Origin of the sequence: Aeromonas sp. 600479 (genome assembly GCF_049175515.1) — a bacterium.
GTDB lineage: Bacteria > Pseudomonadota > Gammaproteobacteria > Enterobacterales > Aeromonadaceae > Aeromonas > Aeromonas veronii_A.
Map to the genome: position 1 here is coordinate 1 of NZ_JAAKVF010000021.1, position 56,903 is coordinate 56,903.

Sequence of the window (56,903 nt, forward strand, 5' to 3'; positions counted from 1 at the left end):
CCCGATGCGGTACATAGGGGGTTCTGAGTAGAGAAATGCTAGTTGAAAATGTGTAAACCTATTTCAGGACTAGACAGACACAACAGGCCACGACCCAAGCTGAATGGCCTTAACGCCACAAAATCTGCACCAGCCTAAAAACCAAGAGGCGAAGGATCATCCTTCGCCTCTGACGTAACAGCTGGTTACTCGCTCTGGGGCAGGAACTGCAGTTCAGGCGCCGAGGAGGTCAGCACATCGGCGCAATAATCCCAGGTCGAGATGCGATAGTGCTGCAGATCTTCATCCAGATGCAGGCCGTCCGACTCCTGATGGAACCAGCTGGCAAAACGGGATGGGGTGATGAGCTGGATCTGCTCTTCGATGGCGTGACTATCCTTACCCTCGGCCAGATCGCAATCTTCGATAACCCGCAGGGCGTAGATATGGCGAAAATAGACCCGGCAGAGGATTTGCGGGGGCAGATCGATGCTGCGTGCCCGACCCAGCATGATGGTCAGGGAGTCGCTCCAGAGATCCTGATGCAGCTCGGCCACAACCAGACCGGGCGGTAGCTGGCGGGACGGAGCCCAAGGGACGGCAACCTGCCGAATGGCATTTTTCTGTTCCATATTCACCTCGCAACGACTCGCTCCCTGTCTTGAGTCTATCTGAACCACATAGTCCCGGCGAAGGCAATCGATGGACAATAAAAACGGCAATAAAAAAGCCGACGTATCAAACGTCGGCGAATAAAAAGTGCTTACAACAGAGGATTCACATATTCAGACCCACGGGTCGAAAGATTGGTTCCCTCTTTTTGTAATTAATTTTCGGCGCGTTTAAACATCAGGGTATTGGCGTCCGACTCTTCCGGCACGAAGTAGTAGCCCTCGGCGTTGAAACCGGTCAGCTGCTCCACCTTGGTCAGACGGTGCTTGATGATGTGGCGAGCCATCATGCCGCGCGCCTTCTTGGCGTAGAAGCTGATGATCTTGAACTGGCCGTTCTTCTCATCCTTGAACACCGGTGTGACAATCCGTCCTTTCAGGCTCTTGGGGCGTACCGACTTGAAATACTCGTCGGAGGCCAGATTGATCAGCACTTCATCCCCCTGCGCTGCCAGCGCGTCGTTGAGATGGTGAGTGATCACCTCCCCCCAGAACTGGTAAAGATCCTTGCCGCGATCATTGTCGAGCCTAGTCCCCATCTCCAGTCGATAGGGCATCATCAGGTCGAGGGGACGCAACACGCCATAGAGGCCTGAGAGCATCCGCAGGTGTGCCTGAGCGAAGTCAAAATCGGCCTCGCTGAAATCCTCCACCGCCAAACCGGTGTAGACATCCCCCTTGAAGGCCAGCAGCGCCTGACGGGCGTTGGCGGGGGTGAAATCTGGCTGCCACTCGGCAAAACGGGCGGCATTGAGACCGGCCAGCTTGTCGCTGATCTTCATCAGAGTGGCGATCTGGTCAGGGCTCAGTTGGCGGGCCCGGCTAATCAGTTCGGCGGAGTGATCCAGCAGCTCGGGTTGGGTGAAACGGGGTGTCACCAGCGGTGACTCGTAATCCAGCGTCTTGGCCGGGGAAACCACAATCAGCATAACGTTCCTTTCTGGCTAGGGGCCGAACAGCGGATCGGCCCCATGTTTCATTCATCCAGCGTCACATTTTCCAGTGTGCCGGACCCCAGCTGCTCGCGACCGGAGAGCTTGATCAGCAGCCGCAGGTCGTTGGCCGAGTCGGCATGGGCGAGGGCCTCACTGTAGCCAATCTGGCCGGCGCAGAACAGGCTGAAAAGCGCCTGATCGAAGGTCTGCATGCCCAGTTCGGCAGATTTGGTCATCACCTCCTTGAGACGGTGCATCTCTCCCTTGCGGATTATGTCGGTGATGAGCGGGGTATTGAGCAGGATCTCGAATGCCGCACTGCGCCGCAAACCATCGACACTCGGCACCAGTTGCTGGGCGACAATAGCTCTGAGGTTGAAGGAGAGATCGAACAGAAACTGGCGATGTTTCTCCTGCGGCACCAGATGGAGGATGCGATCCAGCGCCTGGTTGGCATTGTTGGCATGCAAAGTGGCGAGACAAAGGTGTCCCGTCTCGGCGAACTGCAGGGCAAATTCCATGGTCTCCTGACTTCGGATCTCGCCGATCAGGATCACATCCGGCGCCTGACGCAACGAACTTTTCAGCGCCACATCGAACGACTCGGTGTCGATCCCCACCTCCCGCTGGGTCACCAGGCTACGGCCATGCTGATGGACGAACTCCACCGGGTCTTCCACCGTCAGGATATGACCATCGGCATGCTGGTTGCGATAGCCGATCATCGCCGCCTGAGTGGTCGATTTACCCGCCCCGGTGGCACCGACAAACAGCACCAGCCCGCGCTTGGCCATCGCCACCTCCTGCAGGATCCTGGGGAGCTGCAGATCTTCAAAGGTGGGAATGCGGGTCTCAATACGCCGCACCACCATGCCGGGCAGCTCCTGCTGCCAGAAGGCGCTGACCCGAAAACGGCCAAGCGCCTCACGATAGATCGCGTAGTTGGCCTCCTTGGTGCGGATATAACGCTCGAAGTGATCGCTGCTGAGGGTATCCCTGACCAGCGTCAGCGCACCCTTCTTGTCGAGCGCTTCGCCCCCCAGTGACACCAGATGGCCATTGACCTTGAGGGTGGGCGGCGAGCCCACCGTCACAAACAGATCCGATCCCTTTCGCTCGACCAGCTCGCTCAGCAGATCATCCAGATTCATCATCTATCCCTCCCTGGGTGCGAGTCTCTTAAATGCTGTTGGGATCAACAGCCTTGGCCTTGGCATCGAGGGATGCCACCACGCCACGACTCACCAGCTGCTTGAGGCTCTGATCCATGGTCTGCATGCCGTGGGTCATCCCGGTCTGGATCACCGAGTAAAGCTGGGCAATCTTGTCCTCGCGGATCAGGTTACGCACCGCCGGAATGCCCATCATGATCTCGTGAGCCGCCACCCGACCGCCACCGATACGCTTGAGCAGGGTCTGGGAGATAACCGCCCGCAGGGATTCGGAGAGCATGGAGCGCACCATGTCCTTCTCCGCACCGGGGAAGACGTCGATGATACGGTCGATGGTCTTGGCCGCCGACGAGGTGTGCAGAGTGCCAAACACCAAGTGGCCGGTTTCGGCGGCAGTCATGGCCAGACGAATGGTCTCAAGGTCGCGCATCTCGCCCACCAGAATGATGTCCGGGTCTTCCCGCAGGGCCGAGCGCAGGGCGTTGCTGAAGCTCTTGGTATCACGGTGTACTTCCCGCTGGTTCACCAGGCAGCGCTTGTTCTCGTGGACGAATTCGATGGGGTCCTCGATGGTGAGGATGTGGTGATGGAAGTTCTCGTTGATGTAGTTGACCATGGCCGCCAGGGTGGTCGACTTACCGGAACCGGTCGGGCCGGTCACCAACACCAGACCCCGCGGGAACTCGGCAATCTTGCGGAAGATCTCCGGCGCATCGAGATCTTCGAGGCTCAGCACAGTGCTGGGGATGGTACGAAATACCGCGCCCGAACCGCGCGCCTGCTGGAAGGCGTTGACCCGGAAACGGGCCAGATTGGGCACCTCGAACGAGAAATCGACCTCGAAGTTCTCCTCCAGCTCCTTGCGCTGATGGTCGTTCATGATGTCGTAAATGAGGGCATGCACTTCCCTGTGTTCCAGGGCGGGCAAATTGATCTTGCGAACCTCACCATCAACCCTGATCATCGGGGGAACCCCGGCCGAGAGGTGTAGATCCGAGGCTTTATGCTTTACACTGAAAGCCAATAACTCTGTGATATCCATAGACTTGTCATTCTCCCATCACAAGATCACTAACGAAATATGAACCAGATTGCCCAGCACCTGTTTCAGGTAAAGGAACGTATTGCCCAGGCCGCCGAACGGGCTAGCCGCAACCTGCAGCAGATCCGCCTGCTGGCCGTGAGCAAGACCAAGCCGGTCGAGGCCATCATGGCCGCCCATGCCGCAGGTCAGCGCTGCTTTGGCGAATCCTACGCTCAGGAAGCAGCGGCCAAGATCGATACCTTGCGCCAGCAGCCGGAATATAGCGACATAGAGTGGCACTTTATCGGCCCTTTGCAATCGAACAAATCCAAACTGGTCGCCGAACGGTTCGACTGGGTGCAGAGCGTGGATCGGGACAAGCTGATCGACCGCCTCAACAACCAGCGCCCAACTACAATGGCACCGCTAAATGTTTGTCTGCAAATCAATATTAGCGGAGAGAGCAGCAAATCCGGAACGTCGGAACAAGAGATTTTTCGCCTTGCCGAGCAGGTCTCTCAAAGTGAGCGACTGGTGCTGCGGGGGCTGATGGCCATTCCCGAGCACACCAGTGACGAGAGCGTACTGGCCGCCCAAATGACCCGTATGCAGACTCTGTTCACCGAGCTTGCGCGACAATACCCCACGGTGGATACCCTCTCGATGGGGATGACCGAGGATCTTGAACTGGCGATCGCCCACGGCAGCACCATGGTGCGGGTCGGCACCGCCATCTTCGGCGCCCGTGACTACTCATAGGCAAGGCCAGCGGATAACCCATACGTCCGCTTCTTGCCGCGACTTCATCAACAGGAGCGTTTGATGGAACACCGAATTCTGGCGTCAGGTGGTGCAGGCCGCACCCACCCCGCCGCGACCCCATGTGCTACAGGAGCATCTGATGCAGCATAGAACGCTGGCCTTTATCGGCGCGGGCAACATGAGCCACAGCATCATCGCCGGACTGGTCAAGTCGGGTTATCCCGCCGGGCAGATCACTGCTGCCAACCCCAGTCTGCCCAAGCTGGAGGCGCTGGCGAGCGAACATGGCATTCGCATCACCCAGAGTAATGCCGAGGCGGCCCGCGATGCCGAAGTGATCGTGCTGGCGGTCAAACCGCAGCTGATGGCCGGCATGCTGTCAGCACTGGTTGAAGAGTTGGGCTCCCTTGAGGGCAAGCTGCTCATCTCCATCGCGGCCGGTATCAAGGTGGCGCGCCTTGGCGAGATGGCTGGTGGCCATGACCGCATCATCCGCACCATGCCCAATACCCCGGCCCTGCTGGGTCTGGGCATGACCGGTCTCTATGCACCCGAACATATTGCCGCCGCGGATCGCGACTTTGCCGAGCAGATGATGCAGGCGGTCGGCAAGACCCTCTGGGTAGAGCAGGAGTCCGGCATCAACGGCGTCATCGCCGCGGCGGGCAGTGCTCCGGCCTACTTCTTCCTCTTTATGCAGGCGATAGCCGAAGAGGCGGAGGCGATGGGTTTCTCGCCCGATCAGGCACGCCTGCTGGTGCAGCAGACCGCACTGGGCGCAGCCGCCATGGTGGAGCAAAACCCCGAGCTGGCGCTGCAGACCCTGCGTGAGCAGGTCACCAGCAAGGGCGGCACCACAGCCGAAGCCATCAAGACATTCCAGCAGCAGGGGCTGATGCCGCTGACTGCGCAAGCCATGCAGGCGGCCGTTGCTCGCGCCACCGAAATGGAAACCCTCTTCTAACAGGAGCCCAGATGAACACTGCTTACTTTCTGATTAACACCGTTTTCGATCTCTACCTGATGGTGATCCTGCTGCGCGTCTGGCTGCAGTGGGCCCGTGCCGACTTCTACAACCCGATGAGCCAGATGGTGGTCAAGCTAACCAATCCGCTGGTAATCCCGCTGCGCCGGCTGATCCCGGGCTTGGGCGGCATCGATCTCGCTTCCGTGGTGCTGGCGCTGGCCATCGCCTTCGCCAAGCTGGCCCTGCTCAAGAGCATGAACGTGCTGCTGGCGGACTGGCTCAGCATCTGCCTGTTTGCCGCGCTGACCGTGCTGAAGAAAGCGGGCTCGATGATCTTCTGGGTACTGCTGATCCGCGCCATCCTGAGCTGGGTCAGCCAGGGCCGCAACCCCATCGAATACGTGATGCATCAGCTGACCGAGCCGTTCCTCGCCCCTATCCGCCGCGTACTGCCGGCGCTGGGCGGATTGGATCTCTCGGTGCTGGTCGCCTTTATCGGCCTGCAAGCCATCAACTACCTGCTGGGTGACCTGTTCGGCCAGCTGTGGTGGATGATTTGATGCCAGCCGTCCTGCAACAAGGGGATGAACTGGTACTACATCTGGTGATCCAGCCCAAGGCGAGTCGGGATCAGATCATCGGATTGCATGGTGAAGAGCTGAAAGTGGCCATCACGGCACCGCCCGTCGATGGCCAGGCCAACAGCCATCTGATCAAGTTTCTGGCCAAGCAGTTCAAGGTGGCCAAGGGCCAGGTAACCATAGTGCGGGGCGAGCTGGGGCGACACAAAACCGTCGCCATCGACAGCCCCAAACAGTTGCCGCAAGAAGTGAGTGCACTGCTGAATGACACGCAAGGCTGAATGAATCGGCCTGCGCCAACCGTAGATATGAGAGGGATGACAGATGAAAACAGCCTGGATGAGTGGCCTGCTGGCACTGCTGATGACCCTGCCGCTCAAGGCAGAACAGATTAAGGAGCTGGGGCCCTGGCTGGTGCACTACAACGCCTTCAACTCCAGCTTCCTCACCCCCGAGGTCGCCAAAGCGTATGGACTGGAGCGCAGCCGCTACAACGCCATCATCAATATCGCGGTACAGGACAAGCAGAAAGTGGCGCAAGCCGTGGGGATCACCGGTGAGGCCAAGAACCTGACCGGTACCATCCGCACCCTGAACTTTCAGGAGGTAAAAGAGGGGGATGCCATCTACTATCTGGCGACCCTCCCCTACCGCAACGAAGATACCTATCAGTTCACCCTGAAGATCATGGGCGGTGGGCAGCAACAGAACCTCAGCTTCCAGCAGACCTTCTACGTAGACTGAGCAGCAACAAGAAGCCCCGACCAAGGCCTGGGCTTCATTTTATCCATATGACAAGGGCGCCATCAGGGCGCCCTTGTTACATCTATTCCGTACCGCAGCGGTTACAGGGCGAGGAACAGACCGGCCAGACAGGCGCTCATCAGGTTCGCCAGCACGCCGGAGAGAATGGCGCGCATGCCGTAACGGGCGATGAAGGATTTGCGCTCCGGCACCATGGAGCCCAGACCACCGATCAGGATCGCCATGGAGGAGATGTTGGCAAAGCCGCACAGGGCGAAGGTCACGATGGCCTTGCTCGACTCGCTCAGGGTCTGATCCTGCACCAGACCGATAAAGGCGACGAACTCGTTGACCACGATCTTGGTACCGATCAGGGCGCCAGCGGCTTGCGCCTGATCCCAGGGTACCCCGATCAGCCAGGAGACGGGGGCAAACAGCCAGCCCAGAATGATCTGGAAGCTCAGATCCAGCCCTACCAGACCGCCAGCCCAGCCGAGCAGGCCATTGAGCATGGCGATCACGCCAACGAAGGCCAGCAAGGTGGCACCGACCGCCACCGCGATATTGAGGCCAGACATGGCGCCATCGGCCGCCGCTTCGATCACGTTGGTAGCGCGGGGGATCTCCACATCCTGATGGTGATCGACCTCTTCAGCTCCCGGCGGCACCAGGATTTTGGCCATCGCCAGACCGGCAGGGGCCGACATGAAGGCTGCCGCGATCAGGTATTTCAGTTCAACCCCGAGGCTGGCATAGCCCACCAGGGTGCCACCGGCGACGGAGGCGAGACCACAGCTCATCACAGCGAAGAACTGGGAGTCGGACATCTTGGAAAGGTAGGGTTTGACCACCAGCGGCGCCTCCACCATGCCAACGAAGATGTTGGCAGTCGCGGAGAGGCTCTCGGCACGGCCGGTGCCCAGCAATTTCTGCAAGCCACCACCCAGCAGGGCGATCACCCGAGGCATGATGCCGATGTGGTAGAGGATGGCGATCACCGCGGAGAAGAAGATGATGACCGGCAACACGTTGAAGGCAAAGATGAAGCCCAGCTTGAACTTGGCCAGATCGCCGAATAGGAAGGCGATCCCCTCCTGACCGTAACCAATCACGCTGCTTACGCTCTCGCTGACCCCGTTCAGCACATGCTGACCGGCAGGCAGCCAGAGCACCAGACCGGCAAACATGATTTGCAGGCAGAGGGCAAGGCCAACTGTTCGCAACGGGATACGACGACGATTATCAGAGCAGATGACGGCAAGCGCCAGGATACTCAGGATGCCGAGCAGGGCAATCATAGGGACTCCATCAGGTGGGGCAAAAGATGGGCGCGGATTCTGCGCCTCTCCCCCCGTCACTGCAAGTCCGCTTGGTTACAACCCTGTTAGAAAAAACGTTTGCACGATATCGGTTGCGCCAACTGGCTGATTTGGTTCGATTTTAGTATCAGGAGAAATCGAGAGTTTTTATATGGAAACAATCATTCCTCGCTGCCGGACAATTTACCCCCGAGCCAGGGGACCAGTCGCTGCTCCCAATAGGGTTCGGGGCCAAAGCGGGCCTTGAGGAAATCGATGAAGAGACGGATCTTGGGATCCAGATGTTCACGCCGGGCATAAACGGCGTGTACCGCCATCTGCTGGTTCGGTCGCCACCCTGGCAACACAGGGATCAGCTTGCCGCTCTGTAACTCCTTGTCCAGCAAGTAGTTGGCGATATAGGCGATGCCGAGCCCGGCCAGTGCAGCATCCCGCACCGCCTCCGCCATATCCACCCGATAGTTGCCCGCTACCTGCACCGTCTGGCGCTCCTTGCCCTGGCGAAACGACCACTGGTGATAGCGCCGCTCCCGACTCTGGTAAGTGATGCAGTTGTGCTGGGCCAGATCCTTGGGATGAAGCGGCGTGCCGTGGCTCAGCAGGTAATCCGGCGAAGCCGCAACCACGAAGCCGATGTCGGCCAGCCGCTGTCCCACCAGCCCTTCCGGCTTGTCCTCATAGGTGGTAAGCCAGAGATCCAGCCCTTCATCCACCAGATTGGTTCTGTGGTCGAACAGCGAGACCTCCAGCTCCAACTCGGGATAGCGATCCTGAAACGCCTTGAGATGAGGAATGACGTGCAGACGGCCAAAAGATTGGCCCACCCCGAGATGGAGCACGCCGCTCACCTTGCCACGCCGCTCGGCGATCATGGAGTCCGCCTCCTGCGCCACCGCCACCAGCGTATGACAGTGACGGGCGTACTCCTGACCCAGCTCGGTCAGGACGAAGCGGCGGGTGGTGCGCTGCACCAGCTGGGCGCCAAGGGTGGTCTCCAGCAGCGCCAGCTGCTTGCTGATATGGGATTTGGAGACCCCGAGACGACGGGCGGCGGCAGAGATCCCCTGCTCACGCACCAGCGCATCGAAGATCACCATTTGAGGAAGACGTTGCAGCACAGGATAACCGGATTAAGTGGCGGGAGCCCATTATTCCAGAGCCGCCCGCCAAGGGGTAGGGTCAGAGCCCCAGCGCCCGGGTGATCTGCAGTTTGAGGGGGTCGTCAGCCGGATTCTGGTTGGCGCCGTAGCTGGCGATCAGCTTGCCATCGCGACCCACCAGATACTTGTGGAAGTTCCAGTTCGGCTCATCCCCGTCAGCGGCCGCCGCCAGCCCCTTGAACAGTGGCACAGCATCGGAGCCCCGCACCGCTACCCGATTGAACATCGGGAAGGTGACGCCATAGTCGCGGCGACACACCTCGGCAGTCTTGGTCTCGTTGCCCGCCTCCTGCCAGAAATCGTTGGAGGGGAAACCGAGAATAATCAATCCCTTATCCTTGTAGCTTTGGTAGAGCTGCTCCAGATCGCGAAACTGGCCGCTGTAGCCGCAGTAGGAGGCGGTATTGACCACCAGCACCACCTTGCCCTCGGTCAGCTGACAGAGGTTATGGCGCTGAGAGTTGTTTAGCTCCCGCATCTCCACATTGAAATAATCTGGGCACGCCGCAGAGGCCGCACCGGCCCCCAATAACAGCAACAGAGTGAACCATTTCATCGCCAAGACTCCTTTTGTTTTGTCCATCATACGCGGTTACCAGAGCCGCAGTTCACTCTCAATGCAATGGAATGCCGGTCAGCCAGCCGTGGCCCCAGAACACCAGCAGCGCGGTGGCAGCCAGGCCCGCCCCGACGCTGATGCCGGTGCCCGTCCAGTTGGCCTCGGGGCGCGGATATTTCTGCCAGTCCCGCACCGAAATCCAGACCATGCTCACCAGCGCCCACAGCCCGATGCCGCCAAACAGCACCAAGGATCGCGCCTCGCTGTTGACCAGCAGATGGGCCACCGCCCAGAGCAGGGTTCCGAGCAGTTGGGGATGCACCAGCCAACGGCGCAGATGGTTGGGCCCCTGGCCGGAGAAGAATAGGATCAGCGCAAAGGGCATCATCACCGTCATGGTCATCGGCCCCCAATCCGGCAGGAAATAGAGCGGCAACGAGCTGGCCGAGCGCCAACCGGCAATGATGCAGGCGATGGCGACAAACACCAGCAGGGAGAAGAGCCCCTTGTAGCGATTCTCACCCAGCCGCTCGCGCAGTCTCGCCCGATGGGCCACCGCAAAACAGGGGTAGAGATGGATCAGGGTAAACAGCGCAACCCCCAGGGTCAGCAGTAACATGAGTCTCTCCTTGTACTTGGTACGACCACTATGCCGTAAAGGGAGATGTGCGCCTATCAAAACCGCGCTGACCCATGGAGTCAAAAGTGTGGCAAGACAAAGAAGCAGAAAGAAAAGAGCCGATCACGATGGATCGGCAAATAAGTGCCAGGGCAGTCAGACATCTCGCGGGATAGGAGATGCCCCAAACGGGGATATTGAGTGGCCGATGGGGCGCATCGGCCGAACCGGATCAGCCCTTGAGCTGATAGAGCGCCGCTACGTTGCGCGCAGTGAGTTGAATGTTGGTGCTGGCGCTCTCCAGCGCCTCCGGCAGAGACATGGCGCGGTTGACCACGGCGAATACCGCGTCCAGCCCGTGATCGTGTACCACACCGCAATCGTCGGTCAGGCAACCGGAGATGCCGATCACCGGCTTGCCGAACTGCTTGGCGCAACGTGCGACACCGATTGGCGTCTTGCCATGGATGGTCTGGCTGTCGATTCGCCCTTCGCCTGTGATGACCAGATCCGCATCGGCCACTTCCTCGGCCAGTTTCAGCGCTTCGATGACGATCTGGATGCCGGGCTTGAGCTCGGCACCAAGCAGACCGACCAGTGCGGCCCCCATGCCACCGGCAGCGCCCGCCCCCGGAATATCCTTCACCTGCTTGCCAAGGGCCTGCTCAATGCAGTCGGCATAACGGGAGAGGTTGGCATCAAGTTCGACAACCATCTCGGGCGTTGCCCCCTTCTGCGGGCCAAACACCGCAGAGGCGCCTTTCGGGCCGCAGAGCGGGTTGTTCACATCACACGCCACCTCGATAACCAGCTCACCCAGACGCGGATCCAGACCGCTCAGGTCGATGGTCGCGAGCTCAGCGAGACCGGCGCCACCCAGCTCGATGGCTGAGCCATCGGCTTTGAGCAGCTTGCCGCCGAGCGCCTGGATCATACCGGCTCCGCCGTCATTGGTGGCGCTGCCGCCGATACCGAGAATAAGGTGCTTCACCCCCATCTCCAGCGCGGCCAGGATCAGCTCGCCGGTGCCGAAGCTGGAGGTGAGCAGCGGATTGCGCTGCTCGGGCGCCACCAGATGGATGCCGGAGGCGGCAGCCATCTCGATAACGGCGCGCTCGCCATCACCCAGCAGGCCGACGAAGCCCTGCACCTTGTTGCCAAGGGGCGCGGTCACTTCGACCGGCAGGATCCGGCCACCGGTGGCATCGACCAGCGATTGCACCGTGCCCTCACCGCCATCGGCCATCGGCAATTTGACGTAGGTGGCGTTCGGCAGTACCTGCTTGAAACCGGCCTCGATGGCATCAGCCACCGCCATGGCGCTCAGACTCTCCTTGAATGAATCGGGGGCAATAACAATTTTCATATCAATTCCTTAGGCTAGGCCAAACACGCCAAACATCAGGGTGGAGACAGTGGCAATGGTCAGACCGACTGCAGTTTCGTAAGGGATAAGTTTCAGGCGCTCACCCACGCCCATGTGGACGCTGCCACCGGTGGCATGGAAAAAAGAGCCGTGGGGCATGTGGTCAAACACAGTGGCACCGGCATGGATCATCGCCGCCCCGGCCAGACTGCTGATCCCCAGTTCAATCAGGGTGGAGCTGAATACGTTGGAGGCCACCACGGTACCGGCGGTAGTCGAGGCGGTTGCCAGCGACATCAGGGCACCGGAGATAGGCGCCAGCAGGTAAGAAGGCAGACCGGAGGCGGTCAGGCCGCTGATCAGCACATCTTTCAGGCCGGAGTTGGCAATGATGCCCGCCAGGGTACCGGTACCCAGCAGCATGATGGCGACCGGCGCCATGCGGGAGAGACCGGAGACCGCAAACTGGTTCACCTTGCTGAATTTACCCATCATCAGGGCGCCGACCAGACCACCGAGGGGCAGTGCAATCAGCGGATCCACCACGATACCGGCGACCGGACGCAGGGCCAGCAACAGGATGGCGACCAGCGGCGCGCTGATGGCGGCGGCAAAGCCCGGCAGTTTGGTGCCCTCGAAGCTCACTACCTCGTCGGCGGCAACCTTGCTGCCCTTGTTGTTCAGACGCTTGGCCAGCCAGTAGGCCATCACCAGACCGAACAAACCCGGGATGATGCCCGCCGCCATCACTGAGGTCAGGGGCAGATGGAAGGCATCAGCCGCGGCAATGGCGTTGGGGTTGGGGGACATGACGTTACCCGCCTTGCCGCCGCCGATCATCGCCAGCAGGATGGCCGCCTTGGAGAGGTCGGCACGGCGGGCAATGGCCAGCGCAATGGGGGCGACCGTGATAACGGCCACGTCCACAAATACACCGACCGCAGTCAGGATCATGGTCGCCAGCGCCAGCGCCAGCAGGGCACGGGTTTCACCGAGCTTTTTGACGATGGTCTCGGCGATAGTGGTGGCGGCACCCGATTCGATCAGTACGCCCGCCAGTACACCGGCCGCCAGGATCCGCATCACCGCAGTGGTGATCCCCTGGGCACCGCCGATCATCAGGGCAACGGTCTGGGTCAGATCGGCACCGCCAATCAGGCCACCGGCCAGGGCACCCACGATCATGCCGTAAGCGGGCGGCACCTTCTTCAAAATGAGGATGATGGCGATGGAGAGCGCCGCGATGGCGCCAAGGGCTGTAACCGGGATCATGACGGACACCTTCAATGGGAGTGAATGGCCGCCATTATGGAGATCTGCAATCAGAATGCTTTGGCTTACAAACCAAAAATTGCGTCATGTAAAAGTGGTTTTTTGTCCAACTTCACAATCACAAGTCGAGATTAAGGCCGAGATAGAGCAAAAATTTGTCGTCTAACTTATTGAAATTCAACCCGGTTATCTTCTCTATCCGCCCCAGCCGATAGCGCAGGGTATTGGGGTGAATGAACAGCGCTTCGGCACAGCGATGCAGATCACAATCCTGCAAGAAATAGTGGCGCAGGGTCTTCTGCAGCGCCCCTTTGCCATCTTCCCGAGCCAGTTTCTGCAGCGGTGTGCGCAGCTGATCCGCCTGCCAGGAGTCCGCCAGACTGCCGAGCAGCACTGGCAAACGGTAATCCTCAAAGAAGTAGACCTGCTTGCGCGGCGCCTGCCGCATGCCACGGCGCAGGGTATCTCGCGCCGTCTGATAAGAGCGCGCCAGCCCGTCGATCCCGGCGAAGTAATCCCCCACCCCGATCCGCACCTTGAAATGGGGGATGCGTGCCAGCAGCAGCTTGATGCGGCTGCGCTCCTGCCCCGATTGCCAGAGGCCGTCGCTGAGCTGGGCCGGTTTTAGCACCACTATCTCGTCAAGGCCGTTGATGGCCACCAGATTGTCCCGCTCAGGGTTCTCCAGCAGATGTACCAGCTCTCGCAGCCGGGCCGGGTCGCTCTCCTCCAGTGCAAGCACCGCCACCACTCGCGGCTGGCCGAGATCGAGCCCGAGGAAGCGGGCCGCCTGCTGCAGCTGATCGACCCGCCCCTCGCCGCGGATCAGCTGCAGCACCAGCTCCTCCTTGTGGCGCTTGTCCCACTGCAGCTGTTCGGTGAGCGCCGCCTGCTCCAGGATCAGCTCGGCAGTCATTCGTACCAGCTCGGCGTAAGCTCGAACGATGTCCGGATCGCCGGAGATACCGATGACCCCCAGCAGCTCCCCCTGATAGGCGATGGGCAGGTTGATGCCGGGACGCACCCCCTTGAGCTCGCGGGCGGTCGCTTCGCTGATCTCCACCACCCGGTTCTCGGTCAGTGCCAGCACAGCCCCCTCGTGACGCTGATGGAGCCGCTCCGGATTACCGGACGCAATGATGAGACCGTGTTCATCCATCACGTTGACCGAGAACGACAGGATCTTCATAGCCCGGCTCACAATCTGACGCGCCAGGGTATCGTTTAGCTGCATAACATCTCCAAAGAAGGGACTCGGCAACCCGCAGGAAAGCGCCTGCTACGGGGCAAAGATGCCACATCATCAAGACAAGCGAGAGGGGGATCGCTAGAATAGGCCACTTTACCCGATGTGAGCCCGCCATGGAGCAGGATTTGGTGCTGCCACCACGGCTTCGTGCAGGCCCATCCCCCCGATTTGGAGTGCGCTATGGATTATGAATTTCGCCGCGACCCGTTCGGTGGTTATCGCGCCCGCTTCTCCATGGGCCATGAAGCCATCGGCCAGTGGCTGATCGACGAAGTGGGCAAAGATGAGGAGAAGATCGACGAGCTCTTCGCCATCATCGACCAGCTATCCAGTCGGAGTCGCACCGAATACCGGCTCACCGGCGGGGATTACTCCCTGCTGCTGACCCACGAAGAGGCGGAGGTGAAAGCCAACGTCCTCAATATCGAACTGGGCGAGGATCTCGACGATCTCGCCTACTACGATGATGAACAGCTGGCCATGTGCGGGCTGGAAGACTTTGCCCAGGTGCTCACCTCTTGGCGCGCCTTTATCCGCAACGAGGATATGGGCTGATTGACCCCGTTTCGCTTATTCTGGTCGGCCACTGCGGTCGACCATCCAAACCAACAGGATTGACTATGTCTATTTACGATTTTGATGACGAGCTGCCGGAAGACGAGCAGGATCAACCGAAGAAACCCGCCCAACCCAAGAAGAAGGGCAAGCAGGTGCTGAACACTCAGGTCAACCTGAGCCCGCGCGATGCCAGCCGTCTGAACGGCATGCACGTTGAAGCGATCACCACCCTGGATGATGTCAGCCTGCCGAAGAACGTCATCTTCAAGGCTGGCTTGATCGCGCTGGGTGAGCTGGATGCCAACCAGCGCGCCGATATCATCGCCCGCGTCATCGCCGAATCAGGCCGCTAATCGCGTCCCTGAATGAACAAAGCCGGAGCAACTGCTCCGGCTTTTTAATTGGTGCCAATCTGCTCTGACTCAGGGTTGCTCACAGCGCAGCAGACGTGGCTGTCCCCAGGGAACCAGTTGGTCGTAATGGCCACTGGCACGTGCCGCAGCCAAGGCTTCGTTGAAGCGTTCTATCAGTTCGCGTCCATTTTGCATCTTGCGCGACACCAGCAAATAGAAGGTATCCCGCTGGCGAAAATAGGGGAGCGGTTGCAGATAGTTTGGGTCGCCGAACACCTGCATGCTGGCGTCCGCCGTCACCGCATCATTCATCGGCATCAGATCAACCCGTTTCCGCTCAAGCAGTTGCAGACATTGCACCAAACTCTTGGGGCGAGTGAGCCGCAATGAAAAACGGGCAATCACCTCATCTGCGTGACTGGTGCTCCAGCTGGCAGGAATACAGACTCTCAACCCCTGCCACTTGCCATCGAGTACCGCATCACTGCCACGATAGGTGAACCAGGAGAGGTGATCGATATGAATGGGGGCGCTGTAATAGAACAGCTTGGCTCGCTCACGCGTCCAGGCATAAGGGAAGGTGGCGGATGCCAGGCCGTTGCGAACCAGCTCGTAGCCCCGGTTCCATGGCAGGTAATCCACCTTCAGCTCGTCATAGCCAGCCTCGCGCAGCAGGGTCGTCACCAGCCGGGTGCTCTGCCCACCATCAGGCAGCCCGGCCCCGGAATAGGGCGAAAAATCTCCGGTTACCAGCGACAGGGGGGCGCATGACAACCATCCACACCAACAACAGAACAACCAGCCATAGTGCTTCATCGCCATCCCTCTCTTTACTCTCCAGTTCAGTATAGGAGGCTGACCCAAATAACCCGGTCTGGTTGCCTTTGCGCCAACGCCCCTGCTAAGGTGCAGCGCTTTTATTACAGAGGAGTTCCGATGTTACCCCTACCTGACATACTGATCTGGGCAGCACTGGCACTGGCCACCCTGCTCTGTATGGCACGCCAACGCCTGCCAGGTTTCCTGCTGCTTGCTGTGGCTCTGCTGCTGGCGCTCTGGCTGGATCGCATCACCACGACCGCACTGCTGGTGACGCTGGCAGCCCTGCTGCTGGCCTGGCGTCTGCCCACCTTCTCCGGCCATAGCCGCCCCCTCGCATGGTCAGCCCTGCTGGCATGGGCGGTGGCACTGACCCTGCACCTGATCCCCGGTTTCAGCAATCTCAAGGTGCTGGATCAGGTACTGGCAGGCCCCGCCAGTGTGCCATTCAACATGTATCTGAACCTCGACAAGCCACTGCTCTTCTTTGGGCTGCTGCTGGCCTGTCCGACGCTGCTTGGTAAGGGAGGCGCAATCCGCTGGCGTCCGCTGGCCATGTTGCTGCTGCCACTAGGGCTTCTGCTGCTCATCGCCTGGCAGTTGGGGGCACTGAAACCGGAGGTGGGGTTGCCTCACTGGTGGTGGTTGTTCGCCTTGAACAACCTTCTGTTCACCTGTGTGGCGGAGGAGGCACTGTTTCGTGGAGCGATCCAGCAAGGGCTGGCAGAGCGCTACCGCCCCCTAATCGGCATAGTGGTAGCAGCTGCCCTGTTTGGTGCGGGTCATCTGGCTGGGGGCCCACTCCTGGCGCTATTTGCGACTCTTGCTGGCTGCTGCTACGGTCTGGCATTCCAGCTTAGCGGTCGACTCTCCGTCGCCATCCTGATCCACTTTTCCTTCAACCTTGCCCATCTGGCGCTCTTCACCTATCCGCTGGCCAGAGCCTGACGTTCAACTACGCGGCGTCTTGCCTTTGAACTGCTTGACGCTGCGTTTGGCCTGGGTACGGCGATTGGCCTGCTTGTCACGAGGGGGGCGTTTGCCCTCCCCGCTGGCAGGCTGGTCGGTGACCGGGAATCCCGCCAGATCGCCCAACGGCAGCTCGCGGCCGGTCAGGGTGCGGATAGCTTGCAGCATGTTACTCTCGCCATGGCAGACCAGCGAAATGGCCAACCCATCGCGGCCAGCCCGGGCGGTACGACCGAGGCGGTGTACATAGACAGGGGCGCTGGCGGGCAAGTCCAGATTGATCACCACCGGCAGCGCCTCCACATGGATGCCGCGCGCCATCAGGTCGGTGGCCACCAGCACCCGAATTTTGCCCTCTTTGAAATCGCCGAGCGCCTGCTCGCGCACCGCCTGCTCCTTCTCGCCATGAAGGGCGGCCACCGCAATGCCCGCCTTTGCCAGCTTTCTGGCAACCCCGTCGGCATCATCCCGCACACTGATAAAGACCAGCACCTGCGGCCACGCCTGCTCCTTGAGCAAGCTGATAAGCGCCGGTACCTTGCTGCTCTTGTTGACCAGATAGAGCCGCTCTTCGATCTCGTTCACCACGCTGTTGAGGGGGTTGGCCTCGATACGGGTTGGCTCGCGCAGCAGGCCGTTGGCCAGCGCCTCCAGCTCGGCAGGCAAGGTGGCGGAGAAGAGCAGGGTCTGGCGATCCGCCGGAATAAAGCCGAGCAGCGCCTTGATGTCGGGAGCAAAGCCCATCTCCAGCAAGCGATCCGCTTCATCCAGCACCAGCAGTTGCAAACCATCCAGCCCCAACAGTTGCTGGGTCAGCAGATCCCGCAGCCGCCCCGGCGTCGCCACCAGCAGCTGTGGCCCCAGCGCTAGCTCGGCCTGTTGCCGCTCCTGCGCAACGCCACCACACAACGTCACGATGCGCAACCCCAGCGCCTCGGCGCCCTCTTTTAGCGCGGCAGTGACCTGAATCGCCAGCTCGCGGGTTGGCACCAGCACCAGACCCTGCACCTGGCTGGAGGCAGGATCCAGCCGTTGCAGCAGCGGCAAGCCAAACGCCAGCGTCTTGCCGCTGCCGGTCTGGGCCAGCGCCAGCAGATCCTGCCCCGCCAGCGCCGCCGGAATGGCCAGCTGCTGGATGCGGGTCGGCGTCTGCAAGGTGGCGGGCAAAGAGGCAAGCAGAGCGGGATGGAGGGCAAGTTCGCTAAAGGTCATGGCGCTACGTCAACAAAGAAGTGGGAGGCGAAGTCTAGTGAGCGGGGGCCGAGAAGTAAAACCCTATCCATGATGGCCTGGCCGAGGGGCGCTGGCGACGGTCTGACTACACTTTAGCTGACCCATCACCAAGAGAGACACGTCATGACCAGACACATCCCCCTTCTGCTGCTCGTGGTCACCCTGCTCGGCAGCGCGACTCTCGGCCTGTCGCAGACTCCGGAAAACGACGCCCCCCCGAGCCGTCTAAACCTGTGCGCATCCTCAATGCCCACCTTGGCGAGCTGCCTGGGCTGATCAATGCCGACAAGACAGGCCCCTTTGTCGACCTGGTGCACGCCATCGATGATCTCTACCCCGATGTGACCATCAAGATCACCATCTACCCCATCGCCCGTGCCATGGCTGGGGTGATCTCCGGCAAGGCTGATCTGGGGCTGCCCGCCATCCGCAACCTCAAGGATATCGATATGCTGGCTTATCGCTTCAGCACCCGCAGTTTTGGCAAGGTTGCCCATGTGATTTACAGCAATACCGCCTATCCGGTCACCACAGATATGGCCTACGGCATAGTGCCCACCAAACGGGATCTGCTGATCGAGGCCGTTCCCGACTATATGCCCTTCCCGGTGCAGCGATCGATGAGTATCGAACAGTCACTGCGCAAGCTATCTCGGGGTCGTATCGACGCCTTTGTCTGGGCGCAAGAAGAGGCCGACCTGATGCTGAAACATCTGGGGCTGACCAATGTTCGCCGGGAATTCTTCGGTGATTTCGAAGATGTCTTCATCATCCAGAAGGGGGAGGCGGGTGACGAGATGGACGAATTTCTCCGCAACGCCATCGACCAGCTGGCAGCCAGCGGCAAACTGGCCGAGATCTACGAGAAGATCCACCGCCCCTATGTGGAGTGGCAACCCTCCCCAACCGCCAAGGCTGAACCGGCGACCACCCCGCCAGCTACGCCCTGAACGGACAATTCCCGCATAAAAAATCCCGCCGAAGCGGGATTTTTTATGGCTTGCAGCCTTATAGCACGGCCAGCGCAGCAGCGTAGTTCGGCTCGTCGGCCACTTCGGCGACCAGCTCGCTATGCAGCACCTTGTTGTCACCATCCAGCACCACGATGGCGCGAGCGGTCAGACCGACCAGCGGACCAGAAGAGAAAGCAACGCCATAATCTTCCATGAAGGCCGCACCGCGCAGGGTGGAGAGGGTCACTACCTTGTCCAGACCTTCGGCGCCGCAGAAGCGGGACTGGGCGAACGGCAGATCGGCGGAGATGCACAGCACGACTGTGTTCTCCAGCGCGCTGGCCTGCTCGTTGAACTTGCGCACAGAGGTCGCGCAGGTTGGGGTATCGACGCTCGGGAAGATGTTCAGGATTTTGCGCTGACCGGCAAAGCTTGCCAGGGTCACGTCGGAGAGATCCTTGGCCACCAGAGAGAAGGGCTTGGCTTGCTCACCGGCGACCGGGAAGTGACCAGCGACGGAAACCGGGTTGCCTTGCAGAGTGACTGAGTTGCTCATGTGTTATGTCCTTTATTGGTGTAGTAAAAATCCGGGTGATCAGTATAGGGGCGGCGGGACCAGACAAACACCCGCGAAGACAAGGGATATAAAGGGGTTGACCTTGGACTTAACACCAAGGTTTAGACTTCCCCTCAGTAATCAGGGATCTCGCAGGGGCGGGATCCATCAAGAGGGACTCATCATGAGCAAATCCTGCTGCAATCATCAGCATGTCGCCCCCATCAAGGCCGTCAGCAAGGCGACCACCGGCCAGAGTGAACATCACCACGATAGCCACTGCTGCGACAACACCACTCCCGTCAGTGGCTGCTCAACCCCGACGCCTAATGAGCACCCATCCCGTGACGGTAATGGATCACCCGGGGATGAAGAGCCTCCCCGAGGAAGTTGCCACACTCAAACGTGCTGCAGCGCCCCCTTATCGCCGGCTCACGATCATGAGCATGAAGATGAATATCAGCACGATATGCCACCAGCCGACCCGCTGGTGGCGCCAGAACAAAGCAACAGTCGCCACAGCTGGCAGGTGCTGGGGATGGATTGCCCCAGCTGCGCCCGCAAGATAGAGACAGCCGTCAGCCGGGTGAGCGGCGTGCAGCAGGCACGCGTGCTGTTTGCCACCGAGAAGCTGGTGGTGGATCTGGCCCCAGGCCTCTCCCCCGACCCCGTCACCGCCGCTGTGCTGGCCGCCGGTTTCCAGCTCAAGGGGGAAAGTGCTGGCAAGCAGGCAGCTGGCCGCGAGCAAGCGTCACAACCGACCCTGCTAGGCAACCTGTTCGGCAAGGAGCCCAGTCACTTTTTGGGCAAATATTGGCAGCCCCTGTCACTGGCCGGCCTGATGCTGGTCGCCGCCCTGCTGCCGAAAGAGCTCGGTCAGCCACTCTTTACCCTGGCGACCCTCTGGGGGCTGTGGCCTATCTCCCGCAAGGCGTGGGCGCTGACCAAAAGCGGCTCCCCCTTCGCCATCGAGACCTTAATGACGGTGGCCGCCGTGGGGGCCCTGTTTCTCGGCGAGACCGCCGAAGCGGCCATGGTGCTGCTGCTCTTTATGCTGGGTGAACATCTGGAGGCCTACGCCGCCGGACGCGCCCGTGCCGGGGTCACAGCCCTGATGGCGCTGGTGCCTGACAAGGCGCTGCGGATCCGTACCACTGCCGAGGGCGAGGTGCGGGAAGAGGTAGCTGCCGATGAGCTGCATCCCGGCGATATCATCGAAATCGCCCCGGGTGCCCGTCTACCTGCCGACGCCCGCCTGCTCGATGAGCTCGGTGCGTTTGACGAAAGCGCCCTGACCGGTGAATCCATCCCGGTGGAACGCCGTCAGGGTGACAAGGTGCCTGCCGGCAGTCTGGCGGCCGATCGGGTGCTACGCCTTGAGGTGGTGTCCGAGCCCGGCAATAATGCCATCGACCGCATTCTCCACCTCATCGAGGAAGCGGAGAGCCAGCGCGCCCCCATCGAGCGCTTTATCGACCGCTTCAGCCGCTGGTATACCCCGGCCATGATGCTGGTCGCCCTGCTGGTGGTGCTGGTGCCACCCCTTGCCTTCGGCCAGAGCTGGGACGAGTGGATCTATCGCGGGCTGGCGTTGCTGCTGATCGGTTGCCCCTGCGCACTGGTCATCTCCACCCCGGCAGCGGTTACCTCGGCGCTGGCCGCCGCCACCCGTCAGGGGGCGCTAATCAAGGGCGGGGCCGCACTGGAGCGATTGGCCCATATCGACACCGTCGCCTTTGACAAGACCGGCACCCTGACTCTGGGCAAGCCGCAACTGACCGAGCTGGTGAGCCTCAATGGCCAACCGGAGGCCGAGTTGCTGGCACTGGCGGCTGCCATCGAGCAGGGCTCCCACCACCCGCTGGCCCGCGCCGTGGTCGCCGCCGCCAACGAGCAGGGGCTGACTCTGGCCGACGCCCGCGACCTTCGCGCCCTGCCGGGCATGGGGGTTGAAGGACGCATCAACGGTGAACTGTGGCAACTTCTGGCACCGAGCCGAGTGGCGACCCTGAATGTGGAACAGCAAACCCGGATTGCTTCGCTGGAGCGGCAGGGCAAGACCGTTGTGGTGCTCTGCCAGAGCGTCGGCGACCAGGCTCTGCCGGCCGCCCTGCTGGCCCTGCGCGACCAGATCCGGCCGGAAGCTGCTGCGGCACTGCAAGAGCTCAACCAGCTCGGTCTGCAGAGCATCATGCTGACCGGCGACAACCCCCGCGCCGCCGAGGCCATCGCCGGTGAGCTCGGCATGGGCTGGCGTGCCGGCCTGCTGCCGGAGGGCAAGGTCGATGAGATCGCCAAGCTCGGTCTGACGCAAAAGGTCGCAATGATCGGCGACGGCATCAACGACGCACCGGCCATGAAGCGGGCCAGCATCGGCATCGCCATGGGGGGCGGCACCGACGTGGCGCTGGAGACCGCCGATGCGGCGCTGACCCACAACCAGCTCGGCGGGGTCGCAGCCATGATCCGGCTCTCCCGCGCGGCACTGGCCAACATCCACCAGAACATAGCGCTGGCGCTGGGGCTCAAAGCCATCTTCCTGGTCACCAGCCTGCTCGGCATCACCGGCCTGTGGATTGCGGTGCTGGCCGATACCGGCGCCACCGCGCTGGTGACTGCCAACGCCTTGCGTCTGCTACGCAAGCGCTAATCCCGCACAGCCAGACATCATGAAATAACCAATGCCGCCCCATCCGGGCGGCTTTGGTTTCAGCCGGTTACGGAAAAGAAAAAGCGCGCCTGCCGGCCGGCAGTCGCGCTTTGCTTACTCTCTCGGAGTTATCCCACCCTTGGCAAGGTGGAATTCAACCCGGGGACGCCGAGCCATCCCCCGGACTCAATGGGTTGCTTACTTGGCACTGCACTCCTGAATGACGGCAGTACCTGCCTTGACGCCAGCCGGGTCAACCTTCACCAACACACTCCACAGCCCTTGCGGCAATGTGATGCTGTTGTTGGCACTGCCGGCCTCGGAGAAGGCGAACGGGTAGCCCGTCTCCGCCTTCAGCGCACCGCCACCGTTGAGCAGGTACTCCTTGCTCCAGTCCTCGTTGGCGACCTTGAACTCGGTGCTGCCTGTGTAGTTGAAGGCTGCCTGATAGATGGCGAGATCGCCGTCCATCCCCTTGTAGCTCAACTGGTACTGGGGCTGAGCGGCCCAGCCGGAGAGCTCACCCTTGACGAACAGGTTGTAGCCGAGCGGATTGCCCGCCACCGTGTCCAGTACCTTGCAGCTCTGCACCGGCTCGGTGAAGCTGACGCTCAGGGTGGGCTTGTCCTTGTTCATGGCGGTAAACACGAACTTGTAGCTGCCCGCCTTGGCCAGATCGAGCCCGATGTTGCCGGTATCCCCACCCTTGCAAAGGGTCAGCGGAGTGCCGACCACCAGCTTGTCACCGGCGTTGCAGCTGCCGTAGTTGACCGGCCCCCAGCTGGCATCTGCAATCTTCACCTCGGTTGAGCCCAGCTTGTCAGCCTGTACTTCCGTGGTGAATTCATACATGAAGTTGCTACTGAAGGTCATCTGGTTGGTCTCACCCCATTCACCGAGGAACCCCTTCAGATAAACGGCGGTGTTGCCAAACGGTGGCAGCGTGCTCAGGTCGGTCTTCTTGCTGACCGGCAAACCTATGCCCTGTGCGCCAGACTGCGGCTTGACGAACACGGCAGCAGACCAGGCCCCCAGCGTCAGCTGGCCGTTGTCATAGGCGGCGCCGCTAGCGATGCTGCCGACTGCGCGATGCTTGCTGCTGAGCACCATACCGCTCAGATCGATCGGCTGATCGTTGCCGTCACGGAAGTCGCCGATGCTCTGGCTCTGGTTGCTGGCGTTGATCATCACGACCAGACCATCGATGGCCGGATCCAGATCTGCCCCGGCACTGACGCCATCATCCACCGTCATGACGATAAGGCCGGGCACCTGATCCGGGCCAGTATTGCGAAAATCGACCCGCTTGATCACCTCGGCGCCGCTGCCCAGACGCAGCAGGCGGGAGGAGTTGCGCAGCTCCGCCAGCTCCTGATAGAAGCTCACCATCTGCGCCATCTCGGCCGAGCCCGGCTTGGCATGCTTGCCGAGCACCTGCTCAATCAGTGGATAGTTGTCGCCATCCTTGTCCTTGCGCGGCAACCCCTTGTCGAAGTTGTTGTCGCCCAGGGTGTAGTCGACCTTGTTGTACCAGTCGCCCGAGTCATAACTGTCCCGCTCCATGGATTTGGAACGCAGCAGCTCGACACCGGCGTGGGTGAAGGGAATGCCCTGACCCAGCATGGCGGTCGCCAGCGATACTCCCTGCATCCGTACCAGATCGGCTCCGGCAGGTGCCTTGTAGATCAGGTTGTCGAACAGGGTCTGGTTGTCGTGCTTGTCGACATAGTTCTGCACTTCCACCGGATCCTGGGCATAACCGGCAGGCTGACCGTTGTAGTCAATCTCGGCGCCTTTCTTCGGCATGCCATCCTTGTCGGTCAGCACGAACTCCTTGAGGTTGCCCGCCATGCCGAGCCGCACCAGATCGGACTGGTGCAAGGCCGTCGCCAGATCCACCTTGCTCATTTCGTTAGGATCGACGAAGGCACCGTTGCCAAAGCCCTGGGTCTTGCGAATGGTATCGCCACCGTCGAACGGACTGCCGCCGCGCACCGCATCGCGCAAGCGGTCGGAGAAGGAGCCGATACCGGTACCACCCAGATGCTTCTGGGTAGCCTGCACGAAGCGCTTGTCATCCTGCACTTCGCCGAAGTTCCACCCCTCGCCGTAGAAGTACATCTCGGGATTGACCTTCTTCACCGCGGCCAGCGCCTGCACCATCTGATCTTTCGGATGGTGGCCCATCAGGTCGAAGCGGAAGGCGTCGATCTTGTAGTCGCGCGCCCAGGTGACCAGGGAGTCATCCATCAGCTTGGCAAACATGGCGTGTTCCGGCGCCGTGTTGGAGCAGCAGGTGGAGTTCTCCACCGAGCCGGTCTCCGGATTGAGGCGCTGATAGTACCAGGGCACTATCTTGTCGAGCACCGATTTGGGGCCGAGCCCGGATTCGTTGGTGTGGTTGTAGACCACGTCCATCACCACGTTCATACCGATGTTCTGCTTGATGGCCTTGACCATCTCGCGGAACTCCAGAATACGTTGGGTGCCCTCGGCGTTGGTAGCGTAGGAGCCTTCCGGCGTGGTGTAGTGGTAGGGATCATAACCCCAGTTGAAGGAGTCTACGCCGCGCAGATAGCCGTACAGCTCCTGCACCACAGGGTCCTCCTTGCTGTCGCTGGCTTGCAGCTCACCGAGCACGGCTTCAATGGTCTCGCCACCACCACAGTGGCTGGCAAACCGGGAGTTCTTGACCTCGGGATTGACCTCGCACAGCTTGCTGAAGTCATCGCCGATGTTGGCCACCTTGGCCGGATCCTCGTTGACGGTGGCGATGTCGAACACCGGCAGCAGGTGCAGGTGGCTGACGCCGCTCTTGGCCAGGGATTTCAGGTGGGTGACGGGCACGCTGTCGCTGTCGGTCAGCCCGAGGAACTTGCCACGGTGCTCCACCGGGGTGGAATCATCGTTGCCGGTCAGATCGCGGACATGGGCTTCATAGATGGTGATGTCGGCGGGATTCTGCTGGCTGTGGGGCGCCTTGAGGCTGTCCCACCCTTCCGGTTTCAGGGCCGGATCGTCGAGATCCACCACCTGACTGAACTCGGAGTTCATCGCGAGGCTGAGCGAATAGGGGTCGGTCACCTCGTAGTGCTCGACCTTGCGGCTCAGCGGATGGTAGACCTCCATGTCGTAGCGGTAGAACTGGCCGATCAGCTCGCTTCCCCCTTCGTAACTCCAGCTACCGCTGGCGCTGTCGAAGGTCATGGCCACCTCGCCACTCTTCTGGTGGCTGGCGTTGTAGAGGGCCAACTTGACCGACTTGGCGGTCGGCGCCCAGAGACGGAAGGTCACCCGGTTACCCTCCACCACGGCGCCATAGCTGAGCTTGGTCGCCTCTGGGGCATAGAGCGCATCAAGGGCACCAGCACTTTGCACCAGGGTCGCCCCCTGCAGGATACCGTCGGCATCGGTGCCGATAGCCACCAGTTCACCCTTGAGCAGGGTCTTGAGGTCCTTGCCGGCGGGCAGGGCGAAGGCAGCCGCATCCTTGAGGTGCGGATATTTGGCCTGCTGCTCGGCAGTCAGGCTGGTCGCGGTCAGGCTGATATAGGGGAAATCGAACACCCCATCGGCATTGGCCTTGATGGTGCCCGAGTCGGTGTAATAAAGGCGCACGTGAGGCTTGTCCTTGCCCCCTTGCCAGATCAGGGTATTACCATCGATCAGATGGGCACTGGCCCCCGCCACGCCGAAGGCCGCGGTAAAGGCTTCGGCACGGCTGCCAAACAGATCCTTCTTGCCCGCGACGATGGCCACGGTGCGATCCGGGTGCTCACTGAAGATCACCTTCATATCGCTGCCGGTCAGGTTGGCCAGATCGCCGTTGCGAGCGATAAAGTTGATGCACCCTTCCACCTTGCTGAGCGGTACGACCCAGGCCGGACCAAAGTTGTCGGCAGTGGCAGGTGTCTTGCTCTTGTCATCCCACCCGCTGTTCAGGCCGCTATCTGCCGTTGCATTGCAGGCATCGTTATTCCAAAGATGCAGGCTGTGGCTGTCAAACGGTGTCTTGGCACTCTTGGCTGCCGCCTGGGTGTCCACCAGCGCAATGACTACCTCGTTGGGGCCTGCTTGCAGCAGCTCCTTTGGGGGATCCATTTTGGGCAGTCGAGCGACAGGTCCGTCAGAAGGTTCAGGTGTAGAAGTAGATGTGCTGTTGCCATTACAGCCAGACAAAAGCGCGAGCAGTGAGGCTGTTACCAGCGCCACTTTGGTCTTTTTCATATCCATATTTTTATAATTCCCGCTGTAGTTAGTCTCGATAGTCGAGCACCCGGTCATTGCCAGGCGGTGCCATATTAATCAGCGGCAATCGATTCAAATGTGAGCGACAGGGCAAAAAAACCATCCAGTTTCAACAAGATAACGTTTTCAGACTGAAACTTCGATCCGGCTCACAGACCTCGCGGCCATTTGGCCTCATATCTGGAAAGCGGCAGTCACGGGGTCAGAAAAGCAATGTCTGATCAAGTGGATAGACAAGGAGTAAACAATGAAACGGATTGAAGAGCAGGCAAGACGACTCGATCAGGAGTATCAGGCAATCGGTCAGCTGTTCGACCAGTTCTGCCAGCAGGCTGGCGCCCTGGCCGAGCAGTATCACTTCTTCAACTGGCCCGATTATGAAGACTCCCCCCCGCTGAGCCGCGCCTTCACTCTGCTGGGGGAGCCCCGCCAGTTGCGGCTGCGCTGTCAACCCGGTGAGCGCTCTGCCCTCAATGGTTTGATCCAGGTGGTCTCAGAGGATGGCACTATTGATGCCAGCCTCGGGTTTCGCGCCGATGGTCAGCTGCTGCTGGAGTCCGGCAAGCTGCTGGACAACCCGCCCGGACTGCTGCTCAAGTTGCTGCTCGGGGCAATCTGGCAACACAAGCCACAGGCAGATGTTGCACAACAGGAGATCTAGCAGCAGAGCCAACTGTTGACCCGTTCTGGCTATTGTGGCCGCAGCAAGCATCTACAATAGCCTGTTCCTGTCGAAGTAAGGTTCAACGGATGGGCGTCTTCGCGACGTACCGTCGGCACCTGCCACACAGCAAAAAGGCTCCAGAGGAGCCTTTTCTTATTCCGGTTACTTTCTATTCCGGCTGCAGCGGTTCCACCACCTTGCCCTCCAGCTTTCTGACCGGCTTTTGCAGGATCAGGTTGGCCGGATAGGTGACCAGATCGCCGTTGTCATCACGCACCCGCACATAGAAGAGGCCAATCTCGGTGATGACGCCGGTGACCGAATCATCCTTGTCGAGGATGCGGATCCGGTCGCCAATCTTGTAGGGGAAAGCGAAGAAGATGGTGATGCTGGCGGTGATGTTGGAGAGGATCGACCACTGGGCCACCATGGCGACCCCCAGTACCGCAAAGAAGGAGGACGCGAGCACCACCAATCGGGAGAAATCGAGCCCCCACACTCCGGCCAGCACCAGCAAGGTAGCGCAGCCGAGCAGGAAGTGGAACACATGGGCCACGTAGAGCACCCGGTTCTCGCTCACCTGCCGACTCTGACCGAGCGCCAGCAGACTCTTGTGAATAAGCCGCCGAATAAGGGTATGACCCAGCAACAGCAGCAGGGTCAGACCAATTGATTGCCACATGGGTTATGCCTCCTTACCACCAGCGCCGATGCTTGAGCCAGATAGCCAGCCCGCTGGCCAGCGCCACCAGCGAACCACAGAAGACCCAGAAGGCGGTCGGATTCTCGGCCCCGGGAATACCGCCGAGGTTGATGCCAAACAGACCGGTCAGGAAGCTGGCAGGCAAAAAGAGCAGCGCCATCACCGACATCTGGTAGGCGCGGCGGTTGGTCGCCTCCGCCATCAGATTGTTTATCTCGTCGGCCAGCACGGCGGTACGCGCGACCCCGGCATCCAGATCGTCCAGCCAACGCCGCAGCCGGTCGGCGATATCGAGCAGACGCCGCCGGTCATCTTCATCCAGCCAGCTGATCTTCTCGTTGGCGAGCCGCGCCACCAGATCCCGCTGTGGCGAGAGGTAGCGGCGGATCATGATGAGCTGCTTGCGGATCAACGCCAGCCGACCATTGGCGGGCAGGTCGCGCATCAGCACCATCTCCTCCAGATCGAGGATCTTGTCGTGCAGCTCCTCGACAAACTCCCCCGCCCGATCGGTCAGGGCATCGCAAATCTCCACCAGCCAGTCGGCCGGGGTATCGGCGCCACCACCCAGCTTGAGCTGGTTGAAGACATCCTGCTCGGAGAGCAGCGGACGACGACGGCTGCTGATTATGAGATCCGGGGTGATGAAGATACGCAGCGCCACCATCTCTTCGGGCCTGTGATCCTTGTTGTGGTTGATGCCACGCAGGATCAGCAGCACCGTCTCCCCCATCCGCACCAGCTTGGGACGATTGCTCTGGCCGAGCAGCGACTCCCTTGCCGCCTCGCTGAGCAAGGGGGTCTGTAACAGCCAGCGCGCCGAATCGGGATTGCCGTAATCCAGATGCAGCCAGCCGGGATGCGCCGCCGGAACTTCGCTTCCCGCCGTCAGCGGCGCCATGCCACCCTTGCCATCCAGGGTCAGGGCATAAATCACTTCACCAGGCACCCGATCCATCTCGTCTCCTTCTCGTTTCATGTGCTGGCCCCAGCTTACACGAAAGGCGGGGCCGACTCAGCCCCGCGCCGGGAAGGGGAGGCCTGTGTTAAGATGCCCGCTCTCGTTTTCTATCCGCTTTCACTACAGGAAACCATGCCATGCCCATCTGGGTTGATGCCGATGCTTGCCCCATTCCGGTCAAGGAGATCCTCTACCGCGCCGCCCACCGCGCCAAGGTCGTTACCACCCTGGTGGCCAATCAGGGATTGCGGGTGCCCCCCTCGCCTTTCATCAAAACCCAGCAGGTGGAGAAGGGATTCGATGTGGCAGATCATGTCATCGCCCAGCAGGTTCAGCCTGGCGATCTGGTGATCACCGGTGACATCCCCCTCGCCTCCTGGGTGATCGATGCCGGCGGCGAGGCGCTCAACCCCCGTGGCGAGATCTACACCCGCGAGACCATCAAGGCGCGGCTCGGCATGCGCAACTTTATGGAAGAGCTGCGTTCAGCCGGCGTGCAGACCGGCGGCCCGGCCCCCTTCAATGCCGCCGACAAACAGCGTTTTGCCAACGCCCTCGACAAGTGGCTGGTCAAAGGCAAGCTTGAATAAGCCTCTCCCCGGCGCAAGCTGGGGAAAATCTCTTATCCCTCTTAACGCTCTCTTAAGTCTTGCCGCCTAACCTTGTCGCTGTTGCAACATCAACCGCAAGGAGCAAGCAATGAAACTGACCCCCCTGTTGTTACTGATCCCCCTTTTGAGCGGCGCAGCCCTGGCTGATCCCCAATGCACCCAGACCGACCAAAGCAAGTGGCTGAGCGAGGCCGACGCCCAGCAGCAGATCAAGGCGATGGGCTACGACATCAAAAAGTTCAAGGTCACCAAAACCAACTGCTACGAGATCTACGGCTGGGACAAGGAGAAGCGCAAGGTCGAGATCTACTTCGACCCGACCGATCTGAAGAAAGTAAAAGAAGAGATCGACGAATAACGCAGTGACGGGCCGCTCTGGTGGCCCCTCCATGGAGTCTTGCCATGACAACCTCATCTGAAGTGAAAGTGTGGGATCCCCTCATCCGGGTGTTCCACTGGGCGACCGTCACCCTCTGCCTGCTCAATTTCTTCGTACTGGAAGAGGGAAGCAAGCCCCACAAATATGCCGGCTACGCAGTAGGAGTCCTGCTCATCATCCGCCTGCTGTGGGGGATTGTCGGTTCCCATTACGCTCGCTTCGGCCAGTGGTGGCCGACACCGGCTCGGGTCCGCCACTACCTTCTCCAGCTGGCCCGTGGGCACCACCCCTACTACCTCGGCCACAACCCGCTCGGAGCACTGATGATCTGGCTGCTGCTACTCTCACTGATTGGCACAGTCATCACTGGCTGGCTCACCACCTGGGATGCCTTCTGGGGTGAAAATTGGCTGGAGGAACTGCACGGTATCATTGCCAACACCCTGATGGTCGCTGTTGGCATCCATGCAACCGTGGTGATCCTGACCGACCGCCTCACTCGCAGCGACCTGCTGCGTGCCATGATAGTGGGCAAAAAACGGGTGCCTGCCGACGCCAGAGTGGAAGACGCGCGCAACGATTGAGCGGGTCGACCCGCCAGCCCCGCTTTTTTGCTGCAACGGGCTGCAACACTGGTAAGATGCGCCGCCATCTTATCTACGCCGTAATCATCATGACCGCCCAAGGGCACCTGCTCTTCTCCGTTACCTGCACCCTGATCGCCCACAAACTGCAGCTCACTCCGGCCCTGGCCGATGCCAGCTTGTGGCAAACCATCCCTGCCGCGCTGGCCAGCGCCCTGTTGCCCGACCTCGACCACCCCAAATCTGTGCTGGGGCAGCGACTGCCGTGGATCTCGAAACCTCTGTCGCGGCTGTTCGGCCATCGCGGTTTCACCCACAGTCTGCTGGCGGTCGCCGCCGCCGTCTGGGGGCTGAACCAGAGCCTGCCGCCGGACACCTTGCCCATGGGGGTCAAGGATGCCCTGATCGTCGGCTACCTCAGCCATCTGCTGGGGGACTGGCTCACCCCGGCGGGCATTCCGCTCTTCTGGCCCATCAAGCGCCGTTACCGCCTGCCGGGCTGGCCGCTGCGCAGTGGCGGCGCCATCGAAACCGGCTTTTGCACCCTCACCCTGCTGGTTGCCGGCTGGTGGTGCGGCTGGCGCCTGTAAGCCAGAAATAAAAAAGCCCCTGACGAGGTCAGGGGCTCAAACCGTGGCAGATGCCACTAGAGGATCAGATCATGATGCCTGCGATAACAGCAGAGAGCAGGCTGACCAGAGTTGAACCGTAGACCAGCTTCAGACCGAAGCGCGAAACCATGTTGCCTTTCTCTTCGTTCAGCGCTTTTACTGCACCGGCGATGATGCCGATGGAGCTGAAGTTGGCGAAAGAGACCATGAAGATGGAGAGGATGCCGACGGTACGCGGGGAGAGCTCGGCAGCAATCTTGCCCAGATCCATCATGGCCACGAACTCGTTGGTCACCAGCTTGGTCGCCATGATGGAACCCGCTTGCAGCGCTTCACCACTCGGAATACCCAGGATCCAGGCGATTGGATAGAAGAGGTAGCCCATGACGTACTGGAAGTTGACACCAAACGCCAGCTCGAACAGGTAGTTGACCAGGGCAATCAGGGCGATAAAGCCCACCAGCATGGCCGCCACGATAACGGCCACGGAAAAACCGGCCATGATGTACTCGCCCAGCATCTCGAAGAAGTTCTCTCTCTTCGGCGTATGGTGCTCGTCGCCCTCGGCCAGCGCCTTGGCATCGGTCACGGTATTGTCCGGCTCGTAGGGGTTGATCAGCGACAGCACGACAAAGGTGCTGAACATGTTGAGCACCAGCGCAGCCACCACGTAACGCGGCTCGATCAGCTGCATGTAGGCACCGACGATGGACATGGAGACGGTGGACATGGCCGTTGCCGCCAGGGTGTACATCTGCTTCTCGTTCAGGTGCGGCAGGATCTTCTTGAGCGCGATGAAGTTCTCGGATTGACCGACGATCATCGAGCTGATGGCGTTGAAGGACTCCAGCTTGCCCATGCCGTTGATCTTGGCCAGCACGGTGCCGATACCGCGGATAACCAGCGGCAGCAGGCGGATATACTGCAGAATACCGATTAGTACGGAGATGAAGACAATGGGCATCAACACCATCAGGAAGAAGGTAAATGAACCTTCATTCATCATGCCGCCAAATACGAAGTCGGTTCCCTGCTTGGCAAACTCCATCAGCTTGGTGAAGCCAGCGGCAAAGCCACCTACTACAGCCAGACCCACTTCCGAGTTCAACATGAACCAGGCCAGCGCCAGTTCGACCACCAGCAGTTGGCCGATATAACGCAGCTTGATCTGTCTCCAGTTGTGGCGGTTAGCCAGCAGAGAAAGAGCGAGGACCATAACCAGTCCGAGCACAAAGTGAACGTATTCCATACCTGTAGCACCTGAGTGAATTGTAATTTTCGACCGGCGCCATCATAGACATTTGCACATTTAAAAATCAGAGAGTCATCACAATCCCGTGTAATAATATGCATGCAGGATAATACAAACGTTTTTAAATTAATTACGCAACAACCTGATATTAATCGCACAACTTTGACGACGACAAATTCATTAAAAAACATGATATTACACAATTAAAATGGCATTTTTACGGCCCTCCAAAATATCTCGACATCATTTTCGCAACATTATATTTAATGCCGCACTCGCCAATTGAATATTTTTCAATCATTATATTTAAACAACAGAAATAGCAAACGTTTATCCTCAATAAATAATTACATGCATGTTTGAATAATTACCCCGATATCCTTTCACATATTGCTCACAACCAATCTGGCAACAAATGACCCCATATGTTCCCCCACCGCTGACCGTTCAAAAATCCGCCACATCCGGTGTCACATTCTGGTATGATGCGCAGCCTTAGCGCTCGCGCATCCCCGTTTTCTCCGAAATAGAGTCCTTTTGTGAATAACAGCGAATTTAGCAGCCTCAATCTCTCCCCCGCCCTGCAAGAGAACCTCACCAGCCTGGGTTACCTGCAAATGACCCCGATCCAGGCCCAGAGCCTGCCCCTGGTACTCGATGGCAAAGACCTGATCGCCAAGGCAAAAACCGGCAGCGGCAAGACCGCCGCCTTCGGTCTCGGCCTGCTGGCCAAGCTCAACGTCAACCGCCTCGAAGTGCAGGCACTGGTACTCTGCCCGACCCGAGAACTGGCGGATCAAGTGGCTCAGGAGATCCGTCGTCTGGCGCGCGCCCTGCCCAACGTCAAGCTGGTCACCCTGTGCGGCGGCACCCCGACCGCACCGCAGTCCGCCACCCTGAGCTTTGGTGCCCACATTGCCGTCGGCACCCCGGGTCGTATTCTCAAGCATCTGGAGCAAGGCACGCTGGAGCTATCCGGCCTCAAGACGCTGGTGCTGGATGAAGCGGATCGCATGCTGGACATGGGCTTTGGCGAAGATATCAACCGGGTCATCAGCTATGCCCCCCAGCAGCGTCAGACCCTGCTCTTCTCCGCGACCTATCCGGAAGGGATCGCCCAGATGAGCCGCGGCGTGCAGCGCAATCCGGTCGAGGTGAGCGTGGAGTCCCTGCACGAGGGGAGCGCCATCGAACAGAAGCTCTACGAAGTGCCTGCCGGCCAGCGCCTCGACGCCCTCACCTGGTTGCTGAGCCACTACCAGCCAAGCTCCTGCGTGGTGTTCTGCAACACCAAGCGCGCCTGTAACGACGTGGCCGACCATCTGGCTGCCAAGGGCTTCTCGGCGCTGGCGCTGAACGGCGATCTGGAACAGCGCGAGCGGGATCAGGTGCTGGTGCGCTTTGCCAACGGCAGCGCCACCATTCTGGTGGCCACCGATGTGGCGGCCCGCGGCCTCGACATCAAGGAGCTGGGCGCCGTCATCAACTACGAGCTGACCTATGATCCGGAAGTGCACGTGCATCGCATCGGCCGTACCGGCCGTGCCGGCCAGCAGGGTCTGGCCCTGAGCCTCTATCAGCCGAACGAGGCCCAGCGCGTCAACTTTATCGAAGAGTACCAGCAGGCTCCGATGCCGCTGGGTGATCTCGACAGCATAGGCCGCGACATCAAGCCGATCGCCCCGCAGATGGTGACCCTCTCCATCGATGCAGGCCGCAAGACCAAGGTGCGGGCCGGTGACATTCTGGGTGCCCTGACCGGTGAAGGCGGCATTGCCGGCGCCGACGTGGGCAAGATCCAGATCTCCGAGCAGTACTCCTACGTCGCGGTGAAGCGCAGCGTGGCGAGCGCCGCCCTTAAGCGGTTGCAGGAAGGCAAGATCAAGGGTCGCAGCTACCGCGCCCGCAAACTGGGCTAAGGTTTTTGCAAGCCTTTAGCCAGACCACAGGCGCCTGACAGGCGCCTGTTTCATATCTCCGATGCCGCCATGCGGCAAGACAGGCCCCATGACCCAAGCAATCCAGACCGATGTGAGCTGCCAGAACTGCGAAGCCTGCTGCTGCCGCCTCGAAGTGATGCTCTTTACCGATACTGGCGTGCCGGACCGTTATGTACTGGAACGGGAAGGCGAGATACCGGTCATGCGCCGGCTGGACGATGGCTGGTGCGCCGCCCTCGACCGCAACACCATGATGTGCCGTATCTACGAGGTACGGCCGTTGATCTGCCGTGAATTCGAGATGGGGGAACCCGACTGCATCGACGAGCGGGACAAGTGGTTTATCAATCTCGGTTAAATTGAGCGGCTCACTGCGCAGAGCGATAGCTCCTGCTCCAGCCAGCGAATGGCAGCCCCCTCCTGCTCGAAGTAACATACCGCCCGAAAGGGCAATCCCTTGAAGATGTTATCCGCCAGATAGCGCTTGAAGCCCCCCACCAGGACCACCGCCAGAAACTGGCAGCCACTCTCGGCACACCAGCCAAACTGGCGACGAAAACGGGCCAGCACCTCGGGCCCGGCCGCTTCAAACTCGGTCGCGACCTCGACAATCCCCCAAGGGCCATCCATCAATCCGGCCAGTTCGTGACGAAAGCGCGCCTCATAGGCCATGGCACCAGCCAGATTGAAGGGGCCACTCGGGCGGCAGATCAGCATCTGGCCCCTGCGCTCCATGTCAAATTGCCCATGTGGCTGCATGACTGCTCCCATTCCGTTACCACCACCATCGCCTGCAAATTGTTACCACAAGGTAATAATTTATAAGGAAAAGTCCAGCAGCAAACAGGCTTTTCCCAAAGCGTGCTCATCCTATCCGGCAAACCGTTGGCACCTCATGTTACCGACATCCCGCACCGAACCGATCTCAAGATGTGTGATTGCAGTTAACGAAACGTTACTGCTATTATCCGCGCCGCCACAAACATTCCACCTGCCGAAAGGTTTGGCACCCCAACAAGGATGTGCAATGAAAAACAGGGACTCGAGTCATTACCAACGGATCTGGCGCTGGCACTTCTACGCCGGTCTCTTTGTCGCCCCTTTCCTGATCCTGCTGTCACTGACCGGGATCGTCTATCTGTTCAAACCCCAGCTCGACAACCTGATGTACCCAGAGCTGATGAAGGCCACCCCCGCCAGCCAGACACTGAGTGCCGACCAGCTGCTGGCCAAGGCGATGATGACCATGCCCGATGCCAGCCTGCGTAAATACCTGCCGCCTGTCGCACCCGATCAGAGCGCTCAGTTCATCGTCAATCGGGGTGAACAGGAGCTGACCCTGTTTATGGATCCCGCCAGCGGTGCCCTGCTCGGCACCATGGATAACAAGTGGAATCTGCAAGCGGTGGCTCGCTCCCTGCACGCCGACCTGCTGCTCGGCACCACCGGAGATAGGCTGATCGAGCTGGCTGCCGGCTGGGGGCTGGTGTTGCTGCTGAGCGGACTCTATCTCTGGTGGCCGCGCAAGGGGCCTGGCGTGGGCGGTATTCTCTGGCCCAGAGTGAGCCAGCGTGGCCGCCTCTGGTGGCGGGATCTGCACGCTGTTATCGGCTTCTGGGGCGCCGGTTTCCTGCTGCTGTTGTTGCTGAGCGGCATGACCTGGACCGGCTTCTGGGGCGATCAGTTTGCCGCGGTCTGGAACCGCTTCCCCGCCGCTATGTGGAACGAGGTACCCAAATCGGCACCGCTGGCTCGCAGCCTGAATCAGGCCCATGAGCAGACGGTTCCCTGGGCGGTGGAGAACACCCCCATGCCCAGCTCGCAGCCGGTTGATGAGGGGCACGATCACGGTGCCATGAACCACGGCGAGCACGAGGGAGTGGTGATGGCAAGCCAGCGCATTGCGCTGCAACGGGTGGTCGAGATCGCCCATGAGCGGGGAGTCCAACCGGGTTACAGCATCACCCCGCCGGTCGGCGACAACGGCGTCTACACCATCGCCCTGTTTGCCGACGATCCGCGCAACGACGCCACCCTGCATATCGATCAATACAGCGGCAAGGTGTTGGCCGATGTGCGCTGGCAGGATTACGGCCTGGTCGCCAAGACAGTGGAGAGCGGCGTCATGCTGCACATGGGCAAGCTCTACGGCTGGCCCCACCAGCTCGCCATGCTGCTCATCTGCCTGATGGTGCTGGCCAGCGCTGTGAGTGGTCTGTGGATCTGGTGGTGCCGCCGTCCGCAGGGCCGTCTCGCCGCGCCGCCACTACCCGCCAAATTGCCGCCGATGCGCGGTGCCATCGCCCTGCTGATCCTGCTGGGGATCGCCTTTCCGCTGGTGGGCGCCTCCATGGGCGCCATCTGGCTGCTGGATACCCTGATTTTCTCCCGCCGCCCCCTCAGGGTGGCGCGCGCCAGCTAAACCGGCCAAAACCCAAAAGGGCTCCCATCTCGGGAGCCCTTTTTATTGTTCGCCTTGGCGAGCTGCGACCAGCTGTCAGGAGAGCGCTAACCCGATGGAGAGCAGCAGGCTGAACAGAAACGCGCTGATGGCGGTCTTCTTGAGGGAACCGGTCAGCACCTCGCCATCGTAGCTTTCGCGAAGAGTCTTGGCCGCATCGCTGAGAGGCTTCATGGCGGGCAGGAAGATCCATGGCCAGAAACTGGCGGGCTGGATCAGGATAAAGGCGATGGTCGCCAGCAGCGCTGCCCCCAGCAGTACCCAGTGATAGGCGATGGCGCGATTGCGGCCAAGGCGCACCGCCAGGGTGATCTTGCCACTAGCGGCGTCGGTCTCAATGTCGCGCACATTGTTGATATTGAGCACGGCGGTGGCCAGCAGGCCACAGGCGGTGGCAGGCAATAGCAGATCCCACTCCAGCGTCTTGGTGAAGAGGTAGTAGGAGCCGAGCACCCCGAGCAGGCCGAAGAAGAGGAACACAGAGATATCGCCAAACCCGCGATAGCCGTAAGGGGTCTTGCCGACCGTGTAGGTCACCGCCGCGACAATGGCCGCACCACCCAGCACCACAAATGCCAAAATCTGCAGCCACTGACCGCCGAAGGCACAGCCCAGCAGCAGCAGGCCACTGGCCACCGCCGCCAGCGCAGTCAGCCCCATCGCCACGCACATCTGCTTTTTGGTGATAAGACCGGAGACCACCGCCCGCTGCGGGCCGATCCGCTCGCCGTTGTCGGCGCCGGAGACCGCATCGCCGTAATCGTTGGCCAGATTGGAGAGGATCTGCAGCAGGATGGCGGTCAGCAGAGAGAGCGCCATGATGGTGCCATCGAAGGCACCACGACTGGCAGCCAGCCCCGAGCCCAGCAGGATGGAAGAGCAGGCGAGCGGCAATGTTCGCAAACGCGCCGCCAGCAACCAAACAGAGAAGGTATTTGTCATTTTGTGATGGCCAAACAATCGGATATTGATCGTGTTAAGGGTTATCGAACCGGATTTGGGTATACTTGGCCCCGGAGAGTGAAGCTCCCGCGGGCGATTTACATGGACGAATGGGCAGATAATATATAGGAAATCATCGCCCTTTGGCATAAACCTACGGCATCCAGCTACCGGATCGCTCGTTACTACCCGGCTCAGACAAGAATCCATGTTGGCTCAGACCCATATCAAGCAACAACTGGACGCCCTGCGTCACAGCAACGTCAGCGGCTTCGTACGGTTGCGAGTGGCGATCGAAATCCGCTCCTTTCTGGGCTGGCTCGCGGCGCAAACCCTCTATCCCCGCATCTACTGGCAGGCCCGTGGAGAGGCTCGTCCCGAGTATGTCGCGCTAGGCGCCATCCATGAACTGACCGAACCGCACGCCATCAAGCAGGTGTGCACTAACACAGCCAACCAGCATCATGACGACAGCCCTCGCTACTATGGTGGACTGGCGTTCGATCCGGCCCAGTCCGGCTGGCAAGGGTTTGGCCCCTGCCGTTTCGTGCTGCCCCGCATCGAGCTGGTGCGCCGTGGTGAGTGCGTCAGTCTCTGCCTCAACCTCTGGCTGGATGAAAACAATCTCGAGGCCGAACTGCAGGCGGCCGAAGCCGCCCTCGATGCCCTGCGCCCGGAAGCCCCGCTGCCCGCCCTGCAAAAGCAGCCCTGGCAGCGACAGGATTGCCCCGGCCCCGCCCAGTGGCAGACGCTGGTGGAGCGCGTCACCGCCTCCGATTTTCAGGCCCACACTCCCAAGGTGGTGCTGTCGCGGGAGAGCGTGCTGACCAGTCCGAACCATGATGCGGATATCAATCCCTGGGCCATGCTCGACCAGTGGGCCCGCCACGCCCAGGACTGCTTCCACTTCGGTTTTCAATTCTCCCCCGAGCAGGCCTTTATCGCCTGCTCTCCCGAGCGGCTCTACCGCCGGGAAGATCGCCACCTCTTTACCGAGGCGCTGGCGGGCACCATTCGCCGCTCCGGCGATGAAGAGGTGGATGCCCAACTGGCCGCCGAGCTGCTGGCCGACAGCAAGAACCGGCTGGAGAACCGGCTGGTACATGCCGACATCCTGAGCCGTCTGGCGCCACTGACCCACGATGCCACCCTGACCGAGCCACGCATTCTCAAACTGCGGCTGCTGCAGCATCTCAAGTGCGATATCGAAGCCGAGCTCAAGCCCGGGGTCTGCGACTGGCAGTTGCTCGACGCCCTCCACCCGACGCCGGCGGTGGGCGGCGCTCCGCGCGAGGCAGCGCTCACCTTTATTCGCGAGTTCGAACCCTACGATCGGGGCTGGTACGCCGGTGCCTGCGGCATGCTGAGTCGGGAGACTTCCGAGTTCTCGGTCGCCATTCGCAGCGCCCGCATTCAGCCGGGCAGCGTCACCCTGTTTGCCGGTGCCGGCATTGTCGCCGGTTCCGAGCCTGTCGCCGAGTGGGCCGAACTCGACAACAAGATCGCCAATGTGCTCTCCCTGCTGGGATAGTCATTCACCCTTTTCACGCTACGAGAGCCCCTATGCCCACCCGTAAAGAGCCTGCCAGCGAAGAGTTTGCCTGCACACCGTTTTCGAGCCAGCACGCCACCTTCAACCACGTCTGGTCCTCCCTCTTGCTGGAGGAGCTCTTTCGCCTCGGGGTGCGCGACATCGCGCTGGCCCCCGGCTCCCGCTCCGCGCCGCTGACCATGGCGGCCGCGGCCCATCAGGGCTTTCGTCGTCACCTGCACTTTGACGAGCGCGGTCTCGGCTTTATGGCGCTCGGGCTGGCCAAGGGGAGCAACCGGCCGGTGGCGGTGATCATGACCTCGGGTACTGCGGTGGCCAACCTCTGGCCCGCCGTGGCAGAGGCCCAGCTCACCGGCGTGCCGCTCATCATCCTCTCGGCCGACCGGCCGCCCGAGCTCATCGACAACGGGGCCAACCAGGCCATCGACCAGCAGGGGATCTTCGGCCGCTACCCCGTCTATCAGCAGAACCTGCCGAGCCCCACCGCCACCATCCCGGCCGCCTTCGTGCTGAGCTCGGTGGACCAAGCCTTGGCCAAGCAGGTGCTCACCCCCGGGGTGGTGCACTTCAACTGCATGTACCCCGAGCCCCTCTACCCGGGCGAGCACTATCAGGATTTCTCCGACTATCTGGCCCCCCTCGGTGACTGGCTCAACTCGCGCAAGCCATGGAGCCCGTGGCAGCAAAACGAGCCGACCTGCCCCCCTCAGGCGGAGTGGGAAACCTTTCGGCAACAGCGCGGCATTATTGTCGCCGGCAGGATCACTGACACCGAACAGGCACAAGTGGTCGCCGAACTGGCAGAGCAACTTGGCTGGCCGCTGCTGGCGGATCTGCAGAGCCAGATCCGCTTCGACAGCCGCAACCTCATCCACATGGATATGGCGCTCAACGACCCTGAATTCGTCGCCGAGCTGGGTCGCGCCGAGGTGCTGCTGCAATTTGGCGCGCGGCTTGTTTCCAAGCGGCTTGGCCAGTTCATCAAACACCATTCATGGCAGGATTACTGGCTGGTGGATCCGCAACCGGCGCGGCTCGATCCCGACTACCGGCTGCGCAACCGGCTGCTCTGCAGTGCCAGCGCCTTTGCTGCGGCCCATCCGGTCACCACACAAGCCCCTTGGCACACATTGGCCGAGCTGCAACACAACGCCAGCCAGCAGATCGCCGCTGCCTGCGAGCACTTCTCCGAGCTTGGGGTCAGCCATCGCCTCAACCGCCTGATCGAAGGCCAACTTTTTGTCGGCAACAGCATGCCCGCCCGACTGATGGATATGCTCGGCGAAACGGGCAAGGGGCCGAGCCGAGTGATGACCAACCGCGGCGCCTCCGGCATCGATGGTCTGATCGCCACCGCCTACGGGTTTGCCCAATCGGTCGAGCCGGGCAGTGATGAGCCCACCACCCTGCTGCTTGGCGATCTCAGCGCCCTGCACGATCTCAACAGCCTCGCCCTGCTCAGCAAGGCGAGCCGACCGCTGGTGGTGATCCTGCTCAACAACGATGGCGGCAGCATCTTTCGTATGTTGCCGGTGCCCACCGAAGGGGAGCTGCTGGAGAGCTACTACCGGCTGCCCCACGGCCTCGGCTTTGAACATGCCGCCGCCATGTTTGGCCTCGCCTATCGCGCGCCAACCACCCTGCTCGAGTTCGAACAGGATTACCGCGCCGCCCTCCAACATGGCGTTACCTTGATCGAGATCCGGGTACCGAGCGAGCAGGTGGCCGATGATCTCAAGGCGCTGGGGGCCGCCATCCGTGGCAAATAAAGATGCCCATGTGCCGCTGGTGCTGCTGCACGGCCTGCTGGGGGATGGCGGCGACTGGCAACCGGTGATCGACCGGATGCCCGCCATCCACTGCATCGCCCTCGATCTACCGGGTCACGGCCAGCATAGCGCTCTCACCGTCAGCGACTTTGAGCAGAGCCACCAGTGGTTGATAGCCGAGCTGGCCAGCCGCAACATTGAACGCTATCTGCTGGCGGGTTATTCGCTGGGGGGGCGACTGGCCCTCTATCACGCCAGCCGCGAGCTCGCCGGGCTACGGGGGCTGCTGCTGGAGAACTGCCACCCGGGGCTACCGGCCAGTGAACGGCCCGCCCGCATCCAGCACGATGAACAGTGGGCGCGGCGCTTCGAGCAGGAGCCCCTGGCTGATGTGCTGGAAGATTGGTATCGGCAGGGGGTGTTTGCCGATCTTGACGATGCGGCCCGGGCCAGCCAGATCGCCCGCCGCCTTGGCAACGACGGTCAGAGCATCGCCACCATGCTGCGTGCCACCTCGCTCGGCAAGCAGCCGGATCTCGCCCCCTGGCTCATGGCGAGCCAGCTGCCGGTTACTTATGTGAGTGGCAAGCGGGATCACAAATTCCATCAGCTGGCTTGCCAGCTGGCGAACCAGGATCGCAGAATCAACCACTTGGTGCTTGATGGCGGCCATAATCTGCACGCCCATCAGCCTGATAACTTTGCCCGACTCCTCGCGGAGTGGGTCAACCAACAAGAAGAGACGAGTCATGATTGAAGCAATGACGGAAGCTGAACTGTATGCACCTGTTGAATGGCAAGATTGCTCCGCCGGTTACGAGGACATCCTCTATCACAAGTCCAACGATGGCATTGCCAAGATCACCATCAACCGTCCCCAGGTGCGCAACGCCTTCCGCCCCCGCACCGTCAAAGAGATGCTGCAGGCGCTGGCCGATGCCCGTTATGACGATCAGATCGGCACCATCATCCTGACCGGTTTTGGCGAGAAAGCCTTCTGCGCCGGCGGCGACCAGAAGATCCGTGGCGACTACGGTGGATACCGCGATGACGAGGGGACTCACCACCTCAACGTGCTCGACTTCCAGCGCGACATCCGCACCTGCCCGAAACCTGTGGTTGCCATGGTAGCGGGCTACGCAGTCGGTGGCGGCCACGTGCTGCACATGATGTGTGACCTGACCATCGCCGCCGACAACGCCCAGTTTGGCCAGACCGGTCCGAAAGTAGGCTCCTTCGACGGCGGTTGGGGTGCTTCCTACATGGCTCGCATCGTCGGCCAGAAAAAGGCCCGCGAAATCTGGTTCCTCTGCCGCATGTACGATGCTCAGCAAGCCCTCGACATGGGTCTGGTCAACACTGTCGTGCCGCTGGCGGAACTGGAGCGCGAAACCGTGCGCTGGTGCCGTGAAATGCTGCAAAACAGCCCGATGGCGCTGCGCTGCCTGAAAGCGGCGCTCAACGCTGACTGTGATGGTCAGGCGGGCTTGCAGGAGCTGGCGGGCAATGCCACCATGCTGTTCTACATGACCGAAGAGGGTCAGGAAGGCCGCAACGCCTTCAACGAAAAGCGTCGCCCCGACTTCTCCAAATACAAGCGGAACCCCTGATGACACTAGCCCTGTATCGCTATCAACTGCCTTTTACCCAGCCACTGACCTTTCACGGCAAGGTGGAGGTGGCGCGAGAAGGGCTGTTGGTGCGCATCAACGACGGCTGGGGGGAGATTGCCCCCCTGCCCGGCTTCTCGAAAGAGAGCCTGCAACAGGCAGAGGCAGAAGCCCTTGCCACGCTGGCAACCTTGGCCGCTGGCGACACCCCGAACCCCGTGCTGCCGTCGGTGCAATTTGGCCTCGACTGCGCGCGCCGGACATGGCCCGAGCAGCGCAACCCGCTGCCGGAGCCCTATCCCCTCATTCAAGGCTCCCCCCAGGAGCTGCTGCGCAACTGGAAAGAGTGGCTGCACCGCACGCCCGGCAAGGCCAAGCTGAAGGTGGCGCGCTACCCGATGCGTGACGAGCTGGCGCTGATCCGCCTGCTGTGCGACCGCCTCCCCTCCCTCAAGCTGGTGCTGGATGCCAACCAGGGCTGGACCCGCGAGGAGGCGTGGACCTTCTGCGGCCATCTCGACCCGAACCGCATCGAGTATCTGGAAGACCCTTGCGCCGACTTTGCCGACATCGCCTTTGTCGCCAACCGCACCGGCATGCCGGTGGCGCTGGACGAACTGCTGGCACAAGGCAAGCCGTGGGAGCCGATCCCGCAACTGCGCGCACTGGTGCTCAAACCCACCCTGCTCGGTTCACTTGCCAACTGTGAAGCGCTGATCGCCCGCGCCCGCGAACTGCGGATCAAGGTGATCATCTCCTCCTGTTTCGAATCGGATCTGGGCCTGAACCAGCTCTTTCATCTGGCTGGCGAGTGGGCACCGGAACAGGCGCCGGGGCTGGATACCCGCCGCTGGATGGCAGGTAATCTGCTGGGGGAAGATGGCAAACCGGATCTGAGCCGACTGGAGCAACTGTATTACCGTGATTGAACCCTCCCGCTCACCCGAACAGACACCTTGCCCGGTACGCCACCGGGCAATCACAGCCCCCAACCGCATTGCCATCCACGCAGCCGCCCCCCTCAGTTACCGCCAGCTCGATGCCCGCCTCAACAGCCTGTGCCAACAGCTGGAACAGGCCGGAGTGCGCCGTGGCGGTCATCTGGCGGCGGTGGTGCGCGGAGCGCTGGAAGATGTGCTGCTGGCCTGGGCCTGCGTGCGCAGCGGCGTGGTGTTCTGCCCGCTCAACCCCGCCTTTCCCGTTGAAAAACAGCGCGAGCTGGCGGTGCAACTCGACGCCAGCGCCTTCTGGTCTGCGGGCGAGATCCCGGCAGGAGAGTGGCAACCCTTAGAGCTCAACTTCACATGCGAGCTGCGGGCAAGCGAGGAAACCTGGCCGCTGGCATCGACCCAGCTCAGCAACATGATCCTCACCTCGGGCTCCAGCGGCACGCCGAAAGCGGTGGTGCACCGGCTCTGCAACCACCTTGCCTCGGCGCGCGGCTCTGCCACCCTCATTCCGCTCGATGAGGAGTGCGGCTGGCTGCTCTCCCTGCCGCTGTTCCATGTCGGCGGCTACGCCATCCTGTTTCGGGTCTTTCTGGCAGGCGCCACCCTGGTGCTGGATCAGCGTGAACGGCCCCTCAAGGAGCGGCTGGAGTGCCAACCCATCACTCACCTCTCGTTGGTGCCGACCCAGCTCTGGCGCCTGCTGGCAGAGGGTTTTGACCCCGCCCGCACCCGCCTGCGCGAGCTGTTGCTCGGTGGCGCCGCCATCCCGCAACCGCTGGTGAGTCGCCTCTGCGCCATGGGGCTCGAGCCCAAGGTGAGCTATGGCCTCTCCGAGATGGGGAGTCAGGTCTGCACCGCGGTACCCGGCGATGCGGGCGTGGTCGGCCTGCCGCTGCCAGGACGGGAGGTGTGCATCCGGGAGCAGGAGATCTGCGTGCGCGGTGCCACCCTGTTTGCCGGTTACTACCGGGCAGGAGAGCTGGATCTGCCCCTCGATGGCGAAGGGTGGTTTCATACCCGCGACAAGGGGCGCTTCACTGCGGCAGGGGAACTGCTGGTGGAGGGGCGGCTCGATAACCTCTTCATCTCGGGTGGCGAAAACATCCAGCCCGAGACCATCGAGCAGCGACTGGTGGATCATCCCGCCATCGCCCAGGCGCTGGTGGTGCCGGTGCCGAGCGACGAGTGGGGGCAACGCCCCGCCGCCTTTATCGACTGGCACGGCGGACCGGTTCCCGACTCCGAACTGGCAGCCTGGATCCGCAGCGCCCTGCCCGGCTTTATGGTGCCCGACCACTGGCTCCCCTGGCCCGATCTTGGCGGCAATCTCAAACCCTCACGCCAACAGTTGGGCAAGATTGCCCGACAGCTGACCACTCGGGCACAACAAGCTGAATGAGATCGGACTCACAATTTACCGATCTGCTCTGAAAACAGAAAAGGAAACATGTGAGTCTTCACTGCGGCGGCAGCTCCCGATAATCCGCATAGATGCTAGGCCATGACATCTTATTGATTTATATGGCCTAAAATTGAAAGTTGATATCCCTTTGGAACCATTTAGATTGCTTTGCGATTACTCGCAAGACAATACACAAACAACAAAGGGATAAAAATGAACCGTTCAGGTACCGGGTGGCTGCTGCTGGCAGGCCCCCTGCTTTTGGCTACATCCTCGGCGCAAGCCAACTACTCCCCCAATGACTGGCGACAGTATCAGCTGACTGGCGAATCGAGCCGGCAACTGGCTGCGCGCATCACCGAGATCACCTACGAGCTCAAGGCGCGCAGCAGCAACGCCCCCTATCAGCAGCTCAGGGTCTACCGTCGCTTCGACTGGCAGAGCAGCGATCTCGCCGCACTGGCCGAACAGCAGTGTGGCGAGCCGCAGCTCAAGGTAGATGCGGGCTGGCAGATCCGCTTCGTACGCTGTGAAGATCGGATTCCGGCGGGCAAGCTCATTCCCGCCAGCAGTTATGACTTTGGTTATGGCCTCAAGCAGGGTCGCTGGGAGCAGCTGGCGGGCACGCCGACCGCCCAGCGGCAGGATCGTCTGCCGCTGCCACAAGCCATCATCCTGGGTCAGAGCGAAAGGGAGCTGGATCGCTGCGAACTCAACGCGCAGGGCCGCTGCACCGAGTCGGAGTGGCACTATCAGCCGCAGGATTGGCAGCAGTTGCAGGTACTTGAAGAGACCCCGAGTGAGCGGGATGGCCGGTTGGAGCAGATCTTTTTCCGTCTGCAACCTGTGGCAGGCAGTCAGGCTGCCGCTCAGGTCAGCGAGATCCACGTCTGGCGCCGCTATCAGTGGCAGCTGGATCAGCTCACGCCTCAGCAGGAGTGTGATGAGCCGCAGGAACGCAAGGAGGGGAGCAACACCATCCGCTATCGCATCTGCCGTCAGGTGATCCCTGCAGGCAGCGAGGTTCAGGTAACGCTGCAAGATAGCGGCTACCAATACCCGGTCGCTGGCGGCGAGTGGCAACCCCTGCCAGAGAGCAAAGCGTGGCAGGAGAGTCGGGTGCTCAATCGCCCCATCGTGCTGGCCAGCAAGGAGGAGCAGCTGGAGTGCCGCCGCGCCAACGGTCGTCTCTGCTCCGAGCCAGAGCAGCCCGATGTGGATCTGCTCGACAGCGATGCCGCCAAACTGGTGGCCGACGTGAGCGGCCAGAACAGCCCTGCCTGGCAGGCGGATTACGGCCACGATGACGCCAAGCTGATGGCGGTGGTTCGCGGCATGCGTGCCCTGCTGGCGGCCAACCAGCCGACCCATCCGGCAATAGACAAGCTGCTCTACTATGTGCGCGCCCATAACTACCATGGCGGCGTTGGCAAAGAGAGTGATCAGGCCGCCCGGGCTCTAGCCGGGGTAATGATTGATCTGCTCAACCACCCCCTGCTGCTGGGTGCCGAACCACAGGATCAGGCTGGCACAGTGCTGGAAGCCTGGAGCGTAGCGGCGCAGGGACAACTTGGCCAAGCCGCCTTCCGCCAGAGTGCCGCCCCCATGCTGGCCCAGCTCAACCAGGCGCTCGGCTATGCGGTGCAACATGCGGCACAGATCAATGGCCACAAACCCTGGGCCGATGGCCTGTTCGAGCTGCTCAATCTGGTCGATCAGAGCGCCTCTTACGGTCAGCAGGCAGACTTCAGCGCAGCTGTGCTGCAACAGGAGGCGGCATTGCGCCAGAGCCTGCTGCAACTGGGCCTGAGCGAGCTGGCCCTCTGGAAACAGCGCGATGGCTCACGGGATCTGTTTATCTTCAACAACATCCTCGATGCCCACAGCCGCCTCTACCAGATGATGCGCTATCTCCATCACACCAGCCTGGATAAGGCGATCGCCTATCGCCAGCAGCTGGATCGCGATGTCATCGCCATCATGCGCCAGCAAGGGCTGATCCCGGGTGGACAGCATCCGGCTGCCATGCTGGAAGATGTCTCCCTGACCCTCTCCAGCTACTACCTCACCTACACGGATCGCACCAGCGAAGCCTGTGTCAGCGGTGAGTTCGCCGGGCTTTGTACCCCGATCCGCATGGAAGATATTCTGCCGTTCGAGCACACCTGCTCGCCAACCCTGCGTCTGCGTGCTCAGGATCTGACCCAGGCTCAGGCCGAAGGGATCTGCCGCGAGCTGGGTGATGAAGAGCAGCGCTTCCACCAGCAGATGGAGACAGGCTGGCAACCGGTGGCCGATGATCACAACGAGGCGCTGGAGCTGGTGATCTTCAACTCCTCCGCCGACTGGGGCCGCTACGGCAGCGCGCTGTTTGGTGTCTCCACTGACAATGGCGGCATCTACATCGAGGGGGATCCAGCTCGTCCCGGCAATCAGGCCCGCTTCTTCGCCTATGAGGCAGAGTGGAAACGCCCTGCCTTCCAGGTGTGGAACCTGCGCCACGAGTACGTTCACTATCTGGATGGCCGCTTCAACCAGTACGGCAGCTTCGGCCACTATCCGCTCAACCGCACCACCTGGTGGGCCGAGGGGATTGCTGAGTACATCGCCCACGGCCAGTGCTTTGCCCGGGGTCTGGATAACGTGGCAAACCGCCCCGCCAACCAGCGTCCGACACTGGCGGCTATCCTCCACCTTGACTACGACCAGGGTGGCGAGATGGTCTACTCCTGGTCCTATACCGTGCACCGCTTCCTTAACGACACCGGTCGCGGCGCCAGCTGGCTGACGCTGGCACAGGCGCTGCGCAATCCGGATCGGCAGCAGGCGATGAGCGACTTCGAAGGGGAGCTGGACCGGCTGATCGCCAACGACAGCGACGCCTATCAGGCATGGCTCGCCCGGGATCTGCTGCCCTGGTGGCAAGCAAACAAGGAGTCAGACGCCTGCAAGGGTAACGACTCCGCCCACTGATAGACCTTCACCGACCAGAGGGGCTGCCACCGCAGCCCCCGCTTTATCCTCCCGCTTTCCCGACCTCTGCTGCGACAACCTCTGCCCGAATGAGGTGCCCGCCCGTTATCAAGCCTGACGCCGGCGGCCGAGTTGTAATAGAATGCCGAGAGCCACCCCCTTTTCAGACCCTGACCGCACCACGCATGAAGAAGTTTGCCAAGATCCTCCTCGCCTGCCTGCTGATACTGCTGGCACTGATTGCCTCGGTGCTGGCCTATAGCGAATGGATCGTCTCGGATGCCCGCCACTACACCTACGATCAGGTGGACGAGGTGCCCTACAACCGGGTTGCGGTGGTGCTGGGTACCTCCAAATATCTCTCCGGTGGCGGCCCCAACCACTACTTCAAATACCGCATCAAGGCGGCGGCCGAGCTCTACAACAATGCCAAGGTGGACTTCATCATCGTCTCCGGTGACAACGCCACCGTGCAGTACAACGAGCCACGCCAGATGCGTCGCGCCCTGATCAAGGCGGGTATCCCCGCTTCCGCAATCTATATGGATTTCGCCGGATTCCGCACCCTAGACTCAGTGGTTCGCGCCAAGGAGGTGTTCGGTCAGGAGCGCTTTACCGTGGTATCCCAGGGCTTTCATAACGAGCGGGCCATTTTCATCGCCCGCCATTTCGGTATCGATGCGGTTGGCTTCAATGCCGAGGATCCCAGCGCCTATCAGGGGATCCGCACCCGGGTGCGGGAAGTCTTTGCCCGCCTGATGGGGCTGGTCGATCTCTACGTGCTGGACAAGGGGCCCAAATTTCTCGGAGAGCCAGTGCCCGTCGGTCTGCCTGTGCCTTGCCTGTCACTGAGCACCATCGGCAGCCTGCAACCCTGCCTCAAACAACCCAAACCGGCGGTGGATGAGGCCAAGCCAGCGGCAGTCTCTGCCGCGGTTGCCACCGAGTCGGCTACTCCATCTGCCTCGGCCGTGACTGAACAAGTCACTCCTGCTGTATCCGCAGCGGCAACGACTAAGCTGGTCACTCCCGCCCAACCCGCGATGGAAACCGCCGCAGAGGCGTCCAGCACGGCCTTGCCCACATTGCCGATGACCCCTTCAGCCGCCAGCGTCAGCACTGCCACACCATAAACAGACGACCCGCCAACTGGCGGGTCTTGTTATTACAGCGCGGGTTGTAGCGGTGAGCCTGCACACCCATTCCCAGCGACCAGGTCAGCCTCTCACCGCCTGATAGCGACGGGCCACTTCGACCCAATCCACCACCTGATAGAAGGCAGCGATATAGTCAGGACGCTTGTTCTGGTACTTGAGATAGTAGGCGTGCTCCCACACATCCAGCCCCAGGATCGGGGTATGGCCATGCATCAGGGGACTATCCTGGTTGGCACTGCTCTCCACCTGCAATCTGCCCGCCTTGTCCACCACCAGCCAGGCCCAGCCACTACCAAAGCGGCTCAGAGCCGCCTGAGTGAAAGCCTGCTTGAAGGCATCGAATCCCCCCAATTCCCGCTCGATGGCCAGAGCCAGCTCACCGCCCGGCTCACCGCCCCCCTGCGGGCTCATCACCAGCCAGAACAGGGAGTGGTTGGCATGGCCGCCGCCATGGTTGCGGACCGCTCCCTGCAGGGCGGTTGGCAGGGTGTCGAAGCGGCTCAGCAGCTCCTCTACCGGCAGTGCGGCCAGATCGGGCGCCGTTTCCAGTGCGGCGTTGAGGTTATTGATATAAGTCTGGTGATGACGGCTATGGTGGATCTCCATGGTCAGTGCATCGATATGGGGTTCCAGTGCGTCGTAGGCATAGTTCAGGGCTGGCAGAGTATGGCTCATGATGACCTCTGTTCGGATTAATGGAGCCGGGATGAGGGCTCGCTCTGACACAGGCAGTGACCGAGCGAACGCATGATCCCGGCGTGGCTGCCGTGGCGCTGTACGAACGTCAGCAACTCGGCACGAGTTGTGCGGGTATGGCGCAATGCAGCCTCTCGCAGGCGAGAGGAGCAAGCGGGGGAGTGACAGGTCGCCAGCAGGCAGTCGTGCACATAGCAGAGCAGGTCGGCGGCGCGATCGGGCAGAGTCATGGCCACCAGCAGATCCGCCAGATTGTGGTGAGCCACAACCAGCGCAGCCACCGCCTCATCCGCGTCGTGCCACTGAACCAACTGCTGACGAGCCAGCCAGAGCGCCTGCTGATAATGAGCCAACGCCTGATGATACTCGCCGCAGTCAAACAGCCGATTACCCTCTCGGGTCTGCTGTTTCCAGTGACTCATGCTGCTGCCACCTTCGGTCGACTCGACCCACCCCTTCACCCAGGTTGCTGTCATATGCTTCACACCAACAAATGATAATAATTATCATTACATGAGTCGTATCCGGGAGACAAGGGGCGTCGGGATCGCAACAAATAGCCAAAACAGCGCGGCCACCCCTTGGCAAGGAGTGGCCGCTTGAGGCACCGGTCAGTGGATTCGACCGGCCAATTGGAAGTTAATGGCAGGTCAGATGTTGTTGGCGGGCGAAGGCGGGGCAATTCCCAGCAGCATGTGATCCATCATCCCCACCATGCGCCCTATCTCGGGCTTGGTGATGGTATCGTTGGCCCCCAATTGCAGCGCTTTCTGACGGTTGTCATCGCTCATCAGGGAGGAGAACATCACGATGGGCATCTCCTTGTAGGAGGGGGTGTCCCGCAGCCGCTTGAGCAGGTGCATGCCATCCATGCGCGGCATCTCCACATCGGTGATCACCGCATTGACAAAGCCGGTCACCGGCATTCTCTCCTCCTGGGCCAGACGATCGAAATCCGTCATCATCTCCAGTCCCTCTCCCCCGTCCTTGGCCGTGATCACGTTGTAGCCAGCGGTGCGCAGGGTGGTCTCGATCATCTTGCGGATAAAGGCCGAGTCGTCCACCACCAGAATGGTTTTGCCCTGGCGCAGCGCCATCATGCGATCGTCGATGAGCACCTTGCGGTCCTGGGTGACGTCGTACTTCTCCATGCTAAGTTCGGGATTGATGTCGGCGATGATTTTCTCGAAATCGAGGATCATGATGAGGTTGCCATCGCGCCTGACCACGGCCACCACACAGTCGTTTTCACCCGCTTCCAGAAACTGGCTGGGGGACTCCACATCCTCCCAGGAGACCCGGTGGATCCTGCTGACACTGTCGATCAGGAAGCCGTTGGCCATCTTGTTGAAGTCGGTGACAATCACCACCTTGTGGCTGGGATCCGGGTTGGTTTTGATGCCAAGCCAGCCCGCCAGATCCACCAGCGGGATCAGCCGATCCCGCAGGGAGAATACCCCCACCATGTGGCGCTGGGCATTGGGGTAATCTGTAGTCTCCGGCACCCGGATCACCTCGCGCACCTTGGCAACGTTGATCCCGTAGTAGGCGATCTTTTCGCGCCCGTCCGGCAGCTGCTTCTTGAGGTGAAATTCGATGATCTCGAGCTCGTTGGTGCCGCTCTCGGTCAGAATGGATTTACGCTCTTCCCCGTCTTTGGCCATCATGGTGACTCTCATGTTCTGGTTGCGCAGGCAGCACTCTGCTGCGGTTTTCCCTCAGTATAGGAATGGAATTCGCCCAGTAGCTCGGATCTCGGCAAGATTGCAGCGTTAACCGCTTGATCCCGCAGGCTGGCACGAGCGTATCTGCCAATCAGGACAAAGTTGGCGGATGGTGAAATCCATCATGCACTCACAAGGAGCCTGAGATGAGTGAAGGCATAATCGTGATTGGCGCTTCTGGCGGGACCGGGGCAGCTCTGGTGACACATTGGTTGGCGGCTGGTGTCGGGCCAGTGATTGCCATCAGCCGTCAGCCCGCACCTGCGGGCCTCTCGTCGCCGGCTCTGCACTGGCTATGTTGTGATTACAGCGATGAGCAGATGGCAACTGCGGTAGCCCGCATCGCGGAGTTTGCACCGAAACCGCACAGGGTGGTGATCTGCAACGGCATACTGCATCAGGGGGAGATCCAGCCAGAGAAGCGACTAGAAGCAATCAATCTGGATGCCATGACCCGCCTCTACCAGACCAACGCCTTGCTGCCGCTGCGCTGGATCAGCCAGTTGTTACCGCTGTTTGGCCGCGAGCCCTGCACTTTAGCCGTTCTCAGCGCTCGTGTCGGCAGCATTGGCGACAACCGAGCGGGCGGCTGGTATGGCTATCGTGCATCCAAGGCCGCCCTCAACATGCTGCTCAAGTGTGCCGCCATCGAGCTGGCCCGGCGGGCCCCCGGCGTCAAATTGCTGGCCTTCCATCCCGGCACAGTGGATACCCAACTCTCTCGCCCGTTTCACGCCAATGTACCGCCAGGAAATGTGCAGAGTCCCGAACTGGTAGCCGACCATCTGATTAACCTGATGAGCCGGCTGCAACCGGATGGCGAGCTGAGCTTTCTCGACTGGCAGGGCAAACCTATCGAGTGGTAGAGGAGATCAGGAGACGCGCCAGCAGCGCCCGCAACCTCTTGATCACGGCGGGCTTGCCCGCCAGTTGCAACCTCACAGCCAGTCTTCCCCAGTCGGCATATTGCCAGATGGGGGCAATCAGCAGATAACGCTCTTCAGGAGTCAGTGAACCCAGCACAGCCAGATTGCGCGCCAGCCACAGCTGCAAGCTGGATTGGCTCAGTTCGAACGGCTTGTGATGCAGGGCAAAGCACTCAATTTCGTCACGCTCGAACTCGCCAAGCTCAGCCGCGGTGACGGTGCTGCCTTGCAGGCATTGCCATACCAGCTCGGGCTCCAATCCTTTCAGCTCACCCGCCAGCAGGGTCGGCAGCTGGCGTACAAAACGCAGCTGCCACTGATTCAACTCGGTCTCATGCTCGGGTTTCAGCGCCTTTAGCAGCAGGGCTGCGTGGCAGCCGCTGGCGGCATCCCGCTGCAGGCCGATGCGCAGCACCTCCAGCCCGGCCTTGCGCCAGAAAGGGAGCAGGTCGGCGCTGGCCGAAAAGGCAGAACCGAGGTAATCGATCCCCACCTGACGATAATGTTCTTCAAGCCTGCCAAGCAGCAGCGAACCCAGTCCGTGCCGGTGCAGCTCGGGATGGATGGCGATACGCATCACCCGGGCGTATCTGCGCCCCCCCGCCGTTTTGAAACCGGCGTGGGCCAGCAGCGACTGGGGCAGCAGATGGCCGCGCGGACGGCGGCGACCGGCCCAGATCGCCTCGGCCAGCTCGGGCTCTATCTCCCCTTCCCGCGCCACCAAGGCCACACCCAGCAGGCTCTCGTCCTGCTCCAGCAGATGGATGTCGAGATCCGGGCTCTCCAGCAGGGATCTGAGATCGCTCGGCGTAGTCTGGTAGTGAGCCAGCACCAGCAGGCCGAACAGCTGGTTGAGCAACGTCTCGTCGCTCTCCAGCGCCTCCTGATTGACCAGACGCCAGCTCGGGCTGGTCGGCGGCAAGGGCATTGCGACTTCGGCATTGAGGCCGAGCAGGCGGAAAATCAGCGGCTCCAGTGGATCACGCTCACTCCAGCGAATGGGTTCAGAGAGGCGGATCTCCTGCCACTCCGGGGTCTGGCTATCGAGCACACGCTTGAAGCGCAGGTGAAAACCTCGCCCCGTCCCCTCGTAACCGTGCTCGGTGGTGGCAAACACGATGCGACTGTGGCGGGCAAGCATGGCCTCGAGCAGCGGGGTCGGAATGGCGGCCGCTTCATCCACCAGCAGCAGATCGGGATTCATCGCCTCGTGCACCAGCCGATCCGGCGAGCAGTAGCTCAGTCCGGTCAGCTGTTCAGGCGTAGTATCTAGCCCGCGAGCGGCGTGGGCAAACAGGGTCGCTACCGTTGCCTGTGAGGGGGCCGTCACCACTATGTTCAGCGAGGGTTGCTGGCGCAGCAACTCGGCGGCAGCCAGCCCCAGCAGCGCACTCTTGCCACGACCGCGGTCGGCGCTCAGCACCAGTGGCCGACGACGATGGCCGTGCAACACCTTGTGGATGGCGGGCAGCGCCCGTGCCTGATCGCTGCTCAGCCTGCGTTCGGGCCCAATCGGTTGCCATGGCTGCGCGCAAACCGGCGGCTCCAGAGAGAGGGCTGGATCACCTTCCAGCAACCGAACCAGTCGGGCGATAAAGCCGTGGCCGGCCCGGCCCGCCTCCTCCGGCTGGGCCACCAGCCGGATCCGGTCAGGATCCGGCCATGCATGCCACTGTGTTCTGGGCGGGGTCAGCAGCAACAGCAAGCCACCAGCGCATAGAGTGCCAGCCAGCGCCCCGAACGCATCGGGGTGAAAGCCGCTGAAGGCGTTGAACACCAGCGTGTCGCACTCCTGACCGAGCCGCTGCAGCGCCTTGGCGGCGGGTTGCGGGGCATAACACTCGGGCCCGGCACCCAGCCAGAAGACGGTCTCACCAAGCAGGGATTGGGCGCGGGCAATGCAGTCGGCCTCCTCCCCCTCCAGCCAGATCAGGCGCCGCTCACCGGCGCGGGCCAGCGCCTCGCGCAGCAAGGCGACCTCTTGCAGAGTCATGAAGCCTGGCTGTCAGCCGGTTTGCGGGGCTCGAACATGCGATCTCCCATCTGATCGATAAAGGTGTGGGCCTTCTGCACCATGAAACGCTCGGCATCGGCCGGATTGACAAACAGATCGGAGCGGATGAAACGGTGGGTTTGCAGCACGCAGTCCAGCTCTTTGGTGATGCGGCCAGCCAACCGGTACTGGCCCCCTTCCGCCATTGGCTCGGGGTAGATGAGATAGCCGGCATATTCGGTGGGAGTGACTTCGGCGACTACAGCGGGCTGGCCGCCAAACAGGGCAGTGAACAGTTTCTTGAGCATGATGTTTTCCTCAGTGACAGGGCATTGTCACCAAGGGGTTGATGGCTGGCAAGCGGGGGATCTTATTACCAATGGTTATTTGCACTACGAACCATTCTCATTTAGATTTCATGTCATTCCACAAGAGGTAATCATCATGTACGTCTGTTTGTGCCGCGGCATCACAGATACCCAGATCCGCAAGGCGGTGCAGTCAGGTAAAAGCGAATTCCGCCAGCTCAAGCAGTCGCTCGAGGTGGGCGCCCAGTGTGGCAAATGCGTGCGCATGACCATGGAGATCATCGCCGCCGAACTGGACAAGGCCGAGCTGGAACAGGCGCCGCTCTACTACGAGGTGGCCTGAGCAGGGCCTGTCGCCGGTAAAACCGGCCCGTCTTTTCAATCCCTTTCCGCAGGCGAGCTAGCTCGCTGGACCTCTTGTTGTCACTTTTCTGGACTAAGCTCTAAGGATCTCAGCCTCAGGCACGAACCAAGGAGCACTGTCGATGAAAGGAGATCCCAAGATCATTGCCCACCTCAACAAGGTACTGGCCAATGAGCTGATAGCCATCAACCAATATTTTCTGCATGCCCGCATCTACGATGACTGGGGCCTCAAGGCGCTCGGGCACAAGGAGTATCACGAGTCCATCGATGAGATGAAACACGCCGACGAGCTGGTCAAACGGGTGCTGTTTCTGGAAGGACTGCCCAACTTGCAGGATCTGGGCAAGCTGCGCATCGGCGAGACGGTGGAGGAGATGCTGCGCTGCGACCTGTCGCTGGAGATGGATGCCATCCCCGACCTCAAGGTAGCTATCGCCTATGCCGAGTCGGTACAAGACTACATCAGCCGCGACCTGTTCCAGGAGATCCTGGAAGACGAGGAGGAGCACGTGGACTGGCTGGAGACCCAGCTCGATCTCATCGATCGCATCGGGCTGGAGAACTACCAGCAGTCGCAACTGCACCACGGTTCATCCTGAATAGTTATGGCATGAAAAAACGGTTAAAAAACCCGCTGCGGCGGGTTTTTTAATGTCTGGCTGCATAGCTTTTCACACCACTTATCAGCATGAAAAATAAGCGTATTTTTGTTAATCAGATCGCAAAAACAGACGCTTGGGAGTTGCACTATTGGAGCCCCTCACAGGGACATACAATAACAACATGTGAAAGGACTACATCATGCACTTCCTACCCAACAAGCTCGCGCTAGCCTGCGCCATTGCCCTCTCTCTTGCCGCCTGCAACGACAACAGCTCCAACGCCCCGGCGGATCCCGCCGCCGCCAAGGCCTCTCTGATGCAGACCATGGACGAGGCCCTGCGCGAAGGCCAGGCGCTCGACCCCTACGGTTTTGCCATCGATGCCGCTAGCATCGCCAAGCGCAAGGCCCTCGACAGCTCCCTGCTCAAACGGCTGGATGCCCTGGACTCGAGCGTGCTGAGCGAACGGGACCGGTTGTTCTACGACATGATCCGCTGGGATCTGCAGATCAACCTGGCGGGTTACGATCTGCCCCTGTCCCAGATCCCGATCCATCACTTCCGCAACCGGGTGGTGGATCTGGCCGATGAGGTGGGGGCCGCCCCGGCCAGTGGCAGGGCCGCCCGCACCGTCGAGGGTGGCTTCGACTACTTCGAGCAGAGTTCGGCCGAGCGGGTCGCACCGGGGGATGCCGCCTGGCGGCGCGATATCGATCGCCCGGCCGCAGCCCCGGTTCCGGTGAGCAAGGCGAGGGCCGCTACCGCGCCACTGGCCTGGTATCAGGAGCACCTCACCTGGCTCAAGGCCTATAACGGCTACCTTGCCGAGGTGAAGCACCAGTTCGAACTGGGCAGCGCTCAGGGCAACACCCTGCCGGACGAGCTGGTGGACCGGCTGCTGGCCCAGCTCAACAGCAAGCTGGATGGGGAGGCGATCGCCGGCGCCTATCTCGGCTGGCAGCAACTGCCGGGAGAGGCGGACGAGGCGCTGCGCAGCGAGTACAAGGGGGTGCTGGACAGCATCAACGGCCGCTATCTGGCGCTGCGCG

At 61.0% G+C, this 56,903-nt stretch carries 54 protein-coding genes and 1 pseudogene (1 of these 55 running past the window's edge); 30 read left to right on the forward strand and 25 right to left on the reverse strand.

Translation table 11 applies throughout. From position 1 onward, the window contains the following. Nucleotides 1-185: 185 nt before the first annotated feature. The 4 genes from G5149_RS18250 to tapT form a co-directional block, all read right to left on the reverse strand. On the reverse strand, nt 186-611 hold the full coding sequence (locus tag G5149_RS18250) for a hypothetical protein (RefSeq protein ID WP_005340360.1): 426 nt from the start codon (nt 609-611) through the stop codon (nt 186-188). A gap of 194 nt (nt 612-805) precedes the next feature. Next, nucleotides 806-1,579: a peroxide stress protein YaaA gene (gene yaaA / locus G5149_RS18255; RefSeq protein WP_337073202.1), complete on the reverse strand. Its 774-nt coding sequence runs from the start codon at nt 1,577-1,579 to the stop codon at nt 806-808. 47 nt (nt 1,580-1,626) lie between these two features. Then, nucleotides 1,627-2,736 (reverse strand): type IVa pilus ATPase TapU, encoded by a 1,110-nt coding sequence (gene tapU / locus G5149_RS18260; protein ID WP_042053401.1) that lies wholly within the window; start codon nt 2,734-2,736, stop codon nt 1,627-1,629. 28 nt (nt 2,737-2,764) lie between these two features. Further along, the gene (gene tapT, locus G5149_RS18265; RefSeq protein WP_005340354.1) at nt 2,765-3,799 is read right to left on the reverse strand and encodes a type IVa pilus ATPase TapT; all 1,035 of its coding nucleotides are present in this window, start codon (nt 3,797-3,799) and stop codon (nt 2,765-2,767) included. 39 nt (nt 3,800-3,838) lie between these two features. Between tapT and G5149_RS18270 the strand changes: the two genes are divergently transcribed. The 5 genes from G5149_RS18270 to G5149_RS18290 all read left to right on the forward strand — a co-directional run bounded on the left by G5149_RS18270 (nt 3,839) and on the right by G5149_RS18290 (nt 6,835). Next, nucleotides 3,839-4,540: a YggS family pyridoxal phosphate-dependent enzyme gene (locus G5149_RS18270; RefSeq protein ID WP_151286205.1), complete on the forward strand. Its 702-nt coding sequence runs from the start codon at nt 3,839-3,841 to the stop codon at nt 4,538-4,540. 142 nt (nt 4,541-4,682) lie between these two features. Further along, on the forward strand, nt 4,683-5,507 hold the full coding sequence (proC, locus tag G5149_RS18275) for a pyrroline-5-carboxylate reductase (protein ID WP_216980068.1): 825 nt from the start codon (nt 4,683-4,685) through the stop codon (nt 5,505-5,507). An 11-nt stretch (nt 5,508-5,518) separates the two neighbouring features. Next, nucleotides 5,519-6,070 carry a YggT family protein gene (locus tag G5149_RS18280; RefSeq protein WP_421213253.1) on the forward strand — a complete coding sequence of 184 codons (552 nt, stop codon included), beginning with the start codon at nt 5,519-5,521 and terminating at the stop codon, nt 6,068-6,070. Further along, entirely contained in the window at nt 6,070-6,372 is a 303-nt protein-coding gene (yggU, locus tag G5149_RS18285; protein ID WP_021230942.1) for a DUF167 family protein YggU, read from the forward strand. Before G5149_RS18280 ends, yggU begins: the two co-directional genes overlap by 1 nt. Before the next feature lie 43 nt (nt 6,373-6,415). Then, nucleotides 6,416-6,835: a DUF4426 domain-containing protein gene (locus G5149_RS18290; RefSeq protein WP_270905199.1), complete on the forward strand. Its 420-nt coding sequence runs from the start codon at nt 6,416-6,418 to the stop codon at nt 6,833-6,835. 101 nt (nt 6,836-6,936) lie between these two features. Here G5149_RS18290 and G5149_RS18295 read toward each other — a convergent pair whose 3' ends face one another. The 7 genes from G5149_RS18295 to G5149_RS18325 all read right to left on the reverse strand — a co-directional run bounded on the left by G5149_RS18295 (nt 6,937) and on the right by G5149_RS18325 (nt 14,364). Next, entirely contained in the window at nt 6,937-8,133 is a 1,197-nt protein-coding gene (locus tag G5149_RS18295; protein ID WP_005348874.1) for a NupC/NupG family nucleoside CNT transporter, read from the reverse strand. Nucleotides 8,134-8,315: 182 nt separating this feature from the next. Continuing rightward, the gene (locus tag G5149_RS18300; protein WP_421213311.1) at nt 8,316-9,251 is read right to left on the reverse strand and encodes a LysR family transcriptional regulator; all 936 of its coding nucleotides are present in this window, start codon (nt 9,249-9,251) and stop codon (nt 8,316-8,318) included. Nucleotides 9,252-9,333: 82 nt separating this feature from the next. Next, entirely contained in the window at nt 9,334-9,870 is a 537-nt protein-coding gene (locus G5149_RS18305; RefSeq protein ID WP_076495785.1) for a glutathione peroxidase, read from the reverse strand. A gap of 58 nt (nt 9,871-9,928) precedes the next feature. After that, entirely contained in the window at nt 9,929-10,492 is a 564-nt protein-coding gene (locus G5149_RS18310; protein WP_421213255.1) for an NnrU family protein, read from the reverse strand. Between the two features lie 232 nt (nt 10,493-10,724). Next, entirely contained in the window at nt 10,725-11,858 is a 1,134-nt protein-coding gene (locus G5149_RS18315; RefSeq protein ID WP_421213257.1) for a glycerate kinase, read from the reverse strand. Between the two features lie 9 nt (nt 11,859-11,867). Further along, nucleotides 11,868-13,130 (reverse strand): GntP family permease, encoded by a 1,263-nt coding sequence (locus tag G5149_RS18320; protein WP_421213258.1) that lies wholly within the window; start codon nt 13,128-13,130, stop codon nt 11,868-11,870. A gap of 118 nt (nt 13,131-13,248) precedes the next feature. Further along, nucleotides 13,249-14,364, reverse strand: coding sequence for a sugar diacid recognition domain-containing protein (locus G5149_RS18325; protein ID WP_421213260.1), 1,116 nt, complete (start codon nt 14,362-14,364; stop codon nt 13,249-13,251). A 195-nt stretch (nt 14,365-14,559) separates the two neighbouring features. Between G5149_RS18325 and G5149_RS18330 the strand changes: the two genes are divergently transcribed. After that, complete coding sequence (locus tag G5149_RS18330) at nt 14,560-14,934, forward strand: YacL family protein (RefSeq protein ID WP_033114030.1); 375 nt, start codon at nt 14,560-14,562, stop codon at nt 14,932-14,934. A 65-nt stretch (nt 14,935-14,999) separates the two neighbouring features. After that, entirely contained in the window at nt 15,000-15,290 is a 291-nt protein-coding gene (locus G5149_RS18335) for a hypothetical protein (protein WP_041209062.1), read from the forward strand. A gap of 69 nt (nt 15,291-15,359) precedes the next feature. Here G5149_RS18335 and G5149_RS18340 read toward each other — a convergent pair whose 3' ends face one another. Continuing rightward, on the reverse strand, nt 15,360-16,064 hold the full coding sequence (locus tag G5149_RS18340) for a substrate-binding periplasmic protein (RefSeq protein ID WP_254204244.1): 705 nt from the start codon (nt 16,062-16,064) through the stop codon (nt 15,360-15,362). Between the two features lie 162 nt (nt 16,065-16,226). Here G5149_RS18340 and G5149_RS18345 point away from each other — a divergent pair, with 162 nt between their 5' ends. Next, complete coding sequence (locus G5149_RS18345) at nt 16,227-17,057, forward strand: CPBP family intramembrane glutamic endopeptidase (protein ID WP_337073200.1); 831 nt, start codon at nt 16,227-16,229, stop codon at nt 17,055-17,057. A 3-nt stretch (nt 17,058-17,060) separates the two neighbouring features. Here the strand turns inward: G5149_RS18345 and G5149_RS18350 are convergent, their stop codons facing one another. After that, nucleotides 17,061-18,290, reverse strand: coding sequence for a DEAD/DEAH box helicase (locus G5149_RS18350; RefSeq protein WP_421213262.1), 1,230 nt, complete (start codon nt 18,288-18,290; stop codon nt 17,061-17,063). Between the two features lie 144 nt (nt 18,291-18,434). Here G5149_RS18350 and G5149_RS18355 point away from each other — a divergent pair. Next, a pseudogene (locus G5149_RS18355) lies at nt 18,435-19,261 on the forward strand (ABC transporter substrate-binding protein). Between the two features lie 58 nt (nt 19,262-19,319). On the opposite strand, the gene tpx reads toward G5149_RS18355, so the two are convergent. After that, nucleotides 19,320-19,820: a thiol peroxidase gene (tpx, locus tag G5149_RS18360; protein WP_005341463.1), complete on the reverse strand. Its 501-nt coding sequence runs from the start codon at nt 19,818-19,820 to the stop codon at nt 19,320-19,322. Between the two features lie 184 nt (nt 19,821-20,004). On the opposite strand from tpx, the gene G5149_RS18365 reads away from it, so the two are divergent. Beyond that, the gene (locus G5149_RS18365; RefSeq protein WP_421213264.1) at nt 20,005-22,470 is read left to right on the forward strand and encodes a zinc/cadmium/mercury/lead-transporting ATPase; all 2,466 of its coding nucleotides are present in this window, start codon (nt 20,005-20,007) and stop codon (nt 22,468-22,470) included. A gap of 198 nt (nt 22,471-22,668) precedes the next feature. On the opposite strand, the gene pulA is transcribed toward G5149_RS18365, so the two are convergent. Beyond that, nucleotides 22,669-26,703: a pullulanase-type alpha-1,6-glucosidase gene (gene pulA / locus G5149_RS18370; RefSeq protein WP_421213266.1), complete on the reverse strand. Its 4,035-nt coding sequence runs from the start codon at nt 26,701-26,703 to the stop codon at nt 22,669-22,671. Nucleotides 26,704-26,965: 262 nt separating this feature from the next. Between pulA and G5149_RS18375 the strand changes: the two genes are divergently transcribed. Next, entirely contained in the window at nt 26,966-27,379 is a 414-nt protein-coding gene (locus tag G5149_RS18375; RefSeq protein ID WP_005341466.1) for a hypothetical protein, read from the forward strand. Between the two features lie 172 nt (nt 27,380-27,551). On the opposite strand, the gene G5149_RS18380 is transcribed toward G5149_RS18375, so the two are convergent. Continuing rightward, nucleotides 27,552-28,064, reverse strand: a complete 513-nt coding sequence (locus tag G5149_RS18380; protein ID WP_005335914.1) for a mechanosensitive ion channel domain-containing protein — start codon at nt 28,062-28,064, stop codon at nt 27,552-27,554. A gap of 13 nt (nt 28,065-28,077) precedes the next feature. Next, nucleotides 28,078-29,043 (reverse strand): zinc transporter ZntB, encoded by a 966-nt coding sequence (gene zntB / locus G5149_RS18385; RefSeq protein ID WP_421213313.1) that lies wholly within the window; start codon nt 29,041-29,043, stop codon nt 28,078-28,080. Nucleotides 29,044-29,183: 140 nt separating this feature from the next. Here zntB and G5149_RS18390 point away from each other — a divergent pair, with 140 nt between their 5' ends. From G5149_RS18390 to G5149_RS18405, 4 genes are all read left to right on the forward strand, one after another. After that, complete coding sequence (locus tag G5149_RS18390; RefSeq protein WP_421213268.1) at nt 29,184-29,636, forward strand: YaiI/YqxD family protein; 453 nt, start codon at nt 29,184-29,186, stop codon at nt 29,634-29,636. A gap of 109 nt (nt 29,637-29,745) precedes the next feature. Then, entirely contained in the window at nt 29,746-30,015 is a 270-nt protein-coding gene (locus G5149_RS18395; RefSeq protein ID WP_005341469.1) for a PepSY domain-containing protein, read from the forward strand. A 44-nt stretch (nt 30,016-30,059) separates the two neighbouring features. Continuing rightward, nucleotides 30,060-30,620 carry a cytochrome b/b6 domain-containing protein gene (locus G5149_RS18400; RefSeq protein ID WP_421213270.1) on the forward strand — a complete coding sequence of 187 codons (561 nt, stop codon included), beginning with the start codon at nt 30,060-30,062 and terminating at the stop codon, nt 30,618-30,620. 89 nt (nt 30,621-30,709) lie between these two features. Beyond that, entirely contained in the window at nt 30,710-31,210 is a 501-nt protein-coding gene (locus G5149_RS18405) for a metal-dependent hydrolase (protein ID WP_041234360.1), read from the forward strand. Nucleotides 31,211-31,274: 64 nt separating this feature from the next. On the opposite strand, the gene G5149_RS18410 is transcribed toward G5149_RS18405, so the two are convergent. Further along, the gene (locus G5149_RS18410) at nt 31,275-32,480 is read right to left on the reverse strand and encodes a NupC/NupG family nucleoside CNT transporter (RefSeq protein ID WP_005341473.1); all 1,206 of its coding nucleotides are present in this window, start codon (nt 32,478-32,480) and stop codon (nt 31,275-31,277) included. 542 nt (nt 32,481-33,022) lie between these two features. On the opposite strand from G5149_RS18410, the gene dbpA reads away from it, so the two are divergent. Next, a complete protein-coding gene (gene dbpA / locus G5149_RS18415; protein ID WP_005335919.1) occupies nt 33,023-34,402 on the forward strand; it encodes an ATP-dependent RNA helicase DbpA in 1,380 nt (459 codons plus the stop codon). An 88-nt stretch (nt 34,403-34,490) separates the two neighbouring features. Further along, the gene (locus tag G5149_RS18420) at nt 34,491-34,781 is read left to right on the forward strand and encodes a YkgJ family cysteine cluster protein (RefSeq protein ID WP_216980058.1); all 291 of its coding nucleotides are present in this window, start codon (nt 34,491-34,493) and stop codon (nt 34,779-34,781) included. Here the strand turns inward: G5149_RS18420 and G5149_RS18425 are convergent. Continuing rightward, complete coding sequence (locus tag G5149_RS18425) at nt 34,778-35,182, reverse strand: hypothetical protein (RefSeq protein ID WP_421213272.1); 405 nt, start codon at nt 35,180-35,182, stop codon at nt 34,778-34,780. The genes G5149_RS18420 and G5149_RS18425 overlap by 4 nt on opposite strands. Nucleotides 35,183-35,450: 268 nt before the next feature. Here G5149_RS18425 and G5149_RS18430 point away from each other — a divergent pair, with 268 nt between their 5' ends. Continuing rightward, nucleotides 35,451-36,845 (forward strand): PepSY-associated TM helix domain-containing protein, encoded by a 1,395-nt coding sequence (locus G5149_RS18430; RefSeq protein WP_421213274.1) that lies wholly within the window; start codon nt 35,451-35,453, stop codon nt 36,843-36,845. A gap of 75 nt (nt 36,846-36,920) precedes the next feature. Here G5149_RS18430 and G5149_RS18435 read toward each other — a convergent pair whose 3' ends face one another. Continuing rightward, the gene (locus G5149_RS18435; protein WP_005363134.1) at nt 36,921-37,826 is read right to left on the reverse strand and encodes a 1,4-dihydroxy-2-naphthoate polyprenyltransferase; all 906 of its coding nucleotides are present in this window, start codon (nt 37,824-37,826) and stop codon (nt 36,921-36,923) included. Nucleotides 37,827-38,034: 208 nt separating this feature from the next. Here G5149_RS18435 and G5149_RS18440 point away from each other — a divergent pair, with 208 nt between their 5' ends. The 8 genes from G5149_RS18440 (at nt 38,035) to G5149_RS18475 (ending at nt 49,215) form a co-directional block, all read left to right on the forward strand. Beyond that, on the forward strand, nt 38,035-39,357 hold the full coding sequence (locus tag G5149_RS18440) for an isochorismate synthase (RefSeq protein ID WP_421213275.1): 1,323 nt from the start codon (nt 38,035-38,037) through the stop codon (nt 39,355-39,357). 32 nt (nt 39,358-39,389) lie between these two features. After that, nucleotides 39,390-41,147, forward strand: a complete 1,758-nt coding sequence (gene menD, locus G5149_RS18445; RefSeq protein WP_421213276.1) for a 2-succinyl-5-enolpyruvyl-6-hydroxy-3-cyclohexene-1-carboxylic-acid synthase — start codon at nt 39,390-39,392, stop codon at nt 41,145-41,147. Continuing rightward, nucleotides 41,107-41,904 carry a 2-succinyl-6-hydroxy-2,4-cyclohexadiene-1-carboxylate synthase gene (menH, locus tag G5149_RS18450; RefSeq protein ID WP_421213278.1) on the forward strand — a complete coding sequence of 266 codons (798 nt, stop codon included), beginning with the start codon at nt 41,107-41,109 and terminating at the stop codon, nt 41,902-41,904. The genes menD and menH overlap by 41 nt, the downstream gene beginning before the upstream one ends. Continuing rightward, nucleotides 41,897-42,757 (forward strand): 1,4-dihydroxy-2-naphthoyl-CoA synthase, encoded by an 861-nt coding sequence (gene menB, locus G5149_RS18455; RefSeq protein ID WP_005354934.1) that lies wholly within the window; start codon nt 41,897-41,899, stop codon nt 42,755-42,757. Before menH ends, menB begins: the two co-directional genes overlap by 8 nt. Further along, a complete protein-coding gene (gene menC, locus G5149_RS18460; RefSeq protein WP_421213280.1) occupies nt 42,757-43,686 on the forward strand; it encodes an o-succinylbenzoate synthase in 930 nt (309 codons plus the stop codon). Before menB ends, menC begins: the two co-directional genes overlap by 1 nt. Next, a complete protein-coding gene (locus G5149_RS18465) occupies nt 43,679-45,106 on the forward strand; it encodes an AMP-binding protein (RefSeq protein ID WP_421213282.1) in 1,428 nt (475 codons plus the stop codon). The genes menC and G5149_RS18465 overlap by 8 nt, the downstream gene beginning before the upstream one ends. 216 nt (nt 45,107-45,322) lie before the next feature. Further along, a complete protein-coding gene (locus tag G5149_RS18470) occupies nt 45,323-48,082 on the forward strand; it encodes a collagenase (RefSeq protein ID WP_421213283.1) in 2,760 nt (919 codons plus the stop codon). 185 nt (nt 48,083-48,267) lie between these two features. Continuing rightward, nucleotides 48,268-49,215: an ElyC/SanA/YdcF family protein gene (locus G5149_RS18475; protein ID WP_421213285.1), complete on the forward strand. Its 948-nt coding sequence runs from the start codon at nt 48,268-48,270 to the stop codon at nt 49,213-49,215. Nucleotides 49,216-49,299: 84 nt separating this feature from the next. Here G5149_RS18475 and G5149_RS18480 read toward each other — a convergent pair whose 3' ends face one another. From G5149_RS18480 to G5149_RS18490, 3 genes are all read right to left on the reverse strand, one after another. After that, nucleotides 49,300-49,914: a superoxide dismutase gene (locus G5149_RS18480; protein ID WP_421213287.1), complete on the reverse strand. Its 615-nt coding sequence runs from the start codon at nt 49,912-49,914 to the stop codon at nt 49,300-49,302. 17 nt (nt 49,915-49,931) lie between these two features. Next, the gene (locus tag G5149_RS18485; protein ID WP_005354955.1) at nt 49,932-50,411 is read right to left on the reverse strand and encodes a hypothetical protein; all 480 of its coding nucleotides are present in this window, start codon (nt 50,409-50,411) and stop codon (nt 49,932-49,934) included. A 174-nt stretch (nt 50,412-50,585) separates the two neighbouring features. Continuing rightward, nucleotides 50,586-51,602 (reverse strand): chemotaxis protein, encoded by a 1,017-nt coding sequence (locus G5149_RS18490; RefSeq protein WP_100644989.1) that lies wholly within the window; start codon nt 51,600-51,602, stop codon nt 50,586-50,588. Nucleotides 51,603-51,805: 203 nt separating this feature from the next. On the opposite strand from G5149_RS18490, the gene G5149_RS18495 reads away from it, so the two are divergent. Then, nucleotides 51,806-52,525: an SDR family NAD(P)-dependent oxidoreductase gene (locus tag G5149_RS18495; RefSeq protein WP_335828515.1), complete on the forward strand. Its 720-nt coding sequence runs from the start codon at nt 51,806-51,808 to the stop codon at nt 52,523-52,525. On the opposite strand, the gene G5149_RS18500 is transcribed toward G5149_RS18495, so the two are convergent. Next, nucleotides 52,512-54,578 (reverse strand): tRNA(Met) cytidine acetyltransferase TmcA, encoded by a 2,067-nt coding sequence (locus G5149_RS18500; RefSeq protein WP_421213288.1) that lies wholly within the window; start codon nt 54,576-54,578, stop codon nt 52,512-52,514. The genes G5149_RS18495 and G5149_RS18500 overlap by 14 nt on opposite strands. Next, nucleotides 54,575-54,886 (reverse strand): HlyU family transcriptional regulator, encoded by a 312-nt coding sequence (locus G5149_RS18505; protein WP_421213290.1) that lies wholly within the window; start codon nt 54,884-54,886, stop codon nt 54,575-54,577. Before G5149_RS18505 ends, G5149_RS18500 begins: the two co-directional genes overlap by 4 nt. Before the next feature lie 136 nt (nt 54,887-55,022). Here G5149_RS18505 and G5149_RS18510 point away from each other — a divergent pair, with 136 nt between their 5' ends. The 3 genes from G5149_RS18510 to G5149_RS18520 all read left to right on the forward strand — a co-directional run. After that, complete coding sequence (locus tag G5149_RS18510; RefSeq protein WP_216980044.1) at nt 55,023-55,229, forward strand: bacterioferritin-associated ferredoxin; 207 nt, start codon at nt 55,023-55,025, stop codon at nt 55,227-55,229. A gap of 142 nt (nt 55,230-55,371) precedes the next feature. Next, on the forward strand, nt 55,372-55,851 hold the full coding sequence (bfr, locus tag G5149_RS18515) for a bacterioferritin (protein WP_005335967.1): 480 nt from the start codon (nt 55,372-55,374) through the stop codon (nt 55,849-55,851). Nucleotides 55,852-56,053: 202 nt separating this feature from the next. Then, nucleotides 56,054-56,903, forward strand: partial view of a DUF885 domain-containing protein gene (locus G5149_RS18520; RefSeq protein WP_421213292.1) — the 5' end (the start) only. The gene runs 1,256 nt beyond the window's last position; 850 of the gene's 2,106 nt are visible here — the first part of the coding sequence; the start codon lies at nt 56,054-56,056; its stop codon lies beyond the right edge, outside the window.

Coding starts and splice junctions, on each gene's coding strand:
- G5149_RS18420 (WP_216980058.1), top strand. CDS start 34,491: ATGACCCAAGCAATCCAGACCGATGTGAGCTGCCAGAACTGCGAAGCC.
- G5149_RS18485 (WP_005354955.1), bottom strand. CDS start 50,411: ATGACAGCAACCTGGGTGAAGGGGTGGGTCGAGTCGACCGAAGGTGGC.
- G5149_RS18410 (WP_005341473.1), bottom strand. CDS start 32,480: ATGGAATACGTTCACTTTGTGCTCGGACTGGTTATGGTCCTCGCTCTT.
- G5149_RS18330 (WP_033114030.1), top strand. CDS start 14,560: ATGGATTATGAATTTCGCCGCGACCCGTTCGGTGGTTATCGCGCCCGC.
- yggU (WP_021230942.1), top strand. CDS start 6,070: ATGCCAGCCGTCCTGCAACAAGGGGATGAACTGGTACTACATCTGGTG.
- G5149_RS18500 (WP_421213288.1), bottom strand. CDS start 54,578: ATGACTCTGCAAGAGGTCGCCTTGCTGCGCGAGGCGCTGGCCCGCGCC.
- tpx (WP_005341463.1), bottom strand. CDS start 19,820: ATGAGCAACTCAGTCACTCTGCAAGGCAACCCGGTTTCCGTCGCTGGT.
- G5149_RS18335 (WP_041209062.1), top strand. CDS start 15,000: ATGTCTATTTACGATTTTGATGACGAGCTGCCGGAAGACGAGCAGGAT.
- G5149_RS18505 (WP_421213290.1), bottom strand. CDS start 54,886: ATGCTCAAGAAACTGTTCACTGCCCTGTTTGGCGGCCAGCCCGCTGTA.
- G5149_RS18440 (WP_421213275.1), top strand. CDS start 38,035: ATGTTGGCTCAGACCCATATCAAGCAACAACTGGACGCCCTGCGTCAC.
- tapT (WP_005340354.1), bottom strand. CDS start 3,799: ATGGATATCACAGAGTTATTGGCTTTCAGTGTAAAGCATAAAGCCTCG.
- G5149_RS18345 (WP_337073200.1), top strand. CDS start 16,227: ATGTTACCCCTACCTGACATACTGATCTGGGCAGCACTGGCACTGGCC.
- G5149_RS18395 (WP_005341469.1), top strand. CDS start 29,746: ATGAAACTGACCCCCCTGTTGTTACTGATCCCCCTTTTGAGCGGCGCA.
- G5149_RS18280 (WP_421213253.1), top strand. CDS start 5,519: ATGAACACTGCTTACTTTCTGATTAACACCGTTTTCGATCTCTACCTG.
- G5149_RS18300 (WP_421213311.1), bottom strand. CDS start 9,251: ATGGTGATCTTCGATGCGCTGGTGCGTGAGCAGGGGATCTCTGCCGCC.
- G5149_RS18290 (WP_270905199.1), top strand. CDS start 6,416: ATGAAAACAGCCTGGATGAGTGGCCTGCTGGCACTGCTGATGACCCTG.
- G5149_RS18325 (WP_421213260.1), bottom strand. CDS start 14,364: ATGCAGCTAAACGATACCCTGGCGCGTCAGATTGTGAGCCGGGCTATG.
- G5149_RS18405 (WP_041234360.1), top strand. CDS start 30,710: ATGACCGCCCAAGGGCACCTGCTCTTCTCCGTTACCTGCACCCTGATC.
- tapU (WP_042053401.1), bottom strand. CDS start 2,736: ATGAATCTGGATGATCTGCTGAGCGAGCTGGTCGAGCGAAAGGGATCG.
- G5149_RS18390 (WP_421213268.1), top strand. CDS start 29,184: ATGCCCATCTGGGTTGATGCCGATGCTTGCCCCATTCCGGTCAAGGAG.
- G5149_RS18400 (WP_421213270.1), top strand. CDS start 30,060: ATGACAACCTCATCTGAAGTGAAAGTGTGGGATCCCCTCATCCGGGTG.
- proC (WP_216980068.1), top strand. CDS start 4,683: ATGCAGCATAGAACGCTGGCCTTTATCGGCGCGGGCAACATGAGCCAC.
- pulA (WP_421213266.1), bottom strand. CDS start 26,703: ATGGATATGAAAAAGACCAAAGTGGCGCTGGTAACAGCCTCACTGCTC.
- G5149_RS18305 (WP_076495785.1), bottom strand. CDS start 9,870: ATGAAATGGTTCACTCTGTTGCTGTTATTGGGGGCCGGTGCGGCCTCT.
- G5149_RS18480 (WP_421213287.1), bottom strand. CDS start 49,914: ATGAGCCATACTCTGCCAGCCCTGAACTATGCCTACGACGCACTGGAA.
- menB (WP_005354934.1), top strand. CDS start 41,897: ATGATTGAAGCAATGACGGAAGCTGAACTGTATGCACCTGTTGAATGG.
- G5149_RS18310 (WP_421213255.1), bottom strand. CDS start 10,492: ATGTTACTGCTGACCCTGGGGGTTGCGCTGTTTACCCTGATCCATCTC.
- menH (WP_421213278.1), top strand. CDS start 41,107: ATGATCTCAAGGCGCTGGGGGCCGCCATCCGTGGCAAATAAAGATGCC.
- G5149_RS18320 (WP_421213258.1), bottom strand. CDS start 13,130: ATGATCCCGGTTACAGCCCTTGGCGCCATCGCGGCGCTCTCCATCGCC.
- zntB (WP_421213313.1), bottom strand. CDS start 29,043: ATGGATCGGGTGCCTGGTGAAGTGATTTATGCCCTGACCCTGGATGGC.
- G5149_RS18470 (WP_421213283.1), top strand. CDS start 45,323: ATGAACCGTTCAGGTACCGGGTGGCTGCTGCTGGCAGGCCCCCTGCTT.
- G5149_RS18315 (WP_421213257.1), bottom strand. CDS start 11,858: ATGAAAATTGTTATTGCCCCCGATTCATTCAAGGAGAGTCTGAGCGCC.
- G5149_RS18270 (WP_151286205.1), top strand. CDS start 3,839: ATGAACCAGATTGCCCAGCACCTGTTTCAGGTAAAGGAACGTATTGCC.
- G5149_RS18380 (WP_005335914.1), bottom strand. CDS start 28,064: ATGTGGCAATCAATTGGTCTGACCCTGCTGCTGTTGCTGGGTCATACC.
- G5149_RS18510 (WP_216980044.1), top strand. CDS start 55,023: ATGTACGTCTGTTTGTGCCGCGGCATCACAGATACCCAGATCCGCAAG.
- G5149_RS18435 (WP_005363134.1), bottom strand. CDS start 37,826: ATGACAAATACCTTCTCTGTTTGGTTGCTGGCGGCGCGTTTGCGAACA.
- G5149_RS18365 (WP_421213264.1), top strand. CDS start 20,005: ATGAGCAAATCCTGCTGCAATCATCAGCATGTCGCCCCCATCAAGGCC.
- G5149_RS18490 (WP_100644989.1), bottom strand. CDS start 51,602: ATGATGGCCAAAGACGGGGAAGAGCGTAAATCCATTCTGACCGAGAGC.
- G5149_RS18425 (WP_421213272.1), bottom strand. CDS start 35,182: ATGCAGCCACATGGGCAATTTGACATGGAGCGCAGGGGCCAGATGCTG.
- G5149_RS18495 (WP_335828515.1), top strand. CDS start 51,806: ATGAGTGAAGGCATAATCGTGATTGGCGCTTCTGGCGGGACCGGGGCA.
- G5149_RS18250 (WP_005340360.1), bottom strand. CDS start 611: ATGGAACAGAAAAATGCCATTCGGCAGGTTGCCGTCCCTTGGGCTCCG.
- G5149_RS18350 (WP_421213262.1), bottom strand. CDS start 18,290: ATGACCTTTAGCGAACTTGCCCTCCATCCCGCTCTGCTTGCCTCTTTG.
- menC (WP_421213280.1), top strand. CDS start 42,757: ATGACACTAGCCCTGTATCGCTATCAACTGCCTTTTACCCAGCCACTG.
- yaaA (WP_337073202.1), bottom strand. CDS start 1,579: ATGCTGATTGTGGTTTCCCCGGCCAAGACGCTGGATTACGAGTCACCG.
- G5149_RS18375 (WP_005341466.1), top strand. CDS start 26,966: ATGAAACGGATTGAAGAGCAGGCAAGACGACTCGATCAGGAGTATCAG.
- bfr (WP_005335967.1), top strand. CDS start 55,372: ATGAAAGGAGATCCCAAGATCATTGCCCACCTCAACAAGGTACTGGCC.
- G5149_RS18295 (WP_005348874.1), bottom strand. CDS start 8,133: ATGATTGCCCTGCTCGGCATCCTGAGTATCCTGGCGCTTGCCGTCATC.
- G5149_RS18475 (WP_421213285.1), top strand. CDS start 48,268: ATGAAGAAGTTTGCCAAGATCCTCCTCGCCTGCCTGCTGATACTGCTG.
- menD (WP_421213276.1), top strand. CDS start 39,390: ATGCCCACCCGTAAAGAGCCTGCCAGCGAAGAGTTTGCCTGCACACCG.
- G5149_RS18430 (WP_421213274.1), top strand. CDS start 35,451: ATGAAAAACAGGGACTCGAGTCATTACCAACGGATCTGGCGCTGGCAC.